At 61.4% G+C, this 47980-nt stretch carries 41 protein-coding genes, 1 tRNA gene and 1 pseudogene; 24 read left to right on the top strand and 19 right to left on the bottom strand.

The annotated features are described in order from the left end of the window. Window positions 1–475, bottom strand: a pseudogene (locus C2U70_RS20860) (phosphoglycerate dehydrogenase); the annotation flags it as partial. A gap of 189 nt (window positions 476–664) precedes the next feature. Here C2U70_RS20860 and C2U70_RS33100 point away from each other — a divergent pair. From C2U70_RS33100 to C2U70_RS20855, 4 genes are all read left to right on the top strand, one after another. Then, window positions 665–820: a hypothetical protein gene (locus tag C2U70_RS33100; protein ID WP_186294387.1), complete on the top strand. Its 156-nt coding sequence runs from the start codon at window positions 665–667 to the stop codon at window positions 818–820. Between the two features lie 373 nt (window positions 821–1193). Further along, the gene (locus C2U70_RS33095; protein WP_186294386.1) at window positions 1194–1361 is read left to right on the top strand and encodes a hypothetical protein; all 168 of its coding nucleotides are present in this window, start codon (window positions 1194–1196) and stop codon (window positions 1359–1361) included. Between the two features lie 390 nt (window positions 1362–1751). Beyond that, window positions 1752–1928, top strand: coding sequence for a hypothetical protein (locus C2U70_RS33090; RefSeq protein ID WP_186294385.1), 177 nt, complete (start codon window positions 1752–1754; stop codon window positions 1926–1928). Between the two features lie 351 nt (window positions 1929–2279). Then, window positions 2280–2663, top strand: a complete 384-nt coding sequence (locus C2U70_RS20855; protein WP_186294384.1) for a response regulator — start codon at window positions 2280–2282, stop codon at window positions 2661–2663. Between the two features lie 192 nt (window positions 2664–2855). On the opposite strand, the gene C2U70_RS20850 is transcribed toward C2U70_RS20855, so the two are convergent. From C2U70_RS20850 to C2U70_RS20840, 3 genes are all read right to left on the bottom strand, one after another. Then, window positions 2856–4397, bottom strand: a complete 1542-nt coding sequence (locus C2U70_RS20850; RefSeq protein ID WP_246666808.1) for a DUF1254 domain-containing protein — start codon at window positions 4395–4397, stop codon at window positions 2856–2858. Window positions 4398–4698: 301 nt separating this feature from the next. Beyond that, window positions 4699–5931 carry a rhodanese-like domain-containing protein gene (locus C2U70_RS20845; RefSeq protein ID WP_140980296.1) on the bottom strand — a complete coding sequence of 411 codons (1233 nt, stop codon included), beginning with the start codon at window positions 5929–5931 and terminating at the stop codon, window positions 4699–4701. Between the two features lie 198 nt (window positions 5932–6129). Then, entirely contained in the window at window positions 6130–7014 is an 885-nt protein-coding gene (locus tag C2U70_RS20840; RefSeq protein WP_186294383.1) for a dihydrodipicolinate synthase family protein, read from the bottom strand. Between the two features lie 169 nt (window positions 7015–7183). Here C2U70_RS20840 and C2U70_RS20835 point away from each other — a divergent pair, with 169 nt between their 5' ends. Beyond that, window positions 7184–8596, top strand: a complete 1413-nt coding sequence (locus C2U70_RS20835) for an FAD-binding oxidoreductase (protein ID WP_140980294.1) — start codon at window positions 7184–7186, stop codon at window positions 8594–8596. Window positions 8597–8662: 66 nt separating this feature from the next. Beyond that, complete coding sequence (locus tag C2U70_RS20830; RefSeq protein WP_140980293.1) at window positions 8663–9328, top strand: GntR family transcriptional regulator; 666 nt, start codon at window positions 8663–8665, stop codon at window positions 9326–9328. A 90-nt stretch (window positions 9329–9418) separates the two neighbouring features. Here C2U70_RS20830 and C2U70_RS20825 read toward each other — a convergent pair whose 3' ends face one another. From C2U70_RS20825 to C2U70_RS20815, 3 genes are all read right to left on the bottom strand, one after another. After that, window positions 9419–10522 carry a DUF2336 domain-containing protein gene (locus C2U70_RS20825; RefSeq protein WP_140980292.1) on the bottom strand — a complete coding sequence of 368 codons (1104 nt, stop codon included), beginning with the start codon at window positions 10520–10522 and terminating at the stop codon, window positions 9419–9421. A 49-nt stretch (window positions 10523–10571) separates the two neighbouring features. Beyond that, window positions 10572–14036 (bottom strand): bifunctional diguanylate cyclase/phosphodiesterase, encoded by a 3465-nt coding sequence (locus C2U70_RS20820; RefSeq protein WP_186294382.1) that lies wholly within the window; start codon window positions 14034–14036, stop codon window positions 10572–10574. Between the two features lie 280 nt (window positions 14037–14316). Further along, window positions 14317–14559 carry a hypothetical protein gene (locus C2U70_RS20815; protein ID WP_140980290.1) on the bottom strand — a complete coding sequence of 81 codons (243 nt, stop codon included), beginning with the start codon at window positions 14557–14559 and terminating at the stop codon, window positions 14317–14319. Window positions 14560–14850: 291 nt separating this feature from the next. On the opposite strand from C2U70_RS20815, the gene C2U70_RS20810 reads away from it, so the two are divergent. The 5 genes from C2U70_RS20810 to C2U70_RS33805 all read left to right on the top strand — a co-directional run bounded on the left by C2U70_RS20810 (window position 14851) and on the right by C2U70_RS33805 (window position 21397). Then, window positions 14851–16824 (top strand): cache domain-containing protein, encoded by a 1974-nt coding sequence (locus C2U70_RS20810; protein WP_140980289.1) that lies wholly within the window; start codon window positions 14851–14853, stop codon window positions 16822–16824. Window positions 16825–16917: 93 nt separating this feature from the next. Continuing rightward, a complete protein-coding gene (locus C2U70_RS20805) occupies window positions 16918–17865 on the top strand; it encodes an AraC family transcriptional regulator (protein ID WP_140980288.1) in 948 nt (315 codons plus the stop codon). An 86-nt stretch (window positions 17866–17951) separates the two neighbouring features. Next, window positions 17952–18947 carry an ABC transporter substrate-binding protein gene (locus C2U70_RS20800; RefSeq protein WP_140980287.1) on the top strand — a complete coding sequence of 332 codons (996 nt, stop codon included), beginning with the start codon at window positions 17952–17954 and terminating at the stop codon, window positions 18945–18947. A 203-nt stretch (window positions 18948–19150) separates the two neighbouring features. Beyond that, complete coding sequence (locus C2U70_RS20795) at window positions 19151–20353, top strand: peptidase M15 (protein WP_433960694.1); 1203 nt, start codon at window positions 19151–19153, stop codon at window positions 20351–20353. Between the two features lie 129 nt (window positions 20354–20482). After that, a complete protein-coding gene (locus C2U70_RS33805; RefSeq protein ID WP_349629576.1) occupies window positions 20483–21397 on the top strand; it encodes a hypothetical protein in 915 nt (304 codons plus the stop codon). A gap of 15 nt (window positions 21398–21412) precedes the next feature. On the opposite strand, the gene C2U70_RS20785 is transcribed toward C2U70_RS33805, so the two are convergent. Continuing rightward, complete coding sequence (locus C2U70_RS20785) at window positions 21413–22510, bottom strand: hypothetical protein (RefSeq protein WP_140980285.1); 1098 nt, start codon at window positions 22508–22510, stop codon at window positions 21413–21415. 147 nt (window positions 22511–22657) lie between these two features. On the opposite strand from C2U70_RS20785, the gene C2U70_RS20780 reads away from it, so the two are divergent. From C2U70_RS20780 to C2U70_RS20770, 3 genes are read left to right on the top strand one after another with little or no spacing between them, the layout of a single operon-like run. Continuing rightward, entirely contained in the window at window positions 22658–22969 is a 312-nt protein-coding gene (locus tag C2U70_RS20780; RefSeq protein ID WP_140980284.1) for a type II toxin-antitoxin system HigB family toxin, read from the top strand. After that, the gene (locus C2U70_RS20775; protein ID WP_140980283.1) at window positions 22954–23352 is read left to right on the top strand and encodes a helix-turn-helix domain-containing protein; all 399 of its coding nucleotides are present in this window, start codon (window positions 22954–22956) and stop codon (window positions 23350–23352) included. The genes C2U70_RS20780 and C2U70_RS20775 overlap by 16 nt, the downstream gene beginning before the upstream one ends. Window positions 23353–23408: 56 nt before the next feature. Continuing rightward, entirely contained in the window at window positions 23409–23699 is a 291-nt protein-coding gene (locus C2U70_RS20770; RefSeq protein ID WP_140980282.1) for a DUF1330 domain-containing protein, read from the top strand. Window positions 23700–23709: 10 nt separating this feature from the next. Here the strand turns inward: C2U70_RS20770 and C2U70_RS20765 are convergent, their stop codons facing one another. Next, the gene (locus C2U70_RS20765) at window positions 23710–24654 is read right to left on the bottom strand and encodes a DMT family transporter (RefSeq protein WP_140980281.1); all 945 of its coding nucleotides are present in this window, start codon (window positions 24652–24654) and stop codon (window positions 23710–23712) included. 297 nt (window positions 24655–24951) lie between these two features. On the opposite strand from C2U70_RS20765, the gene C2U70_RS20760 reads away from it, so the two are divergent. Continuing rightward, window positions 24952–26973 (top strand): YgiQ family radical SAM protein, encoded by a 2022-nt coding sequence (locus C2U70_RS20760; protein ID WP_140980280.1) that lies wholly within the window; start codon window positions 24952–24954, stop codon window positions 26971–26973. A 21-nt stretch (window positions 26974–26994) separates the two neighbouring features. Here the strand turns inward: C2U70_RS20760 and C2U70_RS20755 are convergent, their stop codons facing one another. Next, entirely contained in the window at window positions 26995–27288 is a 294-nt protein-coding gene (locus C2U70_RS20755; protein WP_140980279.1) for a DUF718 domain-containing protein, read from the bottom strand. 203 nt (window positions 27289–27491) lie between these two features. Here C2U70_RS20755 and C2U70_RS20750 point away from each other — a divergent pair, with 203 nt between their 5' ends. The 6 genes from C2U70_RS20750 to C2U70_RS20725 all read left to right on the top strand — a co-directional run bounded on the left by C2U70_RS20750 (window position 27492) and on the right by C2U70_RS20725 (window position 33238). Then, window positions 27492–28514, top strand: a complete 1023-nt coding sequence (locus C2U70_RS20750; protein WP_140980278.1) for an LLM class flavin-dependent oxidoreductase — start codon at window positions 27492–27494, stop codon at window positions 28512–28514. A 36-nt stretch (window positions 28515–28550) separates the two neighbouring features. Then, a complete protein-coding gene (locus C2U70_RS20745) occupies window positions 28551–28949 on the top strand; it encodes a VOC family protein (protein ID WP_140980277.1) in 399 nt (132 codons plus the stop codon). A gap of 77 nt (window positions 28950–29026) precedes the next feature. Beyond that, on the top strand, window positions 29027–29968 hold the full coding sequence (locus tag C2U70_RS20740; protein ID WP_140980276.1) for a sensor domain-containing diguanylate cyclase: 942 nt from the start codon (window positions 29027–29029) through the stop codon (window positions 29966–29968). A gap of 255 nt (window positions 29969–30223) precedes the next feature. Then, window positions 30224–31507 (top strand): site-specific integrase, encoded by a 1284-nt coding sequence (locus tag C2U70_RS20735; protein ID WP_140980275.1) that lies wholly within the window; start codon window positions 30224–30226, stop codon window positions 31505–31507. Between the two features lie 94 nt (window positions 31508–31601). After that, on the top strand, window positions 31602–32300 hold the full coding sequence (locus C2U70_RS20730) for a hypothetical protein (protein WP_140980274.1): 699 nt from the start codon (window positions 31602–31604) through the stop codon (window positions 32298–32300). A gap of 302 nt (window positions 32301–32602) precedes the next feature. Then, window positions 32603–33238, top strand: coding sequence for a GIY-YIG nuclease family protein (locus tag C2U70_RS20725; protein ID WP_140980273.1), 636 nt, complete (start codon window positions 32603–32605; stop codon window positions 33236–33238). 228 nt (window positions 33239–33466) lie between these two features. On the opposite strand, the gene C2U70_RS20720 is transcribed toward C2U70_RS20725, so the two are convergent. The 9 genes from C2U70_RS20720 to C2U70_RS20680 form a co-directional block, all read right to left on the bottom strand. Further along, on the bottom strand, window positions 33467–36550 hold the full coding sequence (locus tag C2U70_RS20720; RefSeq protein ID WP_140980272.1) for a type I restriction endonuclease subunit R: 3084 nt from the start codon (window positions 36548–36550) through the stop codon (window positions 33467–33469). Then, entirely contained in the window at window positions 36547–37266 is a 720-nt protein-coding gene (locus tag C2U70_RS20715; RefSeq protein ID WP_140980271.1) for an abortive infection family protein, read from the bottom strand. Before C2U70_RS20715 ends, C2U70_RS20720 begins: the two co-directional genes overlap by 4 nt. After that, entirely contained in the window at window positions 37256–38470 is a 1215-nt protein-coding gene (locus tag C2U70_RS33345; protein WP_246666809.1) for a restriction endonuclease subunit S, read from the bottom strand. The genes C2U70_RS20715 and C2U70_RS33345 overlap by 11 nt, the downstream gene beginning before the upstream one ends. A 145-nt stretch (window positions 38471–38615) precedes the next feature. Continuing rightward, window positions 38616–40280 (bottom strand): type I restriction-modification system subunit M, encoded by a 1665-nt coding sequence (locus C2U70_RS20705; RefSeq protein WP_140980270.1) that lies wholly within the window; start codon window positions 40278–40280, stop codon window positions 38616–38618. A gap of 105 nt (window positions 40281–40385) precedes the next feature. Further along, on the bottom strand, window positions 40386–41414 hold the full coding sequence (locus tag C2U70_RS20700) for a tyrosine-type recombinase/integrase (protein WP_140980269.1): 1029 nt from the start codon (window positions 41412–41414) through the stop codon (window positions 40386–40388). Window positions 41415–41895: 481 nt separating this feature from the next. Continuing rightward, window positions 41896–42141, bottom strand: coding sequence for a helix-turn-helix transcriptional regulator (locus tag C2U70_RS20695; protein ID WP_140980268.1), 246 nt, complete (start codon window positions 42139–42141; stop codon window positions 41896–41898). A gap of 100 nt (window positions 42142–42241) precedes the next feature. Then, window positions 42242–43042 (bottom strand): hypothetical protein, encoded by an 801-nt coding sequence (locus tag C2U70_RS20690; RefSeq protein ID WP_140980267.1) that lies wholly within the window; start codon window positions 43040–43042, stop codon window positions 42242–42244. Between the two features lie 203 nt (window positions 43043–43245). Next, window positions 43246–43322, bottom strand: a tRNA-Arg gene (locus tag C2U70_RS20685). Window positions 43323–43683: 361 nt separating this feature from the next. Then, entirely contained in the window at window positions 43684–45174 is a 1491-nt protein-coding gene (locus C2U70_RS20680; protein WP_433960693.1) for an ATP-binding protein, read from the bottom strand. A gap of 341 nt (window positions 45175–45515) precedes the next feature. Between C2U70_RS20680 and rpmH the strand changes: the two genes are divergently transcribed. From rpmH to yidC, 3 genes are read left to right on the top strand one after another with little or no spacing between them, the layout of a single operon-like run. Then, window positions 45516–45650: a 50S ribosomal protein L34 gene (gene rpmH, locus C2U70_RS20675; protein WP_008542748.1), complete on the top strand. Its 135-nt coding sequence runs from the start codon at window positions 45516–45518 to the stop codon at window positions 45648–45650. A gap of 31 nt (window positions 45651–45681) precedes the next feature. Next, window positions 45682–46068, top strand: a complete 387-nt coding sequence (rnpA, locus tag C2U70_RS20670; RefSeq protein WP_140980266.1) for a ribonuclease P protein component — start codon at window positions 45682–45684, stop codon at window positions 46066–46068. Between the two features lie 16 nt (window positions 46069–46084). Next, window positions 46085–47935: a membrane protein insertase YidC gene (gene yidC / locus C2U70_RS20665; protein ID WP_140980265.1), complete on the top strand. Its 1851-nt coding sequence runs from the start codon at window positions 46085–46087 to the stop codon at window positions 47933–47935. The last annotated feature ends 45 nt before the right edge of the window (window positions 47936–47980 follow it).

Genomic DNA, 47980 nt, shown 5'->3' with positions numbered 1-47980 from the left:
CGACGATGCCGAGCGTGCGTCCCCGCACCTCGCGGCTGCCGGTCGCCGATTTGTCCCAGCCGCCCGCATGCGCCTCGACCGAGCGCGGAAAGATCCGGCGCAGCAGCATCACGATCTCGCCGATCACGAGCTCGGCCACGCTGCGGGTGTTGGAGAACGGCGCGTTGAACACGGGAATGCCGCGCCTGCGCGCGGCGGCGAGGTCGACCTGGTTGGTGCCGACGCTGAAGCAGCCGACCCCCAGCAATTGGTCGGTGGCGGCGAGCACGTCGGCGGTCAACTGGGTGCGGGAGCGGATGCCGAGCAGCGACACGCCCTGCATGGCCCGCCGCAGCGCCTCGCCGTCGAGCGCCTTGGTCAGCCGCTCGACATTGGTGAAGCCGGCAGTCCGGAACAGGTCCACAGCACTGTCGTTCACGCCTTCGAGCAGCAGGACTTTCGCGTCGCGGGCGGGGCTTTGGCCGTTGGCTGGCATAGGGTCTCCATATCGATACCTCGCGGCTGACGGGGCGAGGCGGGCGCTACACAATACGATTCGGCCCTGGACACAAGATGGCACGGCCGGTTCGACGGGCGGCGGCCAACATGTGATCTGCCGCACATATATCCGGTCGCGGACCGGCTAAAAGCTGGACCAGATGATCCACCCCTTCGGAGACGTCCCATGAAGGCGTTCACCCAAGCTATGGCCCTGGCGGCCCGCGCCGGGCGGCCGCTGAAGCGGACGCTCGACCTGTTCACGATCCGGCTGCTGCGCACCGTCGCCGCCCAGTGCCGCGCACGGGCTGCAGGCGGGTTGCTGCGCGCCGAAGCGACCTGACCGGCATTCCCCTGTGGAACCGCGGGTCGGTTTGGGCCCGGCCGCCCAAAATTTGAAAACAACCCCATGCACAGTAGAAATTTCGTAATACGTTTTTTCAGAAAAATGGCTTGACCCGTCGGGCAAATCAGTGGCATAATGTCATCATTGCCAAACTTGCATCGGGTCCCCTCCGGACCAGGGCATGTACTCATTAAGTGTTCGGCGGCTGCGATGTCCGCTTTTGGAAGTGGAGCGGACCTGCCACCAGAGACCCTCGAGGTCAGAACTTGACCCATAGCAGGCTTCGGGGCCGCCCGACCGCCAGCGCGCCAGTTGAACTCGTTAAGTCTTGCGCTAAAATAGTGCGTCGAGTGCTGCGAGGAAATGCATGATGGAACGCTTCATTCGCAATGAAAACATCCGCTACTATCGCAAGCTCCTTGAAGAAGAGCGGGACGAGGAGAAGCGGAACATCATTCGAAAGCTCCTTGCCGAAGAAGAAGCGAAGGACGTACCGGCAAGCAGCGAAAGACCGAACGACAAGTCAAAGCACCCGTGACAGGGTAAGACTACAGGAACAAATCTGCGGTCTGCACGGACGATCGTTCGCATCTTCGGGCATAGCGACCGGTTACTTGATCAGACGCCTGAGCGCATTGCCCGGTTTGTGGCCGAGTTCGAGGCCCAAAAGACCAGGCTTCATGTAGAGCCGCACCGCCGCAACGGCGGCCTCCTTCACGTATTCTGGCACACAGTGTGAGTTCGCGCAGAGATAGCGGCATGTTCGAAGTCAGAGTTTAAGCCGACCGACCTGACGGTAAATTTGGAATTTTTCGCAAAGGTACGCCGAAACTAGGGTAATCGTGTTACACTCTTTGCATCATCGCCCCATCCTAGGCAGTTATCGGTGACTGAGAGCGTAGCGCTCCCGCCCTTCGGGAGTTCGGCTATGCCAGAATACCGCGTCTATTTTATTGAAGCCGATGGTCGCATCTATCAACCGCCTCAAATAATAAAGTGCGCCGACGATCAAGATGCCACCGAAAAGGCGCGCCAGTTCATTGATGGAAAAGATGTTCAGGTTTGGCAGATGTCCCGCTTGGTGGCGAAGTTTCCACGTAAGTGAGGCCGCCTCGGCAGTGTCTCAAAGTGAATTTCGCCCAAGTAGAGGACCAACGGCCGGTCATTTCAGCTGGCGTTCCCCTTCATTTATCCACTCAATGACATGTCGCTTGTTAGCCCATCGCTTCTGTTGACGCGGTGCAGCTAGATCTCGGCTCGTTGAGGCAAACCGGAAGTTTTGCAGCCGAGCGTCATATCAACGCTTTTGACCCAACTCAGACATCACTGGGCGGCCAACGCAGGCGGCCGAGCCTCCGTCGCCCGTCATTTCTTCGGGGCAAATGTTCACTTTTGAACTTTTGTTCCTCCAATGCGTTGCGCCTGCGGCTTGGGCTGACGCTGCGTGGAGGGGGAGATGGAAGGCCTACCCATCATTCTCGTCGTTGAGGACGAGGAACCATTACGGGAAATCGTTCACGACGCCTTGAAGGAGGGCGGCTTCGACCTGACGACGGTCGCTTCCGGACAAGAAGCGGTGGCTATGGTCGAAAGCGGCGTGGTCAAGTATTCGGCGCTCGTAACCGACGTCAATCTCAAAGGGCCGATGAAGGGTTGGGAGATTGCGCGCCTTGTCAGGCAGATCGATCCTGCATTTCCCGTGGTCTACATAACGGGCGCTGCCGCCGAAGATTGGGCGTCAGAGGGAGTGCCCAACAGCGTTCTGCTGAAGAAACCGTTTGCTCCAGCGCAATTGGTTACGGCGGTATCCCAACTTCTCAACGCAGGCTCGCCCACCTAGCGAGTGCACTTCAGCTGTTGGCCCATAGCGTCAGTTTGCGCATTGCAGCGCGATGTCCGGATTCGGAAGTATACCGGGCGCCTCGCGGCGTGGCCGGTAGGTCAGGGTTTGACCCGAAGCGGGACTTGGCTCAGACGGCCGACCTATGCTGCCTTGGGCGGCAAAAGTTGCCGCCCAAGTAAGCTAACTTGTTCAGGATTGGAGCTCGATGTCGCCTGGTCGCCATGTCTTGTCGAAGAAAGCCTGAAGCGGCCCGTACAGGCGCAGCAAGATATTCCAACTCGCTCCTGGAACCGTCTGAGCCCAATTATCTTCCTGACCGACGGGTGCTTTTGGTCCAAAATACACGTCAACAGAGCCATCGGCGTTTATCTTCAGCTTCTTATTTTGGCTGCTCACGCTAGGAAACTGCTGGTCTGTCTGAAGCATCGAACGCGTCTGGTTGTCATAGACAATCACCGACCAAAAGTTTTTGATCGGGATGTTCGGTGGCAGATGCAGCTTATAGTCTTTGCCGCCATCCAGGACATTATTCTTCGCGTCGACGAACATCGCCAAATATTGCGAACCCTCGCCAATGCTCCTTGAGTCCATCGCGGGCGTAACGCCGGTCGCGTAGAAGAAGAAGCCGGAATACGCGTTCAGCAATCGCGCGCCTTTCTCCTCAAACTTATAACCACCGACAAAACCTAGACGCCAGTTTCTGTCCGAATACCAGTAGCCATCGGCGCCTCGCCACCTGTACATGATGGCCCGCGCAGTCGCATCGCCAACAATCGCGGCTTCGGCCAGTATTTTTTTCATGCGTTCGTCGGGAGCGAAGGGCTTGCCCTTCATGATGCCGACTGAAGCCCAGAAGCCCAACGTCGTCGCGTCAATCTCATCGGTTGGTTCGTCTTGCACGACTTTGTTTAGCAATTCCCAGAACGGATAGTCCGCGGGCGCAACCATATTGAATGGCTTGCTGGACATATCTACGAAATTGAGCTTCGGCGGATTAGCTGCGTCGGCGTAGCGATAGATTTTTGTGTGCTTTTTGACGAGATCGACACCGGGCTTTGGATCGCCGCCAACTAGGAAGCTACGCCATGCAATCCAAGTGTGATATGACCCTGGTCGTAAAATGAAATAGCCCGAGGGGACGTTGCCCTCGTAGCCGGGCGGTAGCACCAGATACTTTCCGCCCTGGCCCTTGTCTGGGCCGACGAGCCCGATGTCGCCAACCCACTTGTACCAAATATCGTTCATGAGCCCGAGCACGTTCGGCGGGGCTTCAACGACGATTGGGCCGCCGCGCAGGTCGAGCCAGAACCAAGTGTAGGGCGTGTTGTTGTTGGCAGTAAGTTCGACCGTGCGCGCATCGACCATGGTTTCCCAAATCGGTACGGTCGTATTGGCTGGACCGACCGCGAGGATGCCGTCGCGGTTACCCACCTGGTTCACCACGGGCAGTGCCAGCAGGTAAGCCTGCACTGCCCGTTGAAAGTCGAGGTTGTCGTAAAGCTTGTCGACGCTGGCTTGATCGGGGAAACCGCCAAAGAAATTCAGCTTACCCAGTCGAGTTTCCAGATTGTCGGGTATCGCGACACCCGAAGGCATCGGCGTTGAATACTTTAAGTTGGGTGCAGCAGGCGCGCCCGTGAGCATTTGAGCGATAACTGGCCCAGGTTTTGTTCCCGCAGCAACGGCTGCAGTGAGTGCACCAGAGCGGAGGAGGTCGCGTTTCGTCCACATAGGGGAAGTCTCCACGGGATTATAGGCCCAATCTGGCTGCTCACGGCGCAAACCGTATTGATGTGCCTCAAAGTGATGTGGCGCTCTAGCCGAGGTCCAGCTTGCTGTGGACGGCTACTTCATCAGCACGTAATTGCCATAGGGGGACATCGAAGACGGTGAAAAAGCTGCGGTGTTTCGGTGGCGCCGCGAATGACCGCTATTGGCCCAAAACGAACATGCCATCGTAACCCGGCGACGTCCGTATCTGGCGGTGAAGCCGACAACGGCTTGTGAGTACACGCCCTGGCTGGCCGGCTGCTCAAATCACGTAGAACCCGTGGGTTCCGTCGCGGCGGAGCTGCTCGACGAGACCATATTCCCAGTCGAGATAGGCCTGCATCGCGCGTTCGGCGACGTCGGTGCCTTCATAGGGCCGCCGGTAGCGATGCGCCGGATCCGGCTTCGGCAGCACGAGCGGCGGGCCCACCTCCAGCGCACCGTCATAGCAGCCTTCGCGCACATAGACCTCCCAGCCCATCTGCGCGAGCCATGACGCTGTCATGTCGGCGCGGACGCGCCGGTCATCGGTCAGCACGATGCGCGCACCGCGCACGGGCGCGGCCATGTCGATCTCCTGCACGAGCTGGCCGCCGGCATAATGGCGAAAGCCTGCGAGATGGCCGCGCGCATATTCGTCGGCGTCGCGCACGTCGAAGCGATAGAGCGTGCGGCCGACCTGTGCGGCGAGCGCCTGCATCTCCCCCGCGCCGATATGACGGACGCCGGCACGATAGGCGACGTCGCGGGCATTGGCCTCGGCGCCGTCGAACGCGCCGATGTCGCCGCGCCGCGCGGAGCCGTGGTCGAGCGAATGCCGGGCGAGCGTCCAGCCGATCGTCCCGTTGCGCAGCGCGCGCACCTTGTTGGGAACGCCGGCATTGATCAGCGACTGCGTGCCGATGATCGAGCGCGTGCGGCCGGCGCAGTTGACGATGATTGTGGTCTCGGGATCGGGCGCCGCGCGGCCGGCGCGCAGCACGAGCTCGGCGCCGGGCACGCTGACCGAGCCCGGGATGTTCATGGTGGCGTATTCGTCGAAGCGGCGGACGTCGAGGATGGCGATGTTGGCCTTGTCGGCGATCAGGCCGGCAACTTCGTCGGCGCTGAGCGAGGGCGTATGGCGGCGCGCCTCGACCAGCTCGCCGAACGCCTTGGCATATGAGTTGACGTCCTCGAAGATCTCGTAGCCGGCCGCGCGCCAGGCTTTGAGCCCGCCGGCGAGTGCGCTGACATTGGTGTAGCCAAGCGCGCTGAAGCTCTCGGCTGCCGGCGCAACCAGTTCTTCGCCATCATCGAACAGCACGATCGGCACGCTTTTGCACGGCAGCCGCACCTCGGCTTCAAGCGCGATGCGCTCCGCCGACATGTTGGCCGAGAACAGCGGATGTCCCGTGGCAAACTGCGCCTCGTGCCTGAGATCGAGCAGCGCGATTTCCTCGCGCAGCAGCAGCGCGCGGCGGATATCGGAGGGGGAAAGGAGCGGAAGAGTCATGGAGCTGCGAGCCTTGGCGGACGAACGACGAGGCTCAAGCTTTAGGACGAATATGGGACGGTTGGCTAGGCGGCGTCTCTTCCTCAGCCGAAGAAGAAATAGGCCAGCGTCGCCAGCAGCACGGCGACCCATGAGTACCAGGCGACGAATATCCAGGTGTCGCGTCGCATGACACGGCTCCGGTCATGCCCTGCGCCGTCACGCGATGGCAGGGCTCATCAATTCATCCAGCTTCAGCTTGAACGCGGTTCCGTCGGAGAGCGCGCGCAGTGGCGGACGCACGCGCAGCCAGGCGGCGTCGCCGGTCTGCGCCGCGAGAATGGACTTGAGCGTCGGCAGGAAGGCCGGCGTCTTGATCACGACATCGACGGCGGCCTGCATCCGTGCCTCGACATCGGCACCGCGCAGCATGCCCTTGACGAGCTCGGGCACGACATTGGCCATGCCGCAGATCGTGCCGGCGCCGCCGGCCGCGACCGCGCGCGCGATGTCGGTTTCATTGCCGACGGTGATCGCGAGTTCGGGGGCCGCGGCGCGAAACACCTGGAATTGCCGGAAGTCGCCGCTCGAATCCTTCAGGCCCGCAACCACCTTGCCGTAACGCTTGCGCAAGCGCGCCGCGACCGGCGGCGGAATGGCGACGCCGGAGACCTGCGGGATGTGATAGAGATAGGCGCGCAGACGATCGTCACTGATGCCGTCGATGATCGCGGCGAACGCGTCCTCGATGCCTTCGGGCGTGACGCTGCGATCGAAATAGGGCGGCAGGTACAGCACGTGGTTGATGCCGAGGCCGAGGGCTCCGCGCGTCAACGCGATGGCATCTGATATCGCCGGGAAACCACCGCCGATGCCGATCCGCTCGGCGGCAACGCCGGCCTTGAGCAACGCCTCAACGGTCGCAAGGCGCTCGGCGACATTGAACGAGGTGCCCTCGCCGGTCGTGCCGAACAGGACCACGCCGTCGACACCCTTGCCGAACAGCTTCAGCGCATGGTGGGCGAGCTTGGCGTTATCGACCTGGCCGTCGGTTGTCAGCGGCGTTGCCGACGCCACCCAGAATCCACGAATCGCCTCTGCCATCACATCGCCTCTCAGGTCCGCGCCGTTGCGTTTAAGTCTCTGATCAACCGGTAGTTTCACGGAGGATCCGGGGCCTTGTGACCCCTTTACTTTTCTACTTGTACCTTACATACATGAGAAGATCAAACCGGATTTTGCTGTTCCGGATCCGCAAGCCAAAGGCCCCTTCATGGACCTGATGACGCTGCCCGAACGACCCGAGCATCTGCTCGGCGCTCTGCAACGCCGGCTGGGCCCGCAGGCGGTTCTGATCGACGGCGACGTGCCCGTGCGCAATTGCAACGACTTCAGCGCCAGCCTGCCCAATCGTCCGCGCGCAGTGATCCGCCCGGTCGATGCCGCTGAAGTCGCGGACGCGATCGTCACCTGCCGCAAGGGACGCCTGCCCTTCGTGCCACAGGGCGGCCTCACCGGCTTGTGCGGCGGCGCCGCGCCTGAGCCGGGCTGGGTCGCGATCTCGCTGGAGCGCATGGTCGGCATCGAGGAGATCGATCCGGCGTCGGCGACTATGACGGTGAAAGCCGGCACGCCGCTGGAGACGATCCAGAAGGCGGCGGACGAAGCCGGATTCTTCTTTCCGCTGGATCTGGGCTCACGCGGCTCCTGTGCGATCGGCGGCAATCTTTCCACCAACGCCGGCGGCAATCGCGTGATACGCTACGGCATGACGCGCGAGCTGGTGCTCGGCCTCGAGGTCGTGCTGCCCGACGGCACCGTGATGACCAGTCTCAACAAGCTGCTGAAGAACAACGCAGGCTATGATCTGAAGCATCTCTTCATCGGTTCGGAAGGCACGCTCGGCATCATCACCCGCGTGGTGCTGAAACTGTTTCCAAAGCCGCGCTCGACCATGGCCGCGCTCTGCGCGCTCGAAAACTATTCCGACGTGGTGGCGCTGCTCGATGCCGCGCGCAGCGGGCTCGGTCCGCTGCTGTCGGCCTTTGAAGTGATGTGGCCGGACTATTGGGACGTCATCACGGCGCGTGCCGGCGTACGGCCGCCGGTTGCCGCGGGCCATGGCTTCTACGTGCTGGTGGAGGCGCAGGGCACCGACGAGAGCATCGACGCGCCGCGCTTCCAGGCCTGGCTCGAGGACCTGATGGAACGCGGCCTGCTCGCGGATGCGGCCGTCGCGCAATCGCTGGCGCAGACGAAGGCCTTTTGGCAGGTGCGCGACGTCTGTGCCGAATTCGGCCAGGTGCTGGGCCCGCACAATGCCTATGACATCGGGCTCGCGGTTGGCCGGATGGACGAGTTCGTCACGCGCTGCAAGGCGGCGCTGGCACGCGGCGTCGCCGGCTGCGAGAGCGTCTATTACGGCCATATCGCCGACGGCAATCTGCACCTGGTGTCCTGGGTCACGGGGCTGCCGATCGAGCGGCAGCCGAAAGCCGAGATGGACGCGATCATCTACGGACTGGTGCGCGAGATGGGCGGCAGCGTCTCCGCCGAGCACGGCATCGGGACACTGAAGAAACAATGGCTGGGGCACGCGCGGAGCGAAACCGAGATCGCCCTGATGCGTACCCTCAAGGCGGCGCTCGATCCGGATCATCTCCTCAACCCCGGCAAGGTCATCTGATCCATCATGACTTCGACACGCACGACACGGGCGCTCGAGGGCATTAAGCTAGATGCCGGAGGGCCGATGAAATCGCTAAAACTCGATTCGCCGAAATCGCTGGCGCAGCGGGTGATGCTGCGCCTGCGCGAGGCCATCATCGACGGCGAGTTCACGCTCGGGGCTGCGATCTCGGAAGAAATGGTCGCGCAGTCCTTCGGCGTCAGCCGCACCCCCGTGCGCGAGGCGATGGGCCTGTTGCAGGCGCAGGGGCTGGTGGTGATCCGCCCGCAGGTCGGCAGTTTCGTGTTTACGCCGAGCGCGGTCGATATCGCCGCGCTGTGCTCCTTCAGGACCGTGATCGAGCCCAAGGCCGCCGAACTCGCCTACCATCACGACCACGTCGGCACGATCGCCGCGATCGAGGCCGCGCTGGATGCGATGGCGAAGGCCTTTGCAGCCAAGGACCGCATCGCCTACGGACATGCTGATACGGCGCTGCACGAGGCGTTCTTCGCCCATTGCGGCAACCGCTATCTCGAGGAGTCCTACCAGCTCGTCTCCGGCCGGGTCGCGGCCCTTCGCACCAATGTGAGCTCACCGATCGACGTCGAGACGCAGGCCTCGTTCGACGAGCACCGCACGCTGGTGCAATTGTTCTCGGACGGCGACCTCCCGGCCTTCGCAAAGCTGATGACGACGCACATCAACAATTCGGGCCTGACCTATGCGAAGGTGCTGAAGGTCGGGTGAGTGGCTCGCTGCAGCCTCGCTCAAATCAACCAGCTCGGCTTGTCGAAAGAGAGCGGAACCCGCGTCGGAAGGGCAGCCTGGCGCGGTCCATTATGGGTGGGATCGCGCTCCCGCAGCCTTTTCTCTCATCCGATAGAACTGGAGCGCCGTCTGCGCGGTCTTTGTTTGAAGCTTGCTGAAGCTGGTGAAGCATCGGTCAAGTTCGGGTCTCGAACTGCCACTGACACCGGCGCGTAACAGCAGGAGCGCGACCGTAGTAACCCACGACAGATCAACCGCCCTGGCCATCACGAGAATTTGGTCTGTCTGCGTCTGCACGAAGGCTCTTTCCACCACTGCTATGGGAAGATCACAGACCAGCGAGAGGGCCGCCGTCACCTTGTCAAAACTGCCCTCGTTGGCGAATGCGTGGATCTGCGCCTCCTTCAACTCGCCTGCCACATGAAGCGACTGGACATATGACATTGCTTTCGCAAATTCGTCCGTAGCCGCGCGCGTCAAGCCTTGAAGTTGGTCCGAGGCCTCAGCGACCGCGGCCGCGATGAGCACGGCCCGCCTCGGGTCCAGTTCCACCATCTGGGTCCGGACCGCTTCGGACGCATCAGCGAACAGCCTGATGAGATTTTGGCGGGGGATATCTGCTCGCGACCAGATGCTCAAGGCAAGACCGCCGTCAGCTTGTGCCTTCTCGACCAGGTTCACCACGCCACGGCCGGAAAATCTTGCGCCGCCATTTCTTGCCGTGCTCGACAAGACGGCGGCATTGCCCCGGTCTACCAGAACGTCGGTTACGGTTTCCGCGAGGACCTTTCGATTGGAAATCGCAAGCAGATGGTCCTGCCCCTTGAGCCGCGCGACCTCGACCAGGCCGTCATCGCCGATTCGCTCACTGCGCTGAAGCACGGGCCCCGCAACTTCGATCGCGTCGTCGAGTGCGAGAGCACGAATGGTCTTCGGCGGCGCGTCGGAAAGCCCTGCAAGGTTGCGACCGAACTGAGCGCGAGCGTCGCGTTCGATGGTCTCGACGAGTCTTCCCATGACATCGTCGAACAACTCGATCTGATCATCGGAGAAGCGGCCCGAGCCGCCCACGAACAGGTCGGTTACACGACGCAGGATGGTTGCCCGCTGCGCAACATCCTTGCTTGCAAATATGCTCTCGAGTTCATCGACGAGAGCCGGTTTCGGTTCCATATACTTCTCTCCGAGCCGCCACTGAGTCCGAAAGAACGCGTTTGCTCTTCTAGGCCACCATTCCCCGAACCTCGCCTGCATTCAGGAGGTCGAGCTGGGAGAGCGGCACTGGCCGCCCCACCAGGTAGCCCTGCACGAAATCCACGCCAGCATCGCGCATGAACCTGAATTGCTCTTCGGTCTCGACGCCCTCGGCTGTCGTGACGATGCCAAGGCCCTGGGCGAGCGTCAGCGTCGAGGCAACGACAGCCTTGCACTCCCGGCGGCTCAGCGCGCCCTGCGCGAACGACTTGTCGATCTTGATCTTGTCGAAGGGGAAGGCAGTCAGGTAGCCCATGGAAGCATATCCGGTGCCGAAATCATCGATCGCAACCGATAGGCCGAGATTTTTCAATTGCCGGATGCTCGCCAGATGGTCGTCCCGGTTCTCGAGAAATGCTGTCTCCGTGATCTCAAGTTCCAACCGATGTGGCGCGAGCCCCGTTTCGACGAGGGTGCACAGGATCACGTCGAACAGGCTCCCCTTCCTGAACTGAACTGCAGAGATGTTCACCGCGACCTTGACGTGCGCGGGCCATGACGCCGCATCGGTGACTGCGCGCTGCAACACCCAATCCCCCAGCGGCACGATGAGACCAGTCGATTCTGCAAGAGGGATGAACTGGTCGGGCCCGATCAATCCCCTCGTTGGATGGTTCCAGCGCACCAGCGCTTCTGCGGCACAGACCTGTCGCGTCCGGACATCGAACACCGGCTGATAGTGCAACTCGAACTCTTCGCGCTCGATCGCAACCCGCAACTGACTCTCTTCTGACTGCTGGGCATTCGCGGCGTCCAACATCTCGGACCGGAAGATCTGAAAATCGTTTCGACCGCCTGCCTTGACGGCATACAGCGCGAGGTCCGCTCGCTTGAGGAGTTCCGCGGGATCGGCGCCATGTTCGGGAGCGAGTGCTATGCCGATGCTGGTGCCGACACTGGCCTCGTGGCCGTCGAGGTCGAAAGGTTGCGTTATGGCGTTGATGATTCTCAAGGCCAGCGCGATGGCGCCTTCGTGCTGATCCGCGCCACACTCCTGGATGATCGCGAATTCGTCGCCGCCTAGTCTCGCCAGCAAATCCGTTTCCCGCAACGACGCCCTCAGGCGGTGCGCGACCTCCACCAGCAGCTTGTCGCCAGCGGGATGACCAAGCGTATCATTGACCGCCTTGAACTTGTCGAGGTCGAGCATCATGACCGATATCGCGCCGCCATAGCGCTTGACGCGTTTGCAGGCGTCCTCGAGCTTGGAAGCAAACTCCGCGCGGTTGGCGAGCCCGGTCAGGGGATCATGCCGGGCAAGGCGGACGATCTCGGCTTCCGCCTTCCGTCGCTCGGTAATGTCCTCGGACGTCGCCACCCAACCACCGTCTCTCATTGGCTGCCTTGAAATCGAAATGGAGCGTCCGTCCGCAAGTTCCTCGACCCAGTCCGTGTCGGTCGGACGTCCGTCCATCGTTTCGATCTTCTTGAGGATCGCAGGCTGGTTTCGTTCGCCCTGCAGGATCCCCCAGGAAAGAAGATCGGTCGCGAGCGTATTCACATGTATCCCCGGCTTCAGATAGCCAGGCGGGAACTTGAATATTTCGGCATAGCGCGCATTCCAGACGACCAGCCTGCGCTCCTGATCGAACATGCTGATGCCCTGAGACATGTTGCTCAAGGCGGCGTCAAAACGCCCGTTCATGATCGCGAGCTCTGCGGCCTTCTCGGCCATGAGCCTTTGCTGATGCCTCTGATCCGTGATGTCGTCGTGTGTCGCGACCCAACCACCGCCCACGACGGGAGTACGCCTGATCGAAATGACACGGCCATCCGGCATCAGGACAACTTGCTGAAGCAGGGATGGAATCCGTTCGGAATTCGCGTCCGCGGAGAGCTCGTCGCGGACACCCTTCTGAAATTGGTGATCCACCAGAACCTTCATGGGCGTCCCCGGCTCCACCAGGGCTTGCGGCACATCGTACATTTCGCGGAAGCGCTCGTTCGATATGACCAGCTTCCTGTCGACGTCGAAGAGGCACACACCCTGCGCCATATTGGCCAAGGCCGCCTCGAATCGCTTGTTGATGATTTCGAGCTCCGCAGCCTTTTCGACGATTAGTCTTTCCTGGCGCTTCCGGTCAGTGACGTCTTCATGGATCCCGACCCAGCCACCGCCGGCGATCACCTTGTTGGTGATGGATATCGCTCGGTCGTTGAACTCGAGCAGCGTATGCCCCTCACCCGTTTCGGTCAGGGATTGCCGGAGCCGCGCGACATAGGCGTCGACGTCCAGTTCCGGACTGTCGGTGCGCTTTCGATACGCCAACATGTCCTTGATATTGATACCGCGGCGGAGCACCTCCGGCGGCAACTGGTGGAGTTGCACGTAACGCTCGTTCCAGACCACCAGCGCACCGTCCGCGTCAAACATGCAGAGCCCGGTCGACATGTTCGTGAGCGCGGCGTCGAAACGCGCGTTTGTGTCCGCCATTTCGACGGCATTCTGCTCGATGCGCCGCGTTGCACGCCAGATTGCCGTTCCCAGCAAGGCAATGAGGACAGCTATGCCGACGGCCTCCACCGCGCGGCGTGAAGCTGCCTCGTACCGGGGCGCCAGCAATTCCCTGGTGTCCTTGGCGACGGCAACCACAAACGGATAAGCCTCGTCCCGCTCGTAGCTGTTGATGCGGGTAATTCCGTCCGTCGAAGCCGTGAGTTCAACGGTTCCACGTGAAGATCGCTTGAGCTCGTTGAAGATGCCGCTCCGCGACATGTCCCGTCCGATGTTTGCCTCGGCAAAGGGCCTTCGGACCAGCAGGGAGCCATCTAGGGATGCGAGCAGTATGGCGCCGTTCGCGCCGAGATCGAAGCTCTCGTAAAACTCCTGGAAGTATTTCGGGTTGATGGCCGCGACGACGACACCTCCGAAGGAGCCGTCCACGCTGTTGAAACGGCGTGTGGCCGGGATCAGCCAGTCTTTCACCGCCCGTCCGCGAACTGGAGCACCAATATGGAGCCCTCTGCCGGAATTCTCCTTGTGGAAGGCGAAGTAGTCGCGGTCGGACACTTGTTGCGAGACGTCGTCGCTTGCAGAGGAAAGGATCAACGAACCGTTCGCATCGACGACCGCGAAGCTCACGAATTGCGAGGTCTGGTTCACCTCCTGGCGGAACAGGGCCTTTAGACGCGCCCGACCTGTCGAATCGAAATCGTCGCGCTCGAGCCGTTCGATGAAAGCAGTCAGAATCGCGTCCGCGGTCCGAAAGGTCAGTTCGGCATGCTGCTTCAGCGAGCGCGCCAAATTGGCGGTATCCGCCTTGCCATCGGAGAGAATCGTCGCGCGTTGAACGACGATGTTAACGATTGCCAGCCCCAGCACCGCAAGTCCAACGATTGCCGTGAAGGCAAGGAGGCTCCATGTCGCAATCGCCTTGCTTGCGTGGTCGCCACGAATCCTGCGCCAGAACGGTGAATTCCCATGGAGAGCCATAGCCGACATCCGCGAAGGTTGGCGATCGCAGGCCAACAAAACGTCAGGCAACGGACGCTGGCTGTTCGATCGCGGTCTTCCGCGAGAGGTATCAGAGCGAGGATGGCAAATGGTTAGAGGATTTTGATTTTCCGGACGCAAACGCAGTAACATGCGATCTAGCGTTTACGTCTGGTCGATTGGTCTATCGAGATTTGGAAGTCGGCAGCCAGGTCAACACATGGATACCGCCGCGTGGGCACCCCGCAGAGCCACCAGCCGTGACTGCCGATCGATACTCTTAGGAGCGAGATATCAGCCTTCCCGCCTTCTCTCGCGCCTGCACGATGAGAGAGGAGATGGCGACAGACTCCGCAAGGAGCGCCCGCTTCTTGTCTCCGTCGGCACATTTGCTGACCAAAGCCGAGGCTTGCACCAGTCGCATTTCGAGTTGGCGCAGGATGGACGGAATGATTTCGATGACCAGTTCCTGGTGGGGATGAGATCGCGAAACTGCGTTTGGCATGAAAATGACGTTGGGCATTGAATGATTCCCCGGCCTGTAATGCACCGCCACCGTACTTTCCACTGTTGCACGCCGAGATAATTTTCCTATCGGGATTTGGCAAAGCCGCGTTCGTTCCCTGCGGTCGCCGACATTCGCTTCGAATGAGCCTTCCTCGATAGGTCGGCAACATTTCGCCCAGCTTCCGAATTCCGATACGCCGCTTAATAGCGCCGCTACCACGTCGCTCTAGGGTCCTCGTCAGAAGCGCGCGGGGCTCTGGCCGGGCAGCGAAGCGCTCGACATCCCCAGTGCTACGGAGTCTTGCGCATGCGCCCGCGCTTCTCGATCAAGCTTCGCATCTACGGCATCATCGGACTGAGCTTCTGCGGACTGCTTGGCCTCGCAATCGTGCAGGTCAACAATCTCGCGACGTCGTTGCGCGAGCAGCGCCAGAGCGAGTTGAGCCATCTCGTCCAATCGGCGCTCAGCATCGCCAAGACCGAGCATGACGGCGCGCAGCGCAACAAGACCTCTGACGAGGCCGCTCGCCAGCGCGCGGCCGAGCAGATCGGCCGCCTGCGCTATGGCAATGGCGACTATTTCTGGATCAACGACCTCGCGCCCCGCATGATCATGCATCCGATCAAGCCCGAACTGAACGGGCAGGACCTCGGCGACAATAAGGATCCAACGGGCAAGCGCCTGTTCATCGAATTCGTCGACACGGTCAGACGCCAGGGCTCGGGGTTCGTCGAATATCACTGGCCAAAACCAGGCAAGGATGCGCCGCAGCCAAAGCTGTCCTACGTGACCGGCTTCGCACCGTGGGGCTGGGTGATCGGCAGCGGCGTCTATATCGACGATCTCGAGGCGCAGGTCTGGGCGAGCGCCCGGAACGTCATCATCGCGGCGCTCGGCGTGATCGTCCTGCTTGGCGCGGTGACGCTGCTGATCGCGCGGCGGATGTCGTCGGCGCTGTCGTCCATGACCTCGGCCCTGATCGCGCTCGGCGCCGGACAGTTCGATGTCGAACTTCCCGGGCTCGACCGCACCGACGAGATCGGCGACATGGCGCGCTCGATCGCACAATTCAAGATCAAGGCTGCGGACAAGGTGCGCGCAGAAGCCGCCGCCGAGGAACAGCGGCGACTGCAGGTCGAGCAGATCAAGGCGGCCGCGCTCAAGGAAATGGCCGATACCGTGGAGCTGGAGACCAACAGCGCGGTGGGCGAGGTGGCGAACGGCACCAGCCGGATGGCCGACAGCGCCACCTCGATGAACGAAACGGCGCGGACGCTCGGCCAGAACTCGGGCAGCGTCGCGGCCGCAGCCGAAGAGGCGCTTGCGAACGCGCAGACAGTCGCGAAGGCATCCTCGCAGATGGCGGCGTCGATCACGGAGATCGCGACGAAGGTCTCGTCGTCACGTGAATTGACGCGGCAGGCGGTGACCGCCTCCACCGAAGCACAATCGACGATCGCAAAATTGTCGGAAGCCGCCAGCAAGGTCGGAACCGTCACCAACCTGATCAGCGAAATCGCCGAGCAGACCAATTTGCTGGCGCTCAACGCCACAATCGAGGCGGCCCGCGCCGGCGCAGCCGGGCGCGGCTTTGCCGTGGTCGCATCCGAGGTGAAGTCGCTGGCCGAGCAGACCGCGAAGGCGACCAGCGAAATCTCGCAGCAGATCTCCGAAATTCAGGAATCGACCCGCGCCTCCGTGCAGTCGATCAGTGCGATCGGCGAAGTGATCCGCAATGTGGAGTCGGTATCCACCGCCATCGCCGACGCAATCGAGGAGCAGAACGCCACGACGCTGGAAATCTCCCGCACCGTCGAGGAGACCTCGCTTGCCGCCCGCGAGGTGGCGGCCCAGATCGCTTCGGTCTCGCGCGAGGCGGTGGAAACCGGACGCCGCGCCTCCGAGATCCGCGACGGCTCCGTCGATATTGCGAGGAAAGTCGACGACCTCCGGACCACGCTGGTCCGCGTCATCCGGACCTCGACGTCCGACGTCGATCGCCGTGTTGCGGCGCGGCGCGATATCGGCCGCCGCGGCACGCTCGTGGTGGCCGGCACACCTTTCGGCGTCACGGTCCGCGACATCTCGAGCGGCGGCGCACGGATCGACGATGTCCCCGTGAGCTGGCCGATCGACACACAGGTGCAACTGCGGATCGAGGGCATGTCGCTCGAACTCGCTGGCACCATCGCGCGCATCGACGAGCAATCGGCACTGGTGAGGTTCGCGCTGGCCGGGGCCGAGAAGAGCGCGCTCACAGCGTTGCTTCAGGCCGCCTGAACCGGAGCAAGGCAGTAGAATACCACTTCTTCCCGTATTAACCGCAGGTTAACCATTGCGGTAGATGATGACCGTCATACTTTCGGTCTGGTCATGCTGTTCAAGACGCTTTCCCCCTCGTCCGCCCTGGACGTGCTCCAATACGCCGATATCGATCATTTCCGCGAGAGCGAGCGCTATGCCTGTGCGGAGAGCATTCCGCTCAAGGCCGGCCGTTTCGCAGTGCTGCGCGCGAGCCTCGCGCTACAGTCGTGCTCGCTGTCCTTGGTCAGGACGTTTCCGCGCATCATCAACGGCTACGATCTGTCCGGGCGGCTCGTCATCGTCGTCCCGATGAACGAGATCAGCTCGGCGCGGATCAACGGCATGGACGTCGGCCAGTCACTGATCGTGTTGAAGGGAAACGTCGACTGCACCGTCTACGAGCCGGAAGGTCGCCTCGTCGCCATCCTGTCGATCCGTCCCGAGGCGCTGCACGCGCGATGGCTCGGCTTCGAGCAGGGGCACGTCCTGCTTCGGCTGCCGGACCACAAGCTGGCCGGATTGCAGGCGCTGATCCGCGGCATCCTCGAAACCGCGGCGCATCAATCCGAGGCGATGCGCACGGAAGGTTTGCTGGAGACGATGCAGGCGACGCTGTTCTCGTGTTTCGACGACGCAATGTGCGTCGGCCGGGCCGACCGCGCCGGCGCGCGTTCACGGTACAAGGACATCGTGGATCGCATCGACGATGCGACGAACACGAATCGGGTCTCTGACGTGAACTGCGATGCGCTGGCCGACGAACTCGGCATTTCCGTGCGCACGATGCACACGGCCGTTCACGCCGTGTGCGGGTCGAGCCCGCACCGCTACAGCCAGCTCAGGCGACTCTGGGCGGTTCGCCGCCAGCTACGCCAGGGAGCGCCGGGCCTGACGGTCAAGGCGAGCGCGCTCGCCCACGGCTTCTGGCACATGGGCGATTTCTCGCGGTTCTATCGCGACACACTGGGCGAGCTGCCGTCGCAGACGCTCGCCGGCGCGCGGCGCCTGTTGGCGTAATATCGCGCCGCGAGCCAATTTCCACGCGCCACGGCGCCGCAACCTGCTACGGTCCCGTCTGGCCGAGGCGGCCTGGGGCGTTGCGCATGAGGCGGCGGGAATTCACGGCCGGTCTGTTGCTCGCAGCCGCGATGCGGCCAGTCTACGCGCAGCGTCAGGACGCCCCGCGCCGGATCGGCATCCTGTCGCCGGGCCGCGCCGAGCCTGCCGATCCCACCTTCAACATGGTCAACGCCTTCCTGAAGGGGCTGAGCGAGCTTGGCTACATGGAGGGAAAGAACCTCGTCGTGGAGCGCCAGTTTGCCAACGGAAATTCCGACCGGCTCCGCGAGCTCTCGGTCGAGCTGGCCGCACGCAAGCCTGAGATCATCGTCACGATCAGCACGACCGCGGCACGACCAGCGCGCCAGGCAACGAGCACGATTCCCATCCTGGCGATCGGCATGGCCGACCCGGTTGCCGACGAGTTGGTGGCGAGCCTGGCACGACCGGGCGGCAACGTGACCGGCACGACGTTCCTCGGACCGGAGCTGGTCGCCAAACGTCTTCAATTGTTAAAGGAGGTCGTGCCCGGCCTTTCCCGCGTCGCGGCGCTGCTGCACCCCAACGCTTATAGCGAGCGCACCATGGCGGGTATCCGGAGCGAGATGGAAACGGCGGCCCGGACGCTGGGATTGCAGCTTCAACTGGTGCCGGCAGCGAACCCCGATCAAATCGCCGGTGCGTTCGAGGCGATGACGAGCGCGCATGCCCAGGCACTCATCGTGATGCCGAGCCCGATGCTGTTCGGCGAATACAGGCGCATTGCCGGCATTGCGGCGAGCAACGGCTTGCCGGCGATGGGCGCGGCCCGCGAGTTCGCCGATTTTGGCGGCCTCATGGCCTATGGCGCGAACCAGTCCGATCTCGCGCGGCAGACGGCCGCGCATGCGGACAGGATATTGAAAGGGGCAAAACCGGCGGAGCTGCCGGTCGAGCAGCCGATCAAGTTCGAGCTGGTGATCAACCTCAAGACGGCACGCGAGCTGGGCCTGACCGTTTCCCGCGCCTTCCTGCTGGTGGCCGACGATGTGATCGAGTGATCTCTCGTACGGGCGAACCCCGGCAAATCGCACGGCTTTTGCCTCACTTTGGGACGTTGCCCGCAAGCCACAGTTCCCGGAAAAGCCCCTCGCACGGCCAATTGCGCCATTGCACCGCCACATCTGCCTTCGAACAATCAGCCCTGTCCGCATGCTTGGCTAAGTGAACAAGGCTCCCCCGGGAGCCCTCGGAGGCCCAGATGATGAACGCGCAGCGCCTTTCGCTGGTCCCGGTTGCCCTCGGTCGGACCGCTGTCCTCGGAGCCTGCGTCGTCGGCTGGATCGGGACCTTCAATACAAACGGGACCGAGACCGACACCGCCATAGCGGGCAATCGCCACAGCCGCCTGATCGAGATGGCGATGGCGAACGTCTCGGCCACGAACGTGATCGCCGCCAACCCGCGCGCTGTCGTCAAGGCAGCTCCCGTTATTGTCGAGGACATCGCCTCCTTCGAAATGCTGCCGGCCGACGCACCCGTCTTGCAGGTCGCGCTGGCACCTCCGTCCGAGATCCCGCCGCCCGACGCCATGCCCGTGCAGGTCGCGCTCGCGAACCCGTCGGAGATGCTTCTGCCTGAAACGCCTGCCGTGCAGACCGACGTTGCGACCGCGCCGGAGCAGGAGGCGACTGACCCCAAGGACGCCGTGACGACGACGGCAGCGCTCGAGATCGTCGACGAATGCCTCGTCGTCGAGCCCTGCATCGATCGTTATCTGTGGGCGCTCTATCAGCGCACGCCCAAGGAAGACACCATCAAGGAGCGCGACCAGCGCAAGGTGGCGGTCAAGCGCAAGGGCAAGACCGTGATGGTCACGCGCACCTTCACAAAACTCGTCGACCAGGATTTTACCTGGAAGGATCCGAAGGCGGCCGACCGCTCCGGCATGTCGATGATGGACTATGTGATCGGCGGCATGGACCGCAGCTTCAAGCTCAAGCTGTTCCATGCGCTGCATGCGGCGGAGGCAGCCGGCCTGTCGCCGGGCATCACCAGCGCGTTCCGTGACGATTACCGGCAGTCGATCGCAAGCGGCCTGAAGGCGGCGAGCAACCGCTCCTACCACGGCGGCAGCCTGCGCGGCGGTTACGGCCACGGGCTTGCGGCCGACATCGTCAGCGTCGACGGCAAGAACCGCGCGCAGCGCTGGGTGTCCACCGAAAAGCTCTGGAAGTGGGTCGACGCCAACGGCAAGACCTATGGCATCGGCCGTCCCTATCTCGATCGCGATCCGCCGCATGTCGGCCCGATCGACGGCCAGGAATACGCCTCCCGTCGCGGCGGCGCCAAGGCCGCGCAGGCCACCACCGAGGTGAAGAAGGTGAAGCGCGTGACAGCGCGGGAGCATCGCGCACCGGTGAAGCCGGCGCGGGCGGCGGGGCTGTCGAAGGTGAAGACGAGCTGACGGACTCAAGCGCGGCGCGCAGATTTTCGAATGTGCGCTAGATCACAGTCCGTTCCCACGCGATGGCGCAGATATTGCCAGTTTCGCCATCGAACGAGGGACGCTCCCATGACTGCGACCCGCATCAGCATGCTCGGCAAGATCGGCCTGACCCTTGGGGTCGCGCTGTCCGTCACAAACGTCGCGAGCTCGCCGAGCCTTGCCTACAGCGCCCGGGCGCGCGACATGTGCACCGGCGATGCTTTCCGGCTCTGCAGCTCGGAAATCCCGAACATTTCCAGGATCGCCGCGTGCATGCGGCGGAACAAGGCCAGTCTCAGCGCGGGATGCCGCGCCGTGATGGATGAGGAAGACGGCACGTCTGCCAGAGCAAGACCCGTGCAGCCCGCGCCTGCCGAGCATAGACCGGCCCCTGCAGTCGCCGCGAAACCGCAAGCGCCGGTCGCGGCAAAGCCTGTTCAGGCTGCGCCCGTCGCACAGAAGAAGCCGGCCCCGGCATCGCCGGTGGTGCCGCCTGTCGTGACGGAGACAAGGGCCCCGCCCCCGGCGCCGCCTGCTGTGACGGAGACGAAGGCTGTTCAGACACCATCCGTCGAACCAGGGCCGGCTGTCGCGTCACCTGAGTCCGCCGCCGTGACCGAGGTAAAGCCCGCACAGTCCGCACCCATCGAACACAAGTCCGTCGCTGCGCGAGCTCTCGAGCAGCCGGCTGCGGCCGTGACGAACCCCGTGCAAGCAGCGCCCGCCGAGCAAGCGCCGGTCACGCCGACTTTTGTCGAGCGGCCTTCCGTGATTCCGGCGAAGCCCGTTCAGGCAGCGCCTGCCGAACAGAGACCGGCGATCGCAGCACCGGTTGAAGCAAGGCCTGTTGAAGCAAGGCCTGCCGATGCAAAGCTCGCCTCCAGCGGCAAGCCCGAAAGACAGGCGCAGCAGAAACCAAGGCACCGCCAGACGGCCAGCGGAAGAAATTACCGCGGCGACTACGGCGACATCGAGCGCGCCATGGGGATTGCGCTTCCCTTGCTGATGCAGTTCGCCTGGTAAACGACGGCCGTCCTTTCACGGACGGCCGCGTCCCTTGAGCACCTCGAACTCGGCCAGCGCGCGCTCGAACTTGATGTTGAACAGAAACATCGCATCCATGATCTCGCGGAACGTCGCCGATGTCCGCGCGCGGTCGGCTTGCCCGAAGGCGAACACGCTGTTGTTGCGCAGATATTTCATGATGGTCGGATCGGACACCCGGGTCTGAAGAAAATTGCCCGATCGCAGCGCTGCCCGTGTCGGCGCCGGGACGATCTGGATTAGCTCGAACACCTTCATCTGGTCGATCGGGTCCGGCAGCATTTTTGCGATCGCCGGGATCTGCACGAACAGCTCGGCATGGGCGTTCATCAGGCCGTTCCGGACAGCGGTCCAGTGATTGTAGCGCTGATCGATGCCGGCGGCACGCGCCTCTTCCTTGGTATCGCGCGCGATGATCTGCGGATCGAGCGCGGCGACCTTGTCCTTGATCGCGGCCCAGCGCTTGTGGCCGTTGCGATCCTCGGCCGGGCCGGTCTGGTAACTGCCCTTGTAGGAATTCGAGCGCCCGTTGCCGACGTTCTGATTACCGTTGGTCTCGGCGAAGAACATCCCCAAGCTGATACGGCCGGCAGCCTCGGCGTCCTTCGCATCGAGGCCCTTTGCACGCGCGATCGCCGTGCCGAGATCGACGACATCCCTAAACGGCGTGGGCGATGCCTGCGCAAAGGCGGGCGGTCGCTCCATCACGTCGAACAGTTTTCGGTACTCGTCGAGCAGCGGCTCGTTGTCGGCATCGAAATAGGCCGGCGGAATCTCGAACTTGTTGGGCCGCCCGATTTTTGACGGCAGCGCGTCGGTGAGATCCTTGTAGGTGCTCATGACGCCGACGCGGGCCAGGTACAGTGCCTGCCCCGGCAGGTTCGGCAGCGGTTCCCTGGCATCGATCTGGCGGCGGCGCTCAGTGAGGATCGATTTGAAGGTGCTCAACGCGCGATCATAGGCAGCGCGTGCCTCGGACGCCTGCGGTGTGAGGGACTGGGCCAACGTCGGAAAGAGCGCGCTCGGTGCTGCAAGGACGATCCCGATTGCAAGAGCCGCCTTCACGGCGACGATACGGCGTCTGGTTCTCATGTCTTCAGGCCTGTCTGCAGTGCTCGGACCATCGTAACCATCAAGGCCACTGACCGGAAGCGGCGAACCCGCGCTGCTCCAAATGTTTCCTCGGCAACCCGTCTGGATCCGGTTGTCACCAAAATGGTGACATGGTATGAATCCGACATGCAGGTGATCGCCCTTCGGACCCTGAAGGAGTTTTGGGCGCGTCACCCGCGCGCCGAGGGACCGATCCGCGCCTGGATTGCCGTCGCGGCCCGGGCGCGCTGGAAGGGGCCTGCCGAGATCAAGCGGCAGTTCGGCAATACGGTCGATTTCGCGGGTGACAATCGGGTGATCTTCGATCTCGGCGGCAACAAGTATCGATTGGTCGTCCATGTGTCATTCGCCTTCGGGCGCCTGCTGGTGAAGTTCATCGGCACGCACGCCGAATACGACCGCATCGATCCGGAGACCGTGACATGGCCAAGAAAGTGATCCGCCCGCTTCGCTCCGAAAGCGACTACGGTGCTGCGCTCGACGAGATCGAGCGCTATTTCGAGAACGAGCCGAAGCCGGGCACGCCGGACGGCGATCGCTTCGATCTTCTCGCGCTCGTCATCGAGGATTACGAGCGCAAGCACTGGCCCATCGATCCGCCCAACACGATCGACGCAATCCGATACCGCATGGAGACCGGGGGATACACCCAGGCGGACCTCGGTCGTCTGCTCGGATCGCGTCAGCGCGCCTCCGACATCCTGACGCGAAAGCGTTCACTCACGATGAGAATGGCTTGGCGGCTGCACCGCGAATGGGGGATCCCCGCCGAAGCGCTGATCGCTCCGCCGCAAAGGCGCGGACGGCGGTCCGCTGCTTGAGCCGACGATGCAAACGCCGACTAACATCTGATGAGACAACCGTACCGAGGAAACACATGGCCAAGGCATATTGGGTCGCAACCTATCGCTCGATCAAGAATCCCGACGCGATGGCGGCGTATGCAAAACTGTCGCGACCCGCGATCGAGGCGGCCGGCGGTCGCGTGCTCGCCCGTGGCAACCCCGCTGCGGCTTTCGAGCTTGGCCTGATGGAACGCGTCGTCCTCATCGAGTTCGACAGTGTGGAAGCCGCGAAGGCAGCCTATGCGAGCCCGGCCTATCAGGCGGCGCATGATGTGCTCGGCGACGGCGCCGAACGCGACATCAGGATCGTGGAAGCGGCCTGAGGTCGCAACTCTACTTACGCAGGCTCGCCCAGACGCCGCCGAGGATCAGCAATCCGCCGACGAAATGCATCGCGGTGGGCGGCTCGCCGAGGATGACGAACGACAGCAGCGCGCTCGCGATCGGTCCGATATAGAGGACGAGCGAAGTTCGCACCGAGCCGAACCTGCCGCCGAGCCAGGCAAAGCCGCCATAGGCGAAAAGGCCCGGCACGAGGCCCGCAAAGAGATAGGCCGCGAGCGCCTTGGCGCTGAAGACCTGCGCGGGCTGGGTCCACATCTCCCAGGCCGCCTGCGGCAGCGAGCAGAGCGAGCCGGCGGCCGCGAACAGGCTGATGCGCGCCAACAGCGAGGCCCGCGGCGCGACGCGCGATTGCAGCAGCGTGTAGCCGGACCAGCCGAGCATCGCGACCACGACGAGGCCGTCACCGGCGGCGGTGGTCGTGTCGAACAGCGCCTGCCAGTGGCCACCCGAAATGATGAGCAGCGCGCCCGCAAGCGCGAGGCCAGTGCCGAGCCATTGCAGCGGGCCGATCCGCTCGATGCCGAGGCAGGCGGAGATCAGCAGCACGGTGATCGGCGACAGCCCCATGATCAGCGCGATGTGGATCGCTGATGTCGAGATGCCCGCGACATAGACCGGACCGCCGCAAAGGAACATGCCCATGAAGCCGGCGGCGAGGATCGGCCAAAAATCCTTTGCTAGCGGAATGCGGCCGTCGCGGATCTCGGCGAGCGCGAGTGGAAAGAGCCCGGCGGCGATGATGCCCCAGCGGAAGAAGGCCAGTGCGAAGGGCGGCACCGAGCCGGCGAGCCCACGCGCGAGGATCTGGTTCGAGGCCTGCGCCGTGGCGACCAAGACGAAGCCGGCCAGCGCGATCGCGATGTACCGGCCCTCGAGGGCAGATTTTGCGCCTGATGTCGCGCCTTCGCGCCGGTCTGACGTCAGCTTGTCCATGGCATAAGCGATAGCCCAGCCGTGCCGCGACGAGAACCGACAGGCGCCCCGTGGGCGCCTGTGCCGATTGCAATGCTGACCGCTGGCCTCACGCGAAGGTGCTGCTCATCTTCGCGGCTCCAAGGGAGGTCTCGCCTTGCGAAAAGTCTGGATCGAGGCGGCACTGAACGGTCCGTGGAGCCGCGCGCTGCAGCCGGGCACGGCGGGGCGTAGGACTACGGCCGCCATGCCGGGAACCGCGATCTTTCACGCGTCCGTCGGTTGTATTCGCCGGCCCGGAGTCCTATGCGTAGGCCCATGAACATCCAGATCATCGCCGCCGACAAGCCCCTGATGGCCCAGGCGCGGCCGCACAAACCGGCCCCGTTCCTGCCCATGAGCCGCGCCGAGATGGATGCGCTCGGCTGGGATGCCTGCGACATCGTGCTGGTGACCGGCGATGCCTATGTCGATCATCCCAGCTTTGGCATGGCGATCATCGGCCGGCTGCTGGAGGCGCAGGGATTCCGCGTCGGCATCATCGCGCAGCCGGACTGGCACTCGGCCGAGCCGTTCAAGGCGCTCGGCAAGCCAAAAGTGTTCTTCGGCGTCACCGGCGGCAACATGGACTCCATGGTCAATCGCTACACCGCGGACCGGCGCATCCGCAGCGACGACGCCTATACGGCCGGCGGCGAAGGCGGCAAGCGGCCGGACCGCTGCACCATCGTCTATGCGCAACGCTGCCGCGAGGCGTTCAAGGACGTGCCTGTCGTGCTCGGCGGCATCGAGGCCTCGCTGCGGCGTATCGCGCATTTCGACTATTGGTCCGACAAGGTGCGTCGCTCGATCCTCGCCGATGCCAAGGCCGACCTTTTGCTCTACGGCAATGCCGAGCGTGCCGTCGTCGAGGTGGCGCATCGGCTCGCTGCCGGCGATGCTCCGCGCAGCCTCGACGACATCAGGGGCGTCGCGCTGTTCCGCCGCGTGCCCGAGGACTATGCCGAGCTGCATGCCGACGATCTCGACTCCGCCGACGAGGGCGCGGCGCGCCAACGCGGCAACACGGTGATCCGCCTGCCGGCGCTGGAGCAGGTCGAGCAGGACAAGGAAGCCTATGCGCGCGCCTCGCGCGTGCTGCACCGGGAGAGCAATCCCGGCAATGCGCGGCCGCTGGTGCAGCGCCATGGCGACCGCGACCTCTGGCTCAACCCGCCGCCGATCCCGCTGACGACAGAGGAAATGGACGCGGTCTACGACCTGCCTTACGCGCGCGCGCCGCATCCGTCTTACGGCGATGCCAGGATTCCCGCCTGGGAGATGATCAAATTCTCGGTGACGATCATGCGCGGCTGCTTTGGCGGCTGCACCTTCTGCTCGATCACCGAGCATGAGGGCCGCATCATCCAGAACCGTTCGGAGGGTTCGATCCTGCGCGAGATCGAGCGCATTAGGGACAAGACGCCGGGCTTTACCGGCGTGATCTCAGACATCGGCGGCCCCACTGCCAACATGTACCGCATGGCGTGCAAGGATCCGAAGGTCGAGGCTGCGTGCCGCAGGCCGTCCTGCGTCTTCCCGGAGATCTGCCCGAACCTCAACACCTCGCACGACGATTTGATCCGGCTCTATCGCAAGGTGCGCGAGACCAAGGGCATCAAGAAGGTGATGGTCGCCTCCGGCGTGCGCTACGACCTCGCGGTGGAGAGCCCCGAATACATCAAGGAGCTCGTCACCCATCACGTCGGCGGCTATTTGAAGATCGCGCCGGAGCATACCGAGCGCGGTCCGCTCGACAAGATGATGAAGCCGGGCATCGGCGCTTACGACAAGTTCAAGCGGATGTTCGATGACGCGGCCGAGCAGGCCGGCAAGAAATATTACCTCATCCCCTATTTCATCGCGGCGCATCCGGGCACGACGGACGAGGACATGATGAACCTCGCGCTGTGGCTGAAGAAGAACCGCTACCGCGCCGACCAGGTGCAGACCTTCCTGCCGTCACCGATGGCGACCGCAACGGCGATGTATCACACCGGCGTCAATCCCTTGCGCGGCGTGCGGCACGGCGGCAGCGACAAGGTCGAGGCGATCAAGGGCCTGCGACAGCGCCGCCTGCACAAGGCGTTCCTGCGCTACCACGACCCCGATAATTGGCCGGTGCTGCGCGAAGCGCTGATCCAGATGGGCCGCCGCGACCTGATCGGATCGCGGCCGGAGCAGCTAGTGCCCGCCCACCAGCCGCCCGGCACCGGAAAAGCCGCCGGCACGAAACGGCCCTTGCGCCCCGGCGGCAAGACGCAGCGCTTCACGACCAAAGGCCTGCGGGTGATGAAGTAGGGCCGCGCTGCGACGTCGCGGTCAGAGATCGAGCACGACCGCGCCCGACACGGCATCCGTCACGCCGCGTCCGTTGCCCTGGTCCTCGAGCACGGCCCTGAAGCTGTCGAGGGTCTTGATCATCGCGGGGCGCGCCGCGACCATCGCATCCTGGCTGGTCCAGGTGCCGATCAGGCAAAAACTCTGCTCGCCGGTCTTGATGATGACGCCGTGTTCGAGGCCCGGCCATTTGGCCTTGCCGCCCCGGTGCGCGTCGAGGAAGGCCGCCTCTTCACCCGCCTTCACCTTGAACCGGACCACATTATAAACCTGCATGATGCGCCTCCCCTGAAAATGGACGGATGAAACCGGGCGCCGCTCAAGCCTTGGACGAAATTCCAGACGGACGCCCCGGCCGATTGTTGCCCTCGCAGGCGTCGCCGTCAAAGTGACAAATCACCATGCTTGCCCCGGGGCTTCAGCGCCGCCTCGCCCAAATGTCAGAAGACTAATCCCGCCCGATCCTCCATAGATGCGCCATGAAAAAGATCGGATTTCTCTCCTTCGGGCACTGGACGCCCTCGCCGCAATCGCAGACCCGCTCGGCCGCGGATACGCTGCTGCAATCCATCGAGCTTGCGGTTGCGGCCGAGCAGCTCGGCGCTGACGGCGCGTACTATCGCGTGCATCATTTTGCGCGCCAGCTCGCCTCGCCCTTTCCGCTGCTTGCCGCCGTCGGCGCCAAGACCAGCAAGATCGAGATCGGCACCGCCGTGATCGACATGCGCTACGAAAATCCGCTCTACATGGCGGAGGATGCCGGCAGCGCCGATCTCATCGCCGGCGGACGGCTGCAGCTCGGCATCAGCCGCGGCTCGCCCGAGCAGGTGATCGATGGCTGGCGCTATTTTGGCTATCGACCCGCGGACGGCCAGAGCGACGCCGACATGGGCCGGCGCCACGCCGAGGTCTTCCTCGACATTCTGCGCGGCGAAGGTTTTGCCGAGCCCAATCCGGCGCCGATGTTTCCGAACCCGCCGGGGCGCCTGCGTCTCGAGCCGCATTCGGAAGGCTTGCGCGAACGCATCTGGTGGGGCGCCGGCTCGAACGCCACGGCGGTATGGGCGGCACAGCTCGGCATGAACCTGCAGAGCTCGACGCTGAAGAACGACGAAACCGGCGAGGCCTTTCACATTCAGCAGGCCGCGCAAATCCGCGCCTATCGCGCCGCATGGAAGGAGGCCGGCCACACGCGCACGCCCCGCGTGTCCGTCAGCCGCAGCATCTTTGCGCTGATCGACGATCGCGACCGCGCCTATTTCGGCCGCGGCGGCGAGGAAGAAGACCAGGTCGGCTTCATCGACCCGCGCACCCGCGCGATCTTCGGCCGCTCCTATGCCGCCGAGCCGGATGCGCTGATCGAGCAGCTCCGCAAGGACGAAGCCATTGCCGAGGCCGACACGTTGCTGCTCACCGTGCCAAACCAGTTGGGCGTGGACTATTGCGCGCATGCGATCGAGGCGATCCTGACACATGTGGCGCCGGCGCTGGGGTGGCGGTGACGGAAGCTGCAGTGAATGGCGCGGCGGAGTTGCACGATGAAACAGCATCTCGCCCTCATCAGCCTCGTGGTCGCCGACTATGACGAAGCGATCGCCTTCTATACCGGCGTCCTGAATTTCGAGCTGTGCGAGGACACGCCGCTCGGCGGCGGCAAGCGCTGGGTGGTGGTGCGGCCGCCGGGCAGCCTCGGCTGCGGCCTGCTGCTGGCGAAGGCGGACGGTCCGGCGCAGACGGCGCGTATCGGCGACCAGACCGGCGGGCGCGTCTTCCTGTTCCTGGAAACCGATGACTTCGCGCGCGACCATGCGCGCATGATCGCTGCCGGCGTACGCTTCGTTCGACCGCCGCGGCAGGAAACTTATGGAACCGTGGCAGTGTTCGAGGATCTCTATGGCAACCGCTGGGACCTGATCCAGTCCGACAGGCGCGGTTGACATAAAGAGTTCGTTAACGCTGCAGCCCTAGTCCTTATGTGACTGGGCAAATTCACAAATTGCTGCCGGGACCGTCGATGAGACAAGACCATGCCGCCTCGGCCTTGCCGGACGAGGTTCGCGTACGGCTCTATGATCAGGCCCTCAGTGCCGCGCGCATCGGCGCCTGGGAATGCGAGCTCGAGACGGAGCGCCTGAGCTGGACGCAGGGCGTCTACGACATCTTCGGCTATCCCACCGGCAACCCGCTGCGGCGCGCTGACATCGTCGATCTCTACGTCGACGAATCCCGGCGCAACATGGAGCTCGCGCGTGCCGAGGTGATCCGGAGCGGCCGCCCGGTCACGCTCGACACCGAGATCAGAACCTGGCGCGGCGACAAGCGCTGGATGCGTCTCTCGATCAACGCGGTGCGCGAGGGCGGACGGCCGATGCGAATATTCGGCTCCAAGCAGGACGTCACCTCCGACCGGCTGGCGATGGAGAGCCTGCGACAGCAGGCCGAAACCGACCCGCTCACCGGGCTCGCCAATCGCGCCATTTTCCAGGCCCGCTATCGCGAGGTCGTCAACGACAGCCTGAATCACGGCTTTGCGTCGGCGCTCGTCCTGATCGACCTCGATGGCTTCAAGGAGTTGAACGACAAGCTCGGCCATCTGGCCGGAGACGCTTGCCTGTGCGAGGTCGCGCAGCGTCTGCGGCGGGCCTTCCACAATGCCGGCCTGGTCGGCCGGCTCGGCGGCGACGAATTCGCGATCATTTTATGCGCGCCGACAGACCCAGCGCGCATAGCGCATGTGCTGCAGCACACCGTGACGATGCTGAGCCGTCCGCTATTCTGGAGCGGCCTTCGCATCGCGGTCGGCGCCTCGATCGGCGCGGCCCTGATCGGCCGCCCGCATCGCCGGCGGATCGCCGAATTGTTCGCCGAAGCCGACATCGCGCTCTATGACGCAAAAGCCGCCGGCCGCAATCGGGTGCATCTGATCGGGGACGAAGGGTGTAGCCGGGCCGCATAGGGCGGATTGTGCGGATCGCCGGCACCGAGCGCAGTCTTGTTCGGATTGGTGGCGAATGGCGCGCCCGGAACGATTCGAACGTCCGACCCTCAGATTCGTAGTCTCATTACACGTAATTCCTTGGCATTCCTTGACTTTCCCTGATCGATAAATGGCTGCTTTTTACAAGCGTTTCTCCCCCTAGGCTTGTACCGGGAAATTTCCGGCAGTTCCAAATCGGTGTTGCCCCGGTGTTGCCCCTGGAGAGAGCAAGCCATGCCAAACCAACGAATCACAAAGCGGACGGTGGACAGTCTCCGGTCCAGCGTCAGGGAGTTCACAGTTTGGGATAGCGCAGTGACGGGCTTCGGCGTGCGCGTCCGCCCCACCGGTGCAAAGTCCTACGTGGTCGTCTATAGGGCTGGGGCGGGACGCGGCGCACCGGTCCGGCGCTTCACTATCGCAGCTGTCAGCAAAATCACTCCAGAACGCGCCAGAGCGCGAGCAAAAGCCGTTCTAGGCTCGGTGGCCCACGGCCACGATCCAGCCAACCAGAAGACCACCGAACGCGGCACGCCCACAGTGGCCGAATTGTCTGATCGCTTTATGGCCGAGCACGTGCGAGCAAAGCGCAAGGCAGGTACGGCGGAGTTCTACCGGGACATTCTGGACCGCATTGTGAAGCCTGCCGTCGGCACGACGAAGGCCGACAAGCTCACCCGATTGCAGGTTGGTAAGCTCCATTCTTCGCTGTCCGACACTCCGTTCCAGGCCAACCGCATGCTGGCGGTGGTCGGCAGCATGTACACCTTCGCGGGCAGTGCTGGCATCGTACCGGAGGGCACAAACCCGGGGCGGGCCATCGACAAGTTCAAGGAAGGCCGCCGAGAGCGTTTCCTGACCGGCGAAGAGCTGGAACGGCTGGGCACCGCGATCCGTGAAGCCGAGACCAACGGCATTCCATGGACGGTGGACGAAACCAAGGCCACTGCGAAGCACGTTGCCAAGGAAAAGCGCTTTACCCGGATCGCGCCATCTGCGGCGGCGGCACTGCGGTTATTGCTTTTGACCGGGTGCCGCTTGCGGGAAATTCTCCACCTGCGGTGGGAGCACGTCGATTTCGAGCGCGGCTGCCTATTCCTACCGGACAGCAAAAGTGGCCGGAAAACGGTCATCCTTAATGCGCCTGCTCTTGCGGTACTGAATGCGCTGGAGCAGGTCGGCCCTTACGTGGTGCCCGGTGACAATCCGGAGAAACCTCGCCACGACCTGAAGCGCCCCTGGGATGCAGTCACAAAGCGGGCGAAACTGACTGGCGTTCGTTTGCATGATCTGCGCCACACCTACGCAAGCTTCGGTGCCGGTTTCGGACTCGGCCTACCAATCATCGGCAAATTGCTCGGCCACGCCCAGGTGGCGACCACTGCAAGGTACGCACATCTCGACAACGACCCGCTTCGACGCGCCTCTGAACTAATCGCCGGACGAATTGCCGCCGCGTTTAATGGAAACCGGCCAGCTAAAATGCAGCCCGTCCGAAAAGCCGGAAAGCGACAATAGTAAAGATTCACCGACGCAAAAATCTTATTGCACACTTAGTCCCGAGGTGCGCTACGGTTCGCATTCGTGCCTGCATTCTTCGGGAGAACGCCAAATGGGTGGATGGGATGACGCGGCCTACTATGAAGAAGAGGCTGCTCAAGCTGAATTCATCGAGAACACCCTCAAGAATATTTCGGAGGATGGCGTAAGGAATTATCTCGGTACATATGGCGACGCAGTCGATGAGCGCATTTCACACTGCATGAGAGAGGCTCGGATGCTGCTCACCGGGGGATTTTTTCAATCGGCCACGGTCTCAGCCGTTACTGCTATCGAGCTGACGATCCGGTTCCTCTTGTTACGTCCCCTCGTGCAAGCCGCATTCTTTTCTGAAGAATGGGCCAATCTCCTGACTCAACGTGTTGCCTCCGGCCGTACAGCCGGAGACCGCGAAATCCTCCCTCAGATTCTCGCCTTTCACGGCATCGATCTCGGAAAAACCAAGCTGCCAAATGGAAGCCTATTGTGGCGAACAATCGTCGAGAAGGTCTACAAGCAGAGGGACAAGATCGTGCATCGAGGCGAAGCGACATCGGAAGATAATGCCACGTTAGCGATCCAGTGCGCCGACTCCCTTCGAAATGAAATCGTCCTGCCCTACGCCAGCAAGCTTGGCTTTACTCTTGATAAGACCGGATGCTGGCAGAGGACTAAGACGCTACTGTCCGGGAGCAGGTATAACGCGCGCGATCCGTTCGCCGACAAATCCTCATTGCCTCTCGCTCCGGAGATGGCAGAGCGCGGCAAATAGTTACGTCTCTGCCAGAACTCCCTTTGGAGCGAACCACCGTAGCGCCAGCTAACAGTGGTGCTGACTGGTCCCGCCGGGAAAGAAAGAACTCCCGCTTTCATTTTGGCAGGTGAGGCTGGGGCAAATGGAGGAATTGTCTCAGCGGTTCACTTGTGGTGAATTGCCGACTGAACACGCCTGCGCTTTGCCAGCGGTTAACTGCGCTCTCTTTGGAAAAGCGCAGAAAGATGCTCGACACGAAGAAAGCTTAGCGTTGTCAACGAGGGGCCCGTCTACTAGCTTTGTAGGGAAGCCGCAACATCATGGCTGAGGGGCGGAAATTGGCGGAAATCATATATATACTCACAAACGAAGCGATGCCGGGCCTAGTGAAGATCGGCATTACAAGCGGCGACGTCTCCCAAAGAGTGAAACAACTCGATAACACTTCTACGCCGCTTCCGTTCGAATGCTTTTATGCGGCAGAGGTGATTGATGCTGCCAAGGCAGAACGCGCGATCCATACAGCTTTCGGTGACCACCGCGTTCGATCTGGTCGTGAGTTCTTTAGACTGTCACCCGATAAGCCAAAGGCTATTGTAGAGCTACTATGTATCAACGAGGTCACACCCGGAATTGAGTTGTTCACAGAGCCCGGCGATAAGGAGGCTGTAGGTGAAGCCAAAAAACGAAGGGCGAACTTTAGCTTTGCCAAGGTAGGAATAGCGCCGGGCGCCATTCTCCAATCCGTTTTTGATGACCAAATTACTTGCGTTGTAAAAGGTGAACGGTGGGTTGAATTTCGTGGACAGGAACATAGCCTATCTAGTTCAGCATTGGAGATTGCGCACGAGAAGGGTTTCGCATGGTCCGCCGTCGCAGGTCCTGACTATTGGAAATTCGAAGGGAAGACTTTGTCGGAGTGGCGAGAGGACGAATCGACCAACAGCAACGATTGAACCAGAGCGCCCCTTAAGGCTATTAATTTCTTGCCTCCCGTCGGTCACCCGGTTGAACTGGCTCGGTCGAAAGAGCCAGATTATCGATTGGTAAGGATAGCGAAGACCCAACGCCCGCCCGATCGAATCTTCGTTCGCATCTTCCCAGCGAATCGCTTCGACGGGATCAGAGACGATTGGTCGTGCGCAGTTCCGCTGCGTTGCGAAGCAAATGCGCTGGTTTAAGAGCTAGACGGCAGATTCTGCAATCAGTTCAGCTTGTCGAATTACAAGCTGCGTGGCGGTCTCTTGGGCATCCGGTGGATAGCCATACTTTGTGAGCAAGCGTCTCACGGTTCGACGCATATCCGCTCGAACAGCATCTCTCTGCGTCCAATCAAGCGTAGCCTTCCGCTTTATACTGTCGGCCAACTCTCTGGCAATTCTGCGAAGCGTCTCATCCTTCAAGACCTCACGAGCTGATTCATTATCCGAAAGCGCTTGGTAGAACGCGACCTCTTCCTCGCTCAGCCCCGTTTCATGCCCTTGTTCAATCGCAGATTTGATGGACTTAGCTAGTCCGATCAACTCCTCGATAACTTGGGCAGTCGATATGGCCCGGTTCGAATATCGAGTAAGAACGTTCTCAAGCGATTCGCGGAATGTGCGTGACTGAATGATGTTGAGGCGTTCTCGACTCTTAATTTGATCGCTCAAGAGTTTTTTTAGTGTCTCTAGCGCCAGGTTCTTTTGAGGCAACGCAGCAAGTCGATCGAGAAAAGCGTCCGAGAGAATTCCAACGTTCGTCTCTGGCAATCCCGCGACTTCAAACAAGTCAATGATACCATCTGCTCTTATTGCTCCCGAAATTACCTGTCGCACCGCAGACGAGCTTCCAACGCGCCTTTTGCTCGCCCCATCGTCAAGGCGTTTACGAATAGAAGCGCGCACGTTCTGGTAAAATGATAGATGATCGCGAACGGCATAGGTTTCGGGCCGAGGAACGGCCAGCGCAAAGGCTCTGGACAAGAGCGCCACCATGTTCATGAAACGCCCTTTGCCATTCTCCTGTGCAAGGACATAGTTGGCGCCATCCACAATCGCTCGCAGCTGCTCGGCTTCAGAACCCCGAATTAACTTGGCGTAGTCGAATCCATTGAAGAACCCTGCCAGCTCTTCAGCGTGGCGCTGCATCACAGGCACTGCTTCATCTTGGATTCGTTCGACAGGCTTTCCTTCGCCTCCGGCCTGCGTATAGGTCTGAATAGCGTCCCGAAGCTGATCGGCGATTCCTAGGTAATCGACGACAACGCCGCCAGGCTTGTCGCCAAAAACCCGATTAACGCGCGCGATGGCCTGCATGAGATTATGCCCGGCAAGAGGCTTGTCCAGGTACATCGTATGCAGAGATGGACAGTCGAAACCCGTCAACCACATATCGCAAACGATCACGAGCTTCAGGGGATCAGCGTTGTCCTTGAGGCGATTAGCCAATTTCCCACGGCGCGCTTTAGTACGCCCATGTTTTTTAGTCCTCTCGCTGCGGGCCGCATATGCTTGCTCGCTTTCATCGGGCCGTTTTCTGCCAACATTTGCATCCATCACAACCTTGATGGAGCCGAGCTCATCTTCATCGGCGTGCCAATTGGGCCGAAGAGAAATGATTGCGTCGTACAGGTCCATGCAGATGTCGCGGCTCATACACACGATCATCGCCTTGCCATCGATGACTTCAGACCTGCCTTCAAAATGGGTTACAATCTGGTTCGCAAGCGTTTCCAACCGCTCTTTCGAACCCGCAAGTTCTTCCAGCGGGACCGTTATATCGGGGTCCTCTAACGAACCGACCTCGTCCGTTTCGGCGGCTTCCGCAATCAGCCGCTCCGCTTCCGAGATTCCTCCCTCATCCGGGAGCAGCTTTATTAGCTGCATCTCGTAAAAGATTGGGACAGTAGCATTATCGTCGATGGCCTGCTTGATATCGTAGATATCGACATCTTCGCCGAAGACGCCTCGTGTTGAGCGATCGTCTCCCTCGACGGGCGTGCCGGTGAAGCCAACAAAGGTAGCGTTGGGGAGATTTTCCCGCATCCAGCGGGCGCCGCCCTTTAGGAAGCCGTACTGGCTTCTGTGCGCTTCATCGGCGAGAACGATGATGTTTGACCGCTCACTTATGGCTTCCGCGCGCTCTTCAAACTTCTGAATTGTAGTGAAGATAACACCGCCGGACGCACGATTCAGCCTTGCTGCTAAGTCTTCGCGGCTTTCCGCTTGCTCGGGAGCCTGTCGCAATAGCGCCCTTCCATCAGCAAACGTACCTAATAGCTGCCCGTCAAGATCGTTGCGGTCAGTTACGACAATGATCGTCGGGTTTTTGAGCCGTTCATCTCCGACAAGCGCGCCGGACAGCATCAGCATAGTCAGGCTTTTGCCGGAACCTTGAGTATGCCAGACAACACCGCCCCGTCCGTCGCCATTGGGCTTCAAGGCAAGCTTAATCCGCTCCCGTGTCCTTCGCACTGCACGGAACTGATGATAGCCGCCAATCTTCTTGACGATGCGGCCCGTGCGCTCGTCCTCCTCAAAGACAATGCAATTCGTCAGGTAGTCAGTCAGCGCGTCGGGACGGAACAGCCCGGTGATGACGTTCTCCAGCGTCGGCTCGCCGGGCGAACGATTATCCTTGATCGAGCGCCAAGGGGTAAACCTGTCCTGATCGGCGGTTAGGGAGCCAACCCGAGACTGGTCTCCGTCGCTAATGACGAGAATCTCGTTGAAGACAAAGAGTGCCGGTATGATGGCTTTATAATCTTGTATTTGATCGTATGCGGTCCAAAGCGCCGCATCTTCGCTTGATGGGTCTTTCAGCTCGATGACAGCAACAGGCAAACCATTCAAGAAAACAACGAGATCGGGACGACGCATAGACTCGCTGTTCTTGATCGTAAGCTGTCGTATTACCAGAAAATCATTCGCCGAAAGATTATTGCAGTCCAATAGCTTCGCTTTACTGCCGCGCGTTTCACCGTCAGGGGTTCGATACTCGACCGACACGCCATCCGTCAGTAGCCCGTGGAACCAACGATTATTCTGCTCCAGGGTCGGTTCGGGTGGACGCGACACTGTGGTCGCTGCCTGAAGGAGCGCCTCCTCAGGCAAATCGGGATTGAGCTTCCGAAGTGCTGCCTTGAGCCTCGGCACAAGCACAACATCCTCGTAACGCTCCCGCAGCGGATTATCCGCTCCCGGCGAAATTTCTGCTCCGCGCGCCGTGTGATAGCCGAGAGCTTCAAACCAACCCAGGGCAGCTTGTTCGACGATGTTCTCATTCATGCGCCACCGCCATTATCCGCTGGTTCGCCACCGGCTTTTGATGCCTCTTGCTCCTGCCTGAATGTTACGAGCGCGGCTCGATAGGCGTTATTATCCGTTCTGAATAGCGCTTCGCTCGCAATCAGCGGCGTATCGAGCACCTCAAACGGCCCAAAGTCGCTGTCGATCCATTCATCAAAATCCTTGTGATCGCCGTATCGAAGTCGGGCAAGAGGCGCTTTGCCTGACCCGTTCAAATGTGTCTTGAAGAGCAGCCCAACAACAGCATCTGTGGCGCGAGCAAGAATTTCGGCGTAGCGCGCATCTAACATTGGAGCGTAAGCATCCGAGCCATGAGCAGCCGCTCCATGCGCGTTTCGAATCTCAACTACGCCATCGATGATGCTGTTAACGCCCCGGACTAGCTTATCCGCACCGCTCTTGAGCGTCGGATCGGTGTGTCCGCCATCGTGGATCCCGAGGTGGAGGAACTTCGTCGTTTCTGCAATAAGCTTCGGGGCCTCCCAAGCGTCATCAGGTGTCTGACCTCGATCGATCAGGATGGTCTTGCAGGTAGTCTCAATCAAAGTGCGGCAGAATGAAACGGCGACGCCGGGCCTATCGGGCAAGGCGTCCTCCAGAGCTTCGACTTGCTGCCGAATAACAAGCGAATCCGGGTGGCTACCCATCAGTTCCCGGCAAGCGGTCAGGCGGAATTGATAGGCCTCATCCGCCATTATTGACCGCCGTTGCTTCGAGGGATGCGAGGTCGGGCGCTTCTAACTCACCGGATATTAGTTTGGGGAGAAGCGTGTTGCGGAGCGCTACGAGCGTAACAATCTCATTCCTATTGGCTACGATGCGCTTGAAGATGGGCTGGGTAATCTCACCAAAACTTTTAAGAAGGGCCGAGCCTGGATCAACCATCTTGTAGCCCGCGATTGAGGTATGATCGACACGCTGTCGCCCGCTCGTCCCCGTCATGTTTTTTATTGCAAACTCACGAAAGCGTTCATTTCTGGCAAGACAGTAGATGAATTCGGACGGTGTTGCCGCCTTAGGTGCCAATACAATATATTCGGTTGAGCCCCACCCGACTTCTTCTGTCCCGAGAAAATCAACTAGTGCTGTCTTCCCGTTCTCAAGGCACGGCGTGATTCTGGCGAGCAACGTGTCGCCATTTTTGAATTTCATGCCCGATGAAAATTCTCGTTGAGCCCAAGATTCGGCAGTTGGGCCGTCAGTGGGCACATCCGACATCCCCAAATAGGTGGAGAGAGAGCCTTTCCTGAGCGAACGTGTCGGATTGACATCGATTAAGTCTGCAAGAACGCAAGGAACCCAACCAGACGGTAACTCTCCTATCTCCGACGACGCGAACGAGTCCGGCAGGACATCGAACACGTCTCGCGACATGCCGCGGAAACCTATGGTTCCGGCAGCCTTAGCGCGCACAGGTTCAAAATCGACAAACCACGCTCGAAAGACTTCCTGCGCTATGGCTTCCAGCGTTCGGTTCATTCCACGCAACAAGTCAACCTTGTCATCAAGGTCACCAAGAACCTTTGCGACGCTGCGCTGCACATCGGCTGGTGCTATAACGAAAGGGCAGTCCGATAGAATGGTCGTGTTGAGATTTGCCATTGTCGCGCCACGCGCGTGTCGCACAATCCACTGTCGGACCTTTGGGTGCCCGAGGTAGTATGTAGCAAAGACAGGATTGTGCCCATTTTCCCCAAGACGGACGCGTAAGCAGCCTGTGCCGCAAAGCCATCCGTTCTCGCGATTCCTAATGAGAGCGCGACGCTCGACGTCGCCTCTTCGACTGTACACGATGTCGCCTGCGCGCACTCGGTACTTTTCGAGCCGTGCTGCGTCGCTTTCCCTAATGCGCGCTATCCCCTGCACGACAATTCTGTTGTCGCCAATGTTCGCAGGCATGATCGAAGGAATTCCATCCTCGACGTAATCCGAGGCATGCAGTTGGCTGCCGAAGGGACCAGTCTGTACATCACCTCCGCCTGCGCGACACGCCTCGCCTAGGGTCGTGTACGACCAGTCGGCGGGCAGTTGACCGAGGATCGGCTCAACTGACATAGCCAAGCGCTCCGAGATTCTTCCTAATTTCAGCAGTTAGTGTTTCAGATGCAGCGATTTGATCGCTTAGCTCTCCAACTAGCCTTTGCATCTTTTTTTCAAACGGTTCGTCATCGGCTTTGTGCGGCGCACTACCGACGTAGGTACCGGGCGTCAGAACGTAATTGTGCTTACGGATTTCCTCTAATTTAGCCGCTTTGCAGAAGCCTTTAATGTCGGCATATTCGCCTGCTCCTTTTTCACCGCGCCAAGCATGGTAGGTGCGCACGATCCGGCCAATGTCGGTTTCTGGTGGTGGGGGAACCGCCTGGTGGTTGCGTCCTGTCAGAAACCGCAACGTTCGCGTTTCCATCTGCCCCATTTCGCGGGCGTCCATGAATAAAGTCTCGGCCGCACGGTTCCGGCCGCCGCGACCTTTGTCCAAATATTTGCCCGATTTGTCGCGCGTGACGAACCAGAGGCAAACTGGAATACCCGTCGTGAGGAAGAGCTGCGGCGGCATCGCGACGATGCAGTCCACCAAGTCGGCTTCGATAATCTGCCTACGGATTTCGCCTTCTCCCCCGGTTGTTGATGATAGCGACCCATTAGCCATGACGAAGGCGGCTATGCCGCCGCCCTTGCCATTGGGCGGAGCCAGATGGTGAATAAAGTGCTGTATCCACGCATAGTTGGCGTTGCCGACCGGTGGCGTTCCATACCTCCATCTCGCGTCACTACGCAGCAGCTCACCCGACCAATCCGAAATATTGAACGGTGGGTTGGCCAGAATGTAGTCGGCCTTGAGGTCCGGATGCAGGTCACGCACGAAGCTGTCCGCTGGCTGCTCGCCAAGATTGGCCTCAATGCCTCGGATAGCTAGGTTCATATGGGCCAGACGCCACGTCGTTGGGTTTGACTCCTGTCCAAATACGGAAAGATCGCGCTTGGTGCCGCCATGTGCCTCCGCGAACCGTTCTGATTGAACGAACATGCCGCCCGAGCCGCAAGCGGGATCGTATACTCGCCCCTCATAGGGTTCGATCATCTCGACCATTAACCGGACTACCGAGCTGGGCGTAAAAAATTCGCCCCCCAGTTTGCCTTCCGCGGCAGCAAACTTTCCAAGGAAATACTCGTATACGCGGCCAAGAATGTCCTTCTTCTGCGCCTCCTTGGTGCCGACCGCGATTGAAGCGATCTGATCAATCAACCCGCCAAGCCGCTCAGGCGAAATTCCTCGTCGAGAATAGTCCCGCGATAGTTTGCCCTTTAGCTTCGGATTATCTTTTTCGATGGCGTACATCGCGTCATCGATCAGCTTACCGATGTTTGGCGTCTTGCCCTTGGCCTGTATTTCCGCCCATCGCGCTTCTGGTGGAACCCAGAAGACGTTCTCCGCCGCATATTCGTCGCGGCTTTCTAACAGCCGCTCTGCCTCGGGCCCCTTGATGCCCTCTGCGGCAAGCTCGGCCTTCAACTCTCCTCGCCGCGTCTCAAAGGCATCGGAAATATACTTTAGAAAGATTAGTCCAAGAACGACGTGCTTGTATTCGGCAGCGTCGATCGATCCCCGCAGCCTATCGGCCGCCTCCCAAAGTTCTTCGGGGTTGATTCCCAACTCATTGGCATCAATTTGGGCCACCCCATCTGGATAGGTTTCGGTACTCGCCATATCGCTAGACTTCCTCGAAGAATTATCGTCGATCTGCGGAGATCAGTACTCTTCTATCGTGCAGTGAACCCTTGCCACAAGTAGAACGATAGATGGAGTGACGTATCAGCTAGCGCCGGCAAATGATTGCATGATTATTGTTTGCCGGTAGGTACTCACCGCACCATAGCTGGAGAACGTCGTTAGTACATTCTCGTGGCCAAGGTTTTGAGACCATGCCTTGTATTCCTCTGGCGACTTGCAAACCTGTCCGCCGAGAAGTGCCAGTGTTTTTCTGAAGCTATGCGGATTGAAATACGGCAGACCGGCCGCTGGAAATGCCCCCTTGAAGATGGTCCGAATAGGACCGGCGTTGCTCCAGTGCTTGCGGTCCAAGCCCGCAGCCTCGAACTTCAGATTGTCACCCACCGCGACCTTGGTCGCGGGAAACAACGGATCATCTAGCCCCCAGAGCTTTTGGGTCCGTAGGTAGGCGACCCAATCGGCCACAACCGCCCGGATGTCGTCGCCCACCGGGAAGAAATTGGTGACAAACGACTTCGAGAACTTTGTCTGTACCTCGCGCGCATCCTGGTCGATCTTGCCTTCCATAAGGTCGATGTGTCGGAGCTTGAATGAAGCAATCGCCCCATCGCGCGCGCCAGTCAGGATCGTGAACGCAATTACCGCTCGATCCCGCCGCTCAATTTCAGTGGTCAGGGGCATAGTTCGAATGACGTGCCGAATCTGCTCCAGGGTTGGGACACGCATCGGGCGGTTCGCCTTGGCAATCCTCGTGTCCTTAGCCGACAAATTGAAGTACTCGGCATCCGAATAGGAGATTCGAGACTTGTAGCCCGGCTGCCCGGCAAGCCACAGGAAAAAGCGCCGGAGGGCCGCCAAAGTGGCGTAAAGCGTTGCCTTGCTCAACGGCTCACCGCTTCGATTGCTCCGCTGCTCGGCAATTTCTCTTTTAAATGCCTTGGCCTGCTCGATATGAAACGACTTAAAGTCCCTGTAGCGGATGAAGGCTTCAAACCGCGCGATCGCCTTCGCCACGGCGTCGATAGTCTGCTCGCTATGGCCTTGAGCTTCAGTAAGATAGGAGAAGTAGCGGCGCTTTGTGCGTTCGTTTGTGGCGTTGTAATTCTTCATCTTCGCAAGCCTCTGGCAGAGTCACAGTTCACGTTGGGCTTCACCGTATCTTCTAAGCGTGGTCCCACTAGCGTAACCGTGACTTCGAGATCGCCACGCACGGCGGCTAGATTCTGCGGGTTGACCCTGCGATAAATCATGCGGTTGCAGTCCGGACAGATGGCCTGCAGGGTGCCGACGTTGCCGGCTTGGATGCACTCGGCCATCCTGCCTGCGGGGACCTTCGGCGCGCGGCACGGAAGGCAGAAAATTCGCCCCGGCCCGCAGGCTTGTTTGGTGCGCGCACGCCGATCAGCGAGGAAGCGGCAAATTTCATCACCCCGAACTAAGGTTGGCCGCTGATCGTCGATGGGCCTGAGACCCTGTCGAAGCCAAGTCCGCACAGTGTTCTTGTGAACGGCAAAGAGACAGGAAATCTCTTCCACCGAGTAGTTGCGGTGGATTTTTGCAAGCCTCGGATTGGGGTGACGGTAGCCCATCTTTAGCGCGTGTGCGCAGCCGTCAAAGCTTGGAGAAAGCGTGCGTCGGCATCGGTCGTGTCGCGCGTGGTGCGGGACTCTAGCCACTGCTCCAAATCAGCCGGGCGGTACACCACCCGCCGCCCCAGCTTGCAATAGACCGGCCCGTTGCCGTTCAGCCGGAGCTTAGCGAGCGTACTTTCGGACAGGCCAACCATTCGCGCTGCGTCTCGCGACGGCAAGACAGTGGAGGTTTTGTCGATCTTCATCATCGCCTCGTTGTGTAAGCGCAGGAGTACCCCTGCATCACGAGGCAAATTGGTCTATCGCAGTCGGAAATTCATATTGGATTTTCCGGAAGTTGGAAAATCATACCGAATTTCCCTTTGCATCCGAGTTGTTACGGATAGCTCTAAGATGCTTTACAATAGCTTCCGTCCCCAGATAGGTCCCGTCTCTTTTTCGCAGCCCATCCAGCTTCAGTTGCGCGATTTGTTGAGCGGTCTTCGAGTCGTTGTGCTTGAGCGATGGATCAGCGCCGTACAATTTTTCGGCAGCGTGCCGAACAGTGCTTCGAGATTTCTTTCCTTGCCTTACACGGGCTGCTAACGCCAGCGGGCGACCGCTTTCCCGTCCCTCGATATGAGCGTATCCTTCAATAACGGCATCCTCGTGTAGTCTCAGCCACTGCAATTCGGTTGCAATACACCCAAGAATGAAGGCTGACGCCACGTCATGATCCAAGTCGTTGTGTCGAGTGACGATCTCTTCCATCAGCCCCTTTTTCGAGAGCCGACTGGTTATCAATCTAGCCTTGTCGATAAGGCCGACTCGGAAAGGGCTCATTCCCTCGGCTTCGAAAAATCCACGGGAATTGAGTTCGCCGATGGTCTCTCTGAGATTGGTAAGCTTTGTCGCCACATCGACTGCAAGGACAGAGTGCAATTCGGCCACGTAATTTTCGAGATTCTCACAATCGGCCGGAGAGATTTCGTAGACCGAAAATGAGGCCCCGTTGCAGCGCATGACCCTGTAGCGGATTTCCCCGCAGCAATGACACGGACCAACGTACAAATCGTAAGTCGTGTCCTCCAGTTTGATCGTTTTAACGAGTGTGGTCTCGCCTGGGGATGCAACATCCAATTCTACCGAAGGACCGCCTCTCGCCATGTTCAGCTCCGGACTGCGACTCAGCAACCTACTGTAGCGTCGCGGCGCTGGTGTCCGGCCAAATTGATGGGGTTATCCGTGGTTTCCCGGGACTTCCAAAAGTCCAATAATATTGTGGTGCTGCCCCGGTGCATCCCCCTGGCGGACGGATGTCAACCCCATGAAAATCGCGCATGATTTTCTATTTGGAATCAATGCGTTAATGGCGCGCCCGGAACGATTCGAACGTCCGACCCTCAGATTCGTAGTCTGATGCTCTATCCAGCTGAGCTACGGGCGCGTGTTTCGCGAACGGCGTTGGCGGGGCTTGCCCGCACGCATCCTCCGGACGAGGCCGGAAGGGTTCTTGAAAGAGCGCACTGACTAACCGCTCTCGCCCCCGTTGGCAAGGTCCGGGACGGGGGTTTTTGGAGCGATTTTGGGCTCTCCAGTGTCATTCCGGGGCGACGCGTTAGCGACGAGCTACGGTACGCAATTGCGCACCCGAGAATCCATAACCACCGGCAGGGGTTATGGATTCCGGGCTCGCGACTTCGTCGCGCCCCGGAATGACGGGGGCGAGGTTCGGGATTCCGGGTTCTCGCTTCGTCGAGCCCCGGAATGACGGAGTGTGGGGTTACCCGCCCCGGAAACGGTAGTCCCTACGCCCGCGCTCGCTCGTTGCGGATGGTCAGGAGTTCCACGGGGCGGTCGGGGATGACGATTCGGAAGGTGGCGCCGATGGTGCCTTCGACAAGGTGGATGTCGCCGCCATGGGCGCGGATCAGCTCGGCCGCGATGGCAAGGCCGAGGCCGCTGCCGCCGGGGCGGCCGGAAGTCTGGAACGCCTCGAACAGGTGCTGGCGGGTCTTTTCCGGCACGCCCGGTCCGGTGTCGGACACCTCCAGAATCGCGACGCCGCCTTCGCGTTTGCCGGTGATGCGGATCTGCTGCGGGCCGACCGTGCTCGCGGCGTGGCTCTCCAGCGCCTGCGCCGCGTTGCGCACGAGGTTGAGCAGCACGCGGAAGAGCTGGTCGGGGTCGGCATCGACCGACAGCCCGCGCTCGATCGCGGCGACCCAGGCGATCGAGGCGTCCGTGCCGAGGCCTGCGGTTTCGCGCACCTCGAGCACCACGGGCTCGATCGGAATCATGCGGCGATCGGGCGCGGCTTCCTGGGCGCGGCCGTAGGACAGCGTCGACTGGCAGAAGGCAATGGCACGCTCGAGCGAGCGCACGAGCTTTGGCGCAAAGCGCTGCACGCGCGGATCGGGCACGCTGGCCAACTGATCGGACAGGAGCTGCGCCGAGGCGAGAAGATTGCGCAGATCGTGGTTGATCTTGGAGACGGCGAGGCCCAACGCTGCGAGCCGGCTCTTCTGATGCAGCATCGACATCAGGTCGCGCTGCATGTCGGAGAGTTCGCGTTCGGCCACCCCGATCTCATCGCCGCGCTGGCTCGGCACGATGATTCGCGCCGAACTTTCAGGGTTTTCGTGGAAGCCGACGAGACTTGCGGTGAGCCGCCGCATCGGCCGCACGAAGAGATAATGAAGCGCGAGATAGACGAGGCCCGCGGTCAGCACCGCGATGATCAGCGCGACCACCACGACGTTGCGCGAGAAGCGATACATCGCCTGGCGCAGCGGCAATTCGTCGGTGACGATCTCGATGAATTGTGCGCTTCCAACCGCCGGGCCGACGATGCGGATCGCCTGGTTGCCGGTCTCCAGCATCATCTGGAACGAGCCGGTGATGGCCTGCCACGCCGTCATGTCGCGGAGATCAATGTCGTGGTCGATCGCCGCCGGAAGGTCCGCGCTGGCGAGCAGGCGGCGCTGCTGGCCGAGCTTGATGGCGACCGCGCGGGCGTTGATGCTTTTGAGGATCTGGCGCGCAAGCGATTCCGGAACCATGCCCGAGGGCGCGGCATCGAGCACCAGGGCCGCGGTGTTGGCCGCCGCGACACGGTCGTTGAGCCGGTTGACCCAGAAGTTGGCGATGGCGGGGACGTAGAGCAGGATCGCCGCTATCATCACCAGGGGGATGGTCAGCAGCAGAAGCTTGCCGGACAGGCCGAGCCGCCGCGGCGCGGGGCGCGTCACGTCTGATGCCGGCTGGTCCGGCGCAGGCTGAAGGTCCGTCGTCGCCACGAAATTCCCTTCACTCGCCTTTGGGTATTCAGAGGATGCGGTCCGCCCCGGAATCGGTCAAATTACGGATCGCTAATGTGATGTAGGCCCGACATGGCCGAGTCGCTATCCTTGAGGGGTGAAAACCCCGCTGAAACAGCGATATTCGCCGCCTGTGGGGCATCCGGGCACGTTGACGAAAAGGGACCGCTCGCATATAAGCCGGCCGAATTGTCCGCGATGACCCGGCCTGCCGCCGGGAGCGGCTCTTTTGGGGCCGAAAGGGTCCAGTTTGGGCCGCATCTTTACGGACGTATCCATCAATTCTACAGGCAAATTGCCCGGTCAGCGGAGAAGAACCCGTGAAGCGGACTTATCAACCCAGCAAACTGGTGCGCAAGCGCCGTCACGGTTTCCGTGCCCGTCTCGCCACCGCCGGTGGCCGCAAGGTTTTGGCCGCCCGCCGCGCCCGCGGCCGCAAGCGTCTGAGCGCCTGAGCCGGACTGACCCCCTTTCTGGGATCTCATCATGGATCGGCTGAGGCAGCGGGCGGATTTCCTCGCCGTTGCCAATGGCGCGCGGGTGAATAGCGGCGCCTTCATCGTGCAGGGGCGCGCTCGCCCCGATGACGGCCCGATCCGGATCGGCTTCACGGTCACCAAGAAGAACGGCACCGCCACCGAGCGCAACCGGATCAAGCGCAGGCTTCGCGAGCTGGTGAAGCGCCTCGATCCGGTATCGATGCATCCCCATCATGATTATGTGCTAGTGGGCCGGCGGGACGCGCTCACACGCGACTTCGCGACCATGACCGACGACCTCCGCGCGGCGCTCGGCCACATGGCGCGGCAGGGCGCCAAGGGGCGTGACATGAGGCGCGAGAAAAATCCTGCGACCAGCCGCAAACCGGATTGATGACGAGACCCCTGAGATGACCGACAACCGCAACACCATCCTCGCCGTCATTCTGTCCGGCCTCGTGCTGATCGCCTGGCAGTATTTCTACAACGTGCCGGCGATGGAGAAGCAGCGCGCCCAGCAGGCGCAGGCCGAGCTGCAGAAGGGCACGACGCCGCAGCCGACCGCGAGCTCGACGCCCGGCGCCACCCCGCAAGGAGGCACCACGCCACAGGCCGCCCCCGGCGCCAACCAGCAGGCCCAGCCGGTCGTGGCCCGCAGCGCCGCGATTGCCGCCTCGCCGCGCGTCAAGATCGACACGCCGCGCCTCACCGGCTCGATCGCGCTGAAGGGCGCACGCATCGACGATCTCGCGCTGGTGCAATACCGCGAGACGGTCGACCCGAAATCGCCGGCCATCATCCTCTATTCCCCCTCCGGCACCGCTGAACCCTATTACGCCGAATTCGGCTGGGTGGCGGCGACCGGCTCGACGGCAAAAATGCCCGACGCATCGACGGTGTGGCAGCAGGAAGGTTCCGGCGAACTGACGCCGACCTCGCCCGTGACGCTGAAATACGACAATGGCGAGGGCCTCACCTTCCGCCGCAAAATCTCAGTCGACGAGCGCTATCTCTTCACCGTCAAGGACGACGTGACCAACGTCGGCAATGCGCCGGTCACGGTCTATCCCTACGCGCTGATCTCACGCCACGGCACGCCGCAGGTCTCCGGCTACTACATCCTGCATGAAGGCCTGATCGGCTATCTCGGCGACCACGGCCTGCAGGAATACGGCTACAAGAAGATGGACGAGACCGGCCGGGTGCCCTTCAAGGCCACCAATGGCTGGCTCGGCATCACCGACAAGTACTGGGCCTCGGCGCTGCTGCCCGACACCAGCGCGCAATTGCAGGCGAGCTTCTCGTCGAACCTCAGCAACAACCTGCGCAAGTACCAGACCGACTACCTGCTCGACCCGCAGACGATCGCGATCGGCGGCACCGGCAGCGCCAATGCGCGGCTGTTCGCGGGCGCCAAGGAAGCCGGCGTCGTCGGCATCAACTTCCCCTTCACCGGGCTCGGCGGCTACAACAAGGAGCTCGGTCTCAACCATTTCGACCTGCTGATCGACTGGGGCTGGTTCTACTTCATCACCAAGCCGATGTTCCTCGGGCTCGACTTCTTCTTCCGCCTGTTCGGCAATTTCGGCATCTCGATCCTGCTCGTCACCGTGATCGTGAAGCTCCTGTTCTTCCCGCTCGCCAACAAGTCCTACGCCTCGATGGCGAAGATGAAGTCGGTGCAGCCACAATTGCAGGCGCTGAAGGAACGCTTCCCCGACGACAAGGTGAAGCAGCAGCAGGAGATGATGGAGATCTACCGCAAGGAGAAGATCAACCCGGTCGCAGGCTGCCTGCCCGTGCTGATCCAGATCCCGGTGTTCTTCTCGCTCTACAAGGTGCTGTTCGTCACCATCGAGATGCGGCACGCGCCGTTCATTGGCTGGATCAAGGATCTTTCCGCACCCGATCCGACCAATTTGTTCAACCTGTTCGGGCTGATCCCGGTCGATCCGACGCAGCTTCCGCTGTTCGGCCATTACCTGGCGCTCGGCATCTGGCCGATCGTCATGGGCATCACGATGTGGTTCCAGATGAAGCTGAACCCGACGCCACCGGATCCGACGCAGAAGATCATCTTCGACTGGATGCCGCTGATCTTCACCTTCATGCTGGCGGGCTTCCCGGCCGGACTCGTGATCTACTGGGCCTGGAACAATCTGCTCTCGGTGATCCAGCAGAGCTACATCATGCGCCGCAACGGCGTGAAGGTGGAGCTGTTCGACAATCTCAAGGCGACGTTCGCGAAGAAGGCGACGTAGCGCCGTCATTGCCGGGCGCAAATGCCTCCACATCGTCATGCCCGG

Origin of the sequence: Bradyrhizobium guangdongense, assembly GCF_006483445.1 — a bacterium.
GTDB classification, from domain to species: domain Bacteria; phylum Pseudomonadota; class Alphaproteobacteria; order Rhizobiales; family Xanthobacteraceae; genus Bradyrhizobium; species Bradyrhizobium guangdongense_A.
Note: the sequence above shows the minus strand (reverse complement) of the source record. Positions and strands in the feature narration are given on the sequence as shown.

Excerpts from the sequence above, each read along its gene's own strand:
- C2U70_RS20835 (WP_140980294.1), top strand. The coding sequence starts at position 7,184 with ATGGACCTGATGACGCTGCCCGAACGACCCGAGCATCTGCTCGGCGCT.
- C2U70_RS20700 (WP_140980269.1), bottom strand. The coding sequence starts at position 41,414 with ATGAAGAATTACAACGCCACAAACGAACGCACAAAGCGCCGCTACTTC.
- C2U70_RS20850 (WP_246666808.1), bottom strand. The coding sequence starts at position 4,397 with ATGTGGACGAAACGCGACCTCCTCCGCTCTGGTGCACTCACTGCAGCC.
- C2U70_RS20760 (WP_140980280.1), top strand. The coding sequence starts at position 24,952 with ATGAACATCCAGATCATCGCCGCCGACAAGCCCCTGATGGCCCAGGCG.
- C2U70_RS20705 (WP_140980270.1), bottom strand. The coding sequence starts at position 40,280 with ATGGCGAGTACCGAAACCTATCCAGATGGGGTGGCCCAAATTGATGCC.
- C2U70_RS20830 (WP_140980293.1), top strand. The coding sequence starts at position 8,663 with ATGAAATCGCTAAAACTCGATTCGCCGAAATCGCTGGCGCAGCGGGTG.
- C2U70_RS20690 (WP_140980267.1), bottom strand. The coding sequence starts at position 43,042 with ATGGCGAGAGGCGGTCCTTCGGTAGAATTGGATGTTGCATCCCCAGGC.
- C2U70_RS33345 (WP_246666809.1), bottom strand. The coding sequence starts at position 38,470 with ATGCCTGCGAACATTGGCGACAACAGAATTGTCGTGCAGGGGATAGCG.
- C2U70_RS33805 (WP_349629576.1), top strand. The coding sequence starts at position 20,483 with ATGCTCGGCAAGATCGGCCTGACCCTTGGGGTCGCGCTGTCCGTCACA.
- C2U70_RS33100 (WP_186294387.1), top strand. The coding sequence starts at position 665 with ATGAAGGCGTTCACCCAAGCTATGGCCCTGGCGGCCCGCGCCGGGCGG.
- C2U70_RS20855 (WP_186294384.1), top strand. The coding sequence starts at position 2,280 with ATGGAAGGCCTACCCATCATTCTCGTCGTTGAGGACGAGGAACCATTA.
- C2U70_RS33095 (WP_186294386.1), top strand. The coding sequence starts at position 1,194 with ATGGAACGCTTCATTCGCAATGAAAACATCCGCTACTATCGCAAGCTC.
- C2U70_RS20815 (WP_140980290.1), bottom strand. The coding sequence starts at position 14,559 with ATGCCCAACGTCATTTTCATGCCAAACGCAGTTTCGCGATCTCATCCC.
- yidC (WP_140980265.1), top strand. The coding sequence starts at position 46,085 with ATGACCGACAACCGCAACACCATCCTCGCCGTCATTCTGTCCGGCCTC.
- C2U70_RS20695 (WP_140980268.1), bottom strand. The coding sequence starts at position 42,141 with ATGAAGATCGACAAAACCTCCACTGTCTTGCCGTCGCGAGACGCAGCG.
- rnpA (WP_140980266.1), top strand. The coding sequence starts at position 45,682 with ATGGATCGGCTGAGGCAGCGGGCGGATTTCCTCGCCGTTGCCAATGGC.
- C2U70_RS20840 (WP_186294383.1), bottom strand. The coding sequence starts at position 7,014 with ATGGCAGAGGCGATTCGTGGATTCTGGGTGGCGTCGGCAACGCCGCTG.
- C2U70_RS33090 (WP_186294385.1), top strand. The coding sequence starts at position 1,752 with ATGCCAGAATACCGCGTCTATTTTATTGAAGCCGATGGTCGCATCTAT.
- C2U70_RS20810 (WP_140980289.1), top strand. The coding sequence starts at position 14,851 with ATGCGCCCGCGCTTCTCGATCAAGCTTCGCATCTACGGCATCATCGGA.
- C2U70_RS20780 (WP_140980284.1), top strand. The coding sequence starts at position 22,658 with ATGCAGGTGATCGCCCTTCGGACCCTGAAGGAGTTTTGGGCGCGTCAC.
- C2U70_RS20730 (WP_140980274.1), top strand. The coding sequence starts at position 31,602 with ATGGGTGGATGGGATGACGCGGCCTACTATGAAGAAGAGGCTGCTCAA.
- C2U70_RS20805 (WP_140980288.1), top strand. The coding sequence starts at position 16,918 with ATGCTGTTCAAGACGCTTTCCCCCTCGTCCGCCCTGGACGTGCTCCAA.
- C2U70_RS20765 (WP_140980281.1), bottom strand. The coding sequence starts at position 24,654 with ATGGACAAGCTGACGTCAGACCGGCGCGAAGGCGCGACATCAGGCGCA.
- C2U70_RS20755 (WP_140980279.1), bottom strand. The coding sequence starts at position 27,288 with ATGCAGGTTTATAATGTGGTCCGGTTCAAGGTGAAGGCGGGTGAAGAG.
- C2U70_RS20740 (WP_140980276.1), top strand. The coding sequence starts at position 29,027 with ATGAGACAAGACCATGCCGCCTCGGCCTTGCCGGACGAGGTTCGCGTA.
- C2U70_RS20845 (WP_140980296.1), bottom strand. The coding sequence starts at position 5,931 with ATGACTCTTCCGCTCCTTTCCCCCTCCGATATCCGCCGCGCGCTGCTG.
- C2U70_RS20800 (WP_140980287.1), top strand. The coding sequence starts at position 17,952 with ATGAGGCGGCGGGAATTCACGGCCGGTCTGTTGCTCGCAGCCGCGATG.
- C2U70_RS20735 (WP_140980275.1), top strand. The coding sequence starts at position 30,224 with ATGCCAAACCAACGAATCACAAAGCGGACGGTGGACAGTCTCCGGTCC.
- C2U70_RS20785 (WP_140980285.1), bottom strand. The coding sequence starts at position 22,510 with ATGAGAACCAGACGCCGTATCGTCGCCGTGAAGGCGGCTCTTGCAATC.
- C2U70_RS20795 (WP_433960694.1), top strand. The coding sequence starts at position 19,151 with ATGAACGCGCAGCGCCTTTCGCTGGTCCCGGTTGCCCTCGGTCGGACC.
- C2U70_RS20715 (WP_140980271.1), bottom strand. The coding sequence starts at position 37,266 with ATGGCGGATGAGGCCTATCAATTCCGCCTGACCGCTTGCCGGGAACTG.
- C2U70_RS20745 (WP_140980277.1), top strand. The coding sequence starts at position 28,551 with ATGAAACAGCATCTCGCCCTCATCAGCCTCGTGGTCGCCGACTATGAC.
- C2U70_RS20750 (WP_140980278.1), top strand. The coding sequence starts at position 27,492 with ATGAAAAAGATCGGATTTCTCTCCTTCGGGCACTGGACGCCCTCGCCG.
- C2U70_RS20720 (WP_140980272.1), bottom strand. The coding sequence starts at position 36,550 with ATGAATGAGAACATCGTCGAACAAGCTGCCCTGGGTTGGTTTGAAGCT.
- C2U70_RS20775 (WP_140980283.1), top strand. The coding sequence starts at position 22,954 with ATGGCCAAGAAAGTGATCCGCCCGCTTCGCTCCGAAAGCGACTACGGT.
- C2U70_RS20770 (WP_140980282.1), top strand. The coding sequence starts at position 23,409 with ATGGCCAAGGCATATTGGGTCGCAACCTATCGCTCGATCAAGAATCCC.
- C2U70_RS20825 (WP_140980292.1), bottom strand. The coding sequence starts at position 10,522 with ATGGAACCGAAACCGGCTCTCGTCGATGAACTCGAGAGCATATTTGCA.
- C2U70_RS20820 (WP_186294382.1), bottom strand. The coding sequence starts at position 14,036 with ATGGCTCTCCATGGGAATTCACCGTTCTGGCGCAGGATTCGTGGCGAC.
- C2U70_RS20725 (WP_140980273.1), top strand. The coding sequence starts at position 32,603 with ATGGCTGAGGGGCGGAAATTGGCGGAAATCATATATATACTCACAAAC.